The organism is Enterobacter sp. YSU, assembly GCF_016082135.1.
In the GTDB taxonomy this organism is placed as follows: Bacteria; Pseudomonadota; Gammaproteobacteria; order Enterobacterales; family Enterobacteriaceae; genus Enterobacter; species Enterobacter hormaechei_C.
Map to the genome: position 1 here is coordinate 2,880,293 of NZ_CP059487.1, position 57,671 is coordinate 2,937,963.

Below are 57,671 nucleotides of genomic sequence, written 5' to 3' on the forward strand. Positions count from 1 at the left end.
AGGTTCGTAATATGGATAAGCTTCGCGGCATGGAGACGTTCATCGCGGTGGTGGAAAGCGGCAGCTTTACCGGCGCGGCGGCCCGGCTGGAGATGTCGGCGGTAATGGTCGGGAAGTATATTGCGCAGCTGGAATCGCAGCTCGGTACGCGGCTGCTGGAGCGCAACACCCGTCGCCAGAGCCTGACGGATGCCGGACGCGTTTATTTCGAAGAGGCCAGGCGCGTGCTGGAGCAGGTCTCGATTGCTGAAAACGCGGTTGAGCGTCTGCGAGCCACGCCCGCCGGCACCCTGCGCGTGACGGCGCCTACCTCGTTTGGCGGCTGCGTTATCGCGCCTCTGACGGCCACGTTTTTGCAGCGTTACCCGGAAGTGCGCATCGAACTGGATCTCACCAACCGAATGGTGGATCTGGTAGAGGAAGGGGTCGATCTGGCCATTCGTATCGGTGAGATCCGTAATGAGGATCTGGTGGCGAAATATCTGTGTCCCTACAACATGGTGATCTGCGCCGCGCCGGATTATCTGGCGCGTCACGGTACGCCGCAAACGCCAGCCGATCTGGTGGATCACCTGTGCCTGTCGCACACGGTCTGGACGGCGCGTAACGAGTGGCGGCTGCCGGGAGTGGAAGGCGAAGTGCGCTGGAAGCGTGATGCCGTCTTACGATGCAATGACGGCTACGGCTTACGCATGGCGGCGCGAGCCGGGGCGGGACTCCTGCTGCAACCGGAAGTGCTGGTGGCGGAAGAGCTGGCGAGCGGCAGGCTGGTTCGGGTTCTGGAAGCGTTTACGCCCGCGCCGAGGCCGGTGCATTTACTGTGGCGTCAGGATTTGCGGCCGCTGCCTAAGCTAACGGAATTTATTGCCCATATTCTGCTAAGATTGGGCACAATATAAAAAAAGAAGGTAAGTAAAGAATGTCTGCAAACAAACTCGCCAGCAGCGCGCAGGGCCTGCAATCCTCTGCCATCCGTGAATTATTAAAACATAGCAAAATGGCAGGCGTGATTTCGCTGGGTGGCGGTATTCCAAATCCGGACCTGTTCGATCATGAAGGTTTAAAAATCGCCGCTGATGCCGTGCTGTCTCAGCATTTTGGCGAAGCGTTCCAGTATGGCCTGACGGAAGGCGTCCCGGGGCTGCGCGAAGAGATCCAACGCATCTGTGAAGGTCGCGGCATCGCCTGTAAAGCCGATGACGTGGTCATTACTTCCGGCTCGCAACAATCGCTTGACGTGCTGGCGCGGGCGTTAATTAACCCGGGCGATACGGTCGTCGTGGAGCGGCCTACCTACCTCGCCGCGTTGCAGGTCTTTGGCCTGGCGCAGGCGAATTTTGAATCCGTTGGCACCGACGGCGACGGCATGAAAGTGGATGAACTTGAAGCGCTGGTAGCCACCAAAACCATCAAAGCGGTTTATATCGTGCCAACCTTTGGTAACCCGGGCGGCGTGACGCTCTCCGAAGCGCGTCGTAAACAGCTGGTGGAATTATCGAAGCGCTATGACTTCGTGATTATCGAAGACGACCCGTACAGCGAGATCAACTACACCGACGAAGCGTTCCGCCCGCTGATTGCTCATGCCAAAGATATCGGCAATGAGGATAACGTGGTGTACACCTCCACCTTTTCTAAAATCCTCGCGCCGGGCACCCGCGTGGGCTGGGTGCTGGTGCCGGAGTGGCTGAAGCGCGCGGTGGTGAACCTCAAGCAAACCACCGATCTGCACACCAGCACGCTGTCGCAGCTGATGACGCACGAGTATCTGAAAACCGGTCGTCTGGCGAATCAGATTAAAATGATCCGCGAAGCCTATCGCCAGAAATACCAGACCTTTGCAACGGAACTGGAAGCGGAGCTGGGCGATGTGATGTCGTTCCACAAGCCAAAGGGCGGCATGTTCCTGTGGGCGAAAATGAACAACGGCATCAATACGACGAAATGGCTGGAAAAAACGTTGAGCAACGGCGTCGTGTTTGTGCCGGGTGAGTTCTTCTACTGCAACGAGCCGGACCATACCACGCTGCGCATGTCTTTCGTTACCCCAACGGATGAGCAGCTTAAAGAAGCGGTTCGACGCCTCAAAATTTCCCTGTAACAGGATGCGCATAATGGCAGATGCCGTTATGCGCTGTTCCCGTGCAGGGTAACGTCTGGCTTGCCGGATTTTCGCTTCGCCATGACTTCCGCAACGGTTTTTATCCGGCTTAACTCCTCCTGCGTGCGGGAGTTAGATTGCGCTTCCCAGATATCAACGTTTAGCTGTAAGTTCAGCCAAAATTCAATAGTGGTATTAAAGGCTTTTGCCAGTTTGATCGCCATATCGGCAGTAAGTTTGCGATTGTTATTGACCAACGCGCTTACGGTATTGCGGTGTACATTTAGCATCTCTGCCAGATCGTTGATTTTCAGATTGAGCGGTTCAAGATACTCATACTGCAACACCTCGCCCGGCGTGGTGGGCTTGCGGAGTGCCTGTTGAAGTGTCATAGGTGATGCCTCACTTGTGTTGCGTGTACTTGTGTGGAGAGAGATAGAGATCGTCTGCTTTTCCCTCTGACCAGCGAAATACAAGCCTGTATTGTCTGTTTACCCGGATAGAGGAATATCCCTTCAACGGAGGACTCAATGCTTCATACATATTGCCCGGTGGCGATCGTAAATCCAGGTGCGACATGGCCGCATTGATGATGTCGAGCTTTCTTGCAAGCGCTGTTTCCAGATTCAAAGGGATAACATTGCTCGATCTCCCGTAGAGAAAAAAATCCTCAAGCCATTGATCCCGAAAATGATTAATCATAATGCTGGTAAGCTCCAGTCCTTGAAGCTGAGTGGATAGTAATGCACTCCTGCACTGTGCGCAAGTGCGTTTTGTCTGCGAGTAATATTACCCTGGTCATGGCTGAAGGGAAGTGTGATGCATGACTAAAGGTTAATTCTTCGAGGCGGATTCCACGTCTTGCGTGCGGATTAATGCCCGGCGGCGCTGCGCTTGCGCGGGCCTGCGAGAATGTAGGCCGGGTAAGGCGCAGCCGCCACCCGGCGTTTGACTACCGCTCCCTCAGCGCCTCCTTTGCCCGGTTAAACGGTTTGATCATATAATCCAGCACCGTTTTCTCACCGGTCTTGATATCCACCGTCGCTATCATCCCTGGCACGATCGAGAAGTGTCTGCCCGCCTTATTCACCAGATAATCCTGGCTGGTACGGATAAACACCCGGTAATAGAACACCTCCGGCTTCGCTTCGTCCTGAATAGTGTCCGGCGAAATGGTCTCCACCACCCCGTGTAGCCCACCGTAAATCGCGTAATCGTAGGCGGTGATTTTCACCAGCGCCTCCTGATTAGGGTGGATAAAGGCGATATCCCGCGGCGAGAGGCGGGTTTCAATCAGCAGGTGGTCGTCCACCGGCACAATTTCCATCAGCTCGCCGTTGGGCGGGATCACACCGCCAATCGTCGTCACTTTGATGTTTTTCACGATCCCGCGCACCGGAGACTTCACCGTCAGACGGGTAACGGAATCCTCGCGGCCTTTCAGGATCGCTGACACCATATCCACCTCGGCGTTGGCCTTCGACAGCGCTTCACGGGCCTGCACGTAATACTGGGAACGCACGTCGGTGAGCTTCAGCTCCAGGTCGCTTTTCTGCCGTTGCAGGCGCAGCACTTCCACGTGGCTGGCGGCCCCGGTTTTCACCAGCCGCTGGGTGATCGCCAGCTCTTTGTTCGCGAGATCTAACGCGGCGCGCAACTCCCGCTGGGTATCCTCAAGCTGGGCGCGGCGCGAGTTGTAGAGCCGCGTTTCAGCGGCGGTCAGGTCGGTCCATTTCGCCAGGGACGGCGGGAATTTGAGCGGCAGATCGTTCACCTCGGCATACAGACGCGCGCTGGAGGCCAGCGATGCCCGGTAACGCGCCGCGCTTTCGCCGACGTTGGATTCCGAGCGGGTAGGATCCAGCCGCGCCAGCACCTGTCCGGCCTGCACCTGATCCCCTTCGTGCACGTTCAGCTCGGTGAGGATGCCCCCATCCAGCGACTGCAATACCTGCTCGCGTGAACTGGGGATCACTTTCCCGGTGCCGGTTGAGACTTCGTCCAGCACCCCGAACCACGCCCAGACGCCAAGCACCACAAACATCAGCAGGGAGAAGAAAACAATGCGCCGGGCACCGGTATAACCGCTTTCGGAGTCGAGCGCGTTATCCAGATCTTCTACTGCGGCAACGTCACGCTGACTGATTTTCATTTTTCCACTCCCGTCCGGTTGCCTGCTGCTGTTGCTGCATACGGCTGTTGTTCAGCGCCTGGGCTTTTGGCGCGTCCATCACCAGCATGCCATCTTTGAGTACCACCACGCGCTCCACCAGCTCCAGCACCGGCACGCGGTGGGTCGCGACAATCAACGTACGGTTGCCAAGCCACGCCCCGAGGCGCTGAATAAATTCCCGCTCGGTATGCTCATCAAGGGAAGCGGTCGGTTCATCCATCAGCACGATATTCGGATCGCGCAGTAGCATCCGTGCCAGCAGGATGGACTGCCGCTGCCCGCCGGACAGCCCGACGCCGTTCTCCATAATCGGGTAATCCAGCCCCTTCGGCAGCTTCTGCACAAAGCTGGCCGCGCCGCACATCTCCAGCACCTCGAAGATCTCTTTATCGGTGGCGCGCGGCATGCCGAGCGTGATGTTCTCGCGCAGGGTGCCGTAAAACAGCCGGGCGTTCTGGGTCATAAAGCCGACGTTTCGCCGCACGTCAGCCACGTCCAGATGCGGCAGGCTGAGGTTGTCGAGCCGCAGTTCACCGCCCGCCAGATCCATCCCGCCTGCCATCGCCTGCAACAGGGTTGATTTGCCCGCGCCGTTGCGCCCGAGGATCGCCACTTTCTCGCCCGCTTTGATCTCCAGACGGTTAATGCGCAGCGCCATACGCGGATCTTCCGGGTGATAGCGAAACTGCGCCTGCTCGAACAGGTAATGTCCGCGCAGCACGTCCTGACGGATCGGCGTCTCTTCGCGCTGATTCTCGGTCGGCAGCTGCATAATGCTGTCCAGCCCCTCTTTGGCCGCCTTCACCTGCTGCCAGCGGGCCAGCACGCCGCACAGCGTCGCCATCGGGGCGATCATCCGTGAGGCGAGCATTGAGGCGGCCACCACTGAACCGGTGGTTAAGGTGCCGTCGATCACCATCGGCGCGCCCACCACGATCACCCCGGCATACACCAGGCTCTGAATGGTCATCCCCCAGCTGATCAGGTTCTGGGTCAGCTCGCGGGTGCGCAGGCCGGATTCGGCGGTGATCTGGATATAGCTGTTCCACTGCTGCAAAAAGCGGTTCTCCGCCTGCATCAGCTTGATGTCCTCCAGCCCCTGCACGCTCTCCACCAGCACCGCGTTGCGCAGGGTCGATTCATGCGCCGACTGCTTCGCCAGCTCCGCCAGCTTCTTTTGCAGCAGCAGGCCGGGCAGGACCATGATCACCGCCGCCACCGGGGCGATCCACGCCAGCTGCGGGGCGATGATCGCCAGCACAATCACAAACAGGATAAAAAACGGCAGATCGACGATGGTGGAGATGGTGGAGGAGGTGACCATCTCGCGGATCTGCTCCAGCTCGCGCAGCTGGGAGATAAAGCTGCCGGTGGATCGCGGAATGGCGCTGTGGCGCAGCCGCAGCGCGTGGCCGAACACCCGATCCGAGACGCGCAGATCCGAGCGTTTACCCAGCAGATCCATAATGTGTCCGCGCGCTACACGCAGCACAAAGCCAAACAGCGTGGCGATCAGCACCCCGATGGTCAGCACATAGAGCGTCGGATAGGACTGGGCGGGGATCACCCGGTCATACACCTGCATGGAAAAGACGATGCCCGAGAGGGAGAGCACGTTAATGAACAGTGCCGCCAGCATCACCCAGCTGTAAGGGCGAAGGTCGCGCATCACCAGCCGGTAGAGCCAGTCCGGGCGGTATTTTGAGATATAGGCATCCACGCGGCTGTCCTTCAGCGCCGCCAGCGGACGCAGGGCGATGACGTGGCGGATGGCAGGCAGCATCGCGCTCATCGACAGGCGGTTGGTGTGCGTGCTGTCGTCGAAAAAGCTGACCTCAAGCGTATCCTCGCCGTCGAAATTGTCGATCACGCCGATTTTACCGTCGTTCAGCTCCACCACCACCGGCAGACGCCAGCTGTTGATGGCGTGCTGATCGGCCGTCAGCAGCTGGAATGTCAGCCCGGCTTCACGGGCGAGCTGCGTCAGCGCGGGCACCATCGGTTTGCCTTTCAGCCACGGCGCGCCGGCGATCAGCGAGCCTGGCGAGCAGGCAACGCGATAGCGCGTCGCCACATAGCCAAACGCCTGCGCCCACTGCTCCAGCGCCTCATCCGTCATATTTTCACCCTGCGGAATATCGCGTTGCTTCATGGCTGGATCTCCACGGTCTGGATGGTGCGGTTTTCAAGATCGAACGCGTGACGCAGGCGCCCGGTGTTGTACAGACAGTTGAGCTGAAGCTGATGCAGCTGTCCGGCGGTTTGCTGTTGGGTAAAGCGCGCCTGATACACCTCCTGCTCGGCGTTGAGCACGTCGAGCAGCGGGCGGGAACCGAGATCGAGATACTGCTGCTGATACAGCTCGCGGGTGCGGGCGCTGAGCGCTTCCTGACGGCCCTGGATCTGAAGCGTGCTCATCAGGCTCATCACCTGGCTGCGCGCTTCCAGCAGTTTTTGCCGCACCTCAAGACGGGTGCGCTGGATGGTGGACTGGGCGGATTCCACCGCGTGTCCGGCGGCGTTACGCCGGGCGGTGAGGCCGCCGCCCTGATAGAGCGGCATCTGCACTTTTACCCACGCGGAGTACTGGGTGCGGTCCCGCGTTTCGTTGCCGGCGTAGCGGTCGTTCAAGTAGTGACGAACTTCCGGCTCCAGCGAAACGGTAGGGGTCATTTGCGCGTTGGCATAGTCGAGATTAGCCTGCGCGACGTTGGCCTGCGCCCAGGCCGCTAATACCGAGGGCACCAGACGATCGTCCGGCTCGGCGATGTCGCAGCTGCGGGCCAGGCTCTGCGGAAAGTCATTGCTGACCGCGTTCAGGCTGTCCCAGCCCAGCAGGCTCATCAGCGTGGCGCGCGAGCTGTCGAGGCTGGCCTGATACTGCATCAGCTGCGCACGCGCCCCTTCGATGCGGGCGTCGGTCTGCACCACGTCAGAGAGTGACGTTGCGCCTTCATCATTACGTTGTTTCGTCAGGGTGCCGATGGAGGACAGGGCATCCAGCTGTTCTTTGGCGGTCTCGACCATCTGCTGCCAGGTCTGCACCTGCACCATGGCGATGGCGGTATCGTGGGCGATGGTGTCGATGCTCACCAGCACGTTGGCCTGCTGCTGGGCGACGCCCGCGTTTTCCGCGCGTACCTGGCTTGCGACTTTGCCGAAGTCGTAAAGCATTTGCGAAAGAGAAAGCACCAGCGAAGGGGTAAAGCCATTATCGTCACCGTCGTGGCTATAGCCGTTATCCATGCCGGCGTTAATTTGCGGATAATATTTCGATTTGGCGACGTCCACATTTTCGCTCTGCTGATAAAGTTTGCCGACGGCTTCACTGATGGCCGGATGCCAGGTCACGGCGCGGTTAACCGCTTCATTCAGCTGTAGCGTGCCGGGGGCGGCTTTGCTGGCTACGGGCGCCACGCGACCATTTAAAGAGGGGAGTTCCTGCGTTTCGCTTAATTGTCCGGTATTAATCATCGCCGCAGGGTTTGCCGCGATAGCGGGCACAGATATCAGGCAGCACGAGAGCCACCAGTAAGGCATCTTCTTTCCCATGTCTTGTCCCTAATAAAAAAGTACTGCTTTTTTGTTTATGCCCGGGCGCTGTGCGCGCCCGGGTCATTTCTTGCAGGTGCTATCAGGTAATGATGTGTTGCTGGTTTACAAGCTCGTCGTAGGTGGTCTGAACGTTGTCCAGCGTAACGAGCGCAGATTTAGTGTAGGCGGCTCCCGTGCCGTCACGGTCGATGGAGATCACAGTATTGTTACCGCTTTGTGAAACAGACACATAGTTCCCCAGCGTCGACGCACTACCGTTCCAGCCCACCAGCAGATCGCCAATGTCGATCTTGTCTCCCTGCGTGAGGGAGAAGTTCGTCCAGTGGTCGCCCGTGCTGTTACCTGCGGTAGCGTTACCCGCCGTATTGTTCAACACCTGATAAATCAGCGTGTCGCCGTAGGCCGTGCCGCTAATCACATCGTTATGCTCCGAACTGACAAATTTCGGCGCCATGTCAATGGTCAGCGACGCGGTATCCGTGGTGCCGCTGGCGTCGGTCAGGGTGTAGTTAAAGACCTCCTTGCTGGTAATGGTAGAGAGCGAGATCCCCGGGTTAAGGGTATAGGTGTAACTGCCGTCAGCGGCAATCGCCAGCGTCCCGTAGTGGCCCGTGATGTTTGACATCGTGCTGCCGGTGTACGGATCCAGCGTGGTGGTAACGCCGTCGTAGCCGGTAATGCTCACGCGGGTATCAACCGAGTGCAGCTGGTCCATCGCCCCTGCGGAGCCGGTGCCGTCGAAGATATTGCCGTCAACGGTGTGGGTGCCCGTCGCGTCGAATTGCGACAGGGAGTAGGTCGTGCCGTTTACGCTTGGGGTAATGGTGATGTTCCCCACGCTCAGCCCCGGTACGCTGCCGGTAAAGTTCAGCGTATAGGTCCCGGCGTTGAGATCCAGCCCGGTCAGCGGAACGTCGATGCTGCCGCCCAGCAGTGAGCCTCCGCTGAAGGAGCCGCTGCGAATCACATTCGTCCCGTCAGTGATTGACCAGTTCACCGTCAGCCCGCCCAGTGCCAGCAGCGAGGCCACGTCAAAGTGCAGCGAGGCGTTATGCAGCGCGGTGTTTGCATCCACCACGAAGGTCCCGCTTCCGCTGCCCTGCGTTGACCCCAACAGGGCGGTAGTCCAGCTGGCGGTGCCGACGGAGGTATCCGTATAGGTTGACGTATGGTGAACCGACGTGACGTCCATCGCGGTGCTGACATCGTTTACCGCATCCATTGGGCGCGCGGTTGGGGTGATGTTCAGCGATGCCGTGTCTTTCGAGCCGTCAGGCGCGGTGATGGTGTAGACGAAGGTATCCGGCGTGCTGATATGGTCCGCCCCGACCCCGCTGTTCAGGGTGTAGGTGTACTCTCCGGCCGCGTTGATCCGCAGCGTACCGTACTCGCCGGTGATCTCCGTCAGACCGCTGCTGTTCACCGCCACGCCGTTAACGTCGGAGACTACGGTACCCGCTGGCGCAATATCATCCGCCAGTACATCCCCGGTCGTGCTCTCGCTCACGCTTGCCACGCTGTAGACATGATCCTGCAAGACGTTCAGCGTGTAGGCCGTCAGCGCGGTGATCCCCGCCGCCGTATTGAGCAGGAACAGGTACTCGCCGGCGGGCAGATTCAGCGTCAGCTGCGAGGAGGTGCCGCCCAGCAGCGGCGCGCGCAGCCAGCCGGGTTCAACGCGCATCTGCTCGAAGGTCTGCGTCGCATTGTTGAACTTATAGATGTAGAGGTCGAACACCGAGGCCAGCGCCACGCCGCCCACGGACGCCTGAACGGTCATGGTGCGGGTGGTGCCTTCTTCCACGTTATAGATGATCGGGTTGGCCAGATCGTCCAGCAGGTTCAGCCCCAGCGTATTGCCAAGGTTGATCCCCACCAGGGTAAAGCCGCCCTGCGACGAGGTGCCGTTGTTGATCGCCTCCACGGTGGTATCGAAGGTCAGCGAGGCGGTATCGTCCACGGCCACGATACCGCTGCTGCTGGTGCCTTCGCCCAGCGACAGAACCAGATTTGCCGAGGCGCTGGTGCCGTTGTGGGTGATGGTGTAGGTAAAGTTCTCCGTGCGCCCAATGACGGCGGCGCTGGTGTTGGTCAGGTTATAGGTATAGCTGCCGTCCAGGTTGATGGTCAGCGTGCCGTACTGCCCCTGAATCACCGTGCCGTCAGCCGTGACGCTGGTGGTGGTGCCCTGGGCGTTGGTGACCGCGGTGACGGTGGTGCCCGCCGGGGCGTTGTCGCTGCCTGCGGTTGGGTCCACGTCGGTGATGACGTTCCCGACAACGCTGGTCTCGCCGGACACGGTGCCTGCGCTGGTCTCTTTCACCGCCACATCGAGGCTGGTGTAAGAGCCGGTTGCCAGCAGGTTAGTGTTGTAGCTCAGGACGCGATACTGACCATCCGCCAGGCCGGTCAGGTTCAGCGACACCCCCGTCGCACCGAGGGTCAGCAGGTCAGCGAACTGCGGCTGTCCGGTGTCGACCACGGTGGTCCAGGTGTTGTTGGCGGCGTCAAAGCGCTGTACCACCAGCTCAAGGGTATTGAGCAGGGAGAGTACGGCCCCCGTGGCGTTGGCGTTCACGGCAATATCCGCACTGCCGCCGCTGCCGACGGTGAAACCTACCTGCGCGGTGTCGTTGCCGAGCAGCGTCAGCACGTTACCTACGGCGCCCACCAGCAGGAAACCATAGTCGCTGTACTGCGAGTTGGTCACCGTTGCGGTGGTTGTCAGCGCCAGCTCTTCAACGTTGGTGCTGGCTGAGAGCGGCACCACCGGCGCAAGGGCTGAGCCGGGCAGCGAGACGTTGCCTGCCGCGTCGGTGGCGGTGATTTGCAGCGTCTGGCCTTCCGTCTGTTTATTGAGGAAGGTGTAGCTCCAGGAGCCGTTGCTGTCTGCCGTGGCGGTGACCGTTGAGTTATCCGCCAGACGGATGGTGACGGTACTGCCCGCTTCGGCGCTACCGGTCAGTACGCTGCCGTCTGCGTTGAAGGTCCCGGTCGGGGCCGTTGGCGCAGTGAGATCGACAATGACGGTGGTCGAGGTGGAAATCGGGCTGGTGCCCGAGCCGTTGCTCGCCGTGGCGGTGAAGGCATGCGGCCCTTCGCTCAGCACCGGCGTGGTGAAGCTCCAGTTGCCGCTGGCATTTGCGGTGACCGTGCCCATCAGCACCCCGTTGTTATAGAGGGTGATAGTCGCGTTTGGCTGCGCCGTGCCGCTCAGGGTTGGCGTGGTGTCATCGGTGGTTTTCCCGTTGGTCAGGTTGCCCGTCACCGTGCCGACGTTATCGTCGATGTTAGCGATAACCGGCGCGTTCGGGATCGTGGTGATCGGAGCAATCACGGAGGTGGTGATACCTGCGTTACCGGCCTTATCGGTAGCAAAGACAATCAGTGACTCCCCGCCGGTCTGTGGAGGGGTGAGGGTGGCGCTGAAGTTTCCGCTGCCGTCCGCGACGGCGGTACCAAGCACGGTTCCGGTGCTGCTGGTAATGGTGACGGTACTTCCTGCTTCCGCCGTACCGGTAACCTGCGTCCCGTTGGTGATCACCGCCAGCCCGGTTGGGGCTGCTGGCGGCGTCAGGTCAACGTTGATCGTGATAATCGGCGATGGCGCGCTGGTATTGCCCGCGGCATCGGTGGCGGTGGCGGTGAAGTTATGCGCGCCTTCGGTCAGCGTGGTGCTGGTTTGCGGCAGCGTCCAGTTGCCGTTGGCATCGGCAGTGACGGTTCCCACCAGCGTTGTGCCGTCGTAAATACGTACGGTGGCATTGGCTTCCGCCGTACCGTTTAAGGTCGGACGGGTGTCGTTGGTTGGGTTGGTGCCGGTGACAGGGCCGGTGACGGTTCCCACATCATCCACAATCGAGGTGATTGCCGGTGCGACAGGGGCGGTGGCATCCACATTGATGGTGTAACCCCCGGTCTGCGCGCTGGCGTTGCCCACGGCGTCGGTGGCGGAGAAGGTCAGATTATGCGGCCCGTCAGCCAGCGGGGTGGACGGCGTAAAGCTCCACGCGCCGCCGGTGGCGACCGCGGTGCCAATCTGTACCCCATTGTCATAGATGGTTACCGTCGCGCCGGCTTCTGCCGTACCGGTGAGCGTTGGACGTGCATCGTTGGTTAACCCGCCGTTGGCGACAGGCGTCGCAGCATTACCGACGTCGTCGGTGATGCTGGTCAGCACCGGTAGCGCTGGCGGCGTAGTGTCAATGGTCAGGCTGAAGTCGGCGGACGGCGCGCCGGTGTTCCCCGCCTGATCCGTTGCTTCTGCGGTAAAGGTGTGTGACCCGGTGCCCAGCGGCACGGTGATATCCACGGTCCAGTTGCCGTTAGCATCGGCAGTACCGGTGCCCACCAGCGTAGTGCCTTCGTAGATATTCACGGTGGCCAGCGGCTCGCTGGTCCCCACCAGGCGCGGGAGAGGATCGTTCGTGGTCTGGCCGGAGCCAATCGCCCCGGTGATGGTGCCAACATCGTCAATCGCCTGGGTGATAACCGGCGCGGCAGGCGCAGTCGTATCCACAACCAGCGTAAAGCCTGGTGAGGCAGGGCTGACGTTGCCCGCGGCATCGGTTGCCGTGGCGGTCCAGGTGTGGCTGCCGTTTGCCAGCGTGCCGGTGGTGAAGCTCCATACGCCGTTGGCATCCGCCACGGCGGTGCCCACCTGCTGACCATTCTCATAGATGGTGATGGTCGCGTTGGCTGCCGCGGTGCCGTTCAGCGTTGGCGTGGTGTCGTCTGTGCTTTGTCCCGAGGCGACCGGGCCCAGCACGGGACCGGCATTGTCGGTGGCAGGGGTAAAGACCGGTGCGTCGGGCACCGACGTATCCACCGTCAGGTTGAACGGTGGCGAGGTGACCCCGGTATTGCCTGCGGCATCGGTGGCGTTGAAGGTAATGGTATGCGGCCCTTCACCCAGCGCGGTGGTCGGCGTGAAGGTCCAGTTACCCTGGGCGTTGACGACCGCCGTGCCGATTTCCACATCATCGACAATAACGTGCACCGTTGCGCCCACTTCCCCCGTACCGTTGAAGGTTGGACGGGTGTCGTTGGTGGAACCGTTGCTGGCGATGATTCCCGTTCCCGGGCTGACATCGTCTATCACCGTGGTAACCACCGGGGCCGCAGGGCCAGTGGTATCCACCGTAAAGGCGAATACTGGCGAGTTGGCGGAGACGTTTCCGACATCATCGCTGGCGTTGACGCGCAGGTTATACGTCCCGTCCGTCAGAACCGGATCCGGCGTAAAGGTCCAGTTACCGTTGCCGTCGACCGTAGTGGTACCAATCTCCACGCCGTTATTCAGAACGTGAATGGTGGTACCCGCCTGGCCGGTGCCGCTCAGGGTTGGTGTGGTGTCATTGGTGACCTGCCCGGCGGTAAGCGGGCCGGTTACGCCACCCGGAGCGTTGTCGCTGACCGTATCGATCGTCGGCACCTGTGGCGCCGTCAGATCGATATTGATGCTCCAGACGCCGGACGGCTGGCTGACGTTGCCCTGCGGATCCGTCGCTCTGACCGTAAAGTCATGCGTTCCTTCCCCGAGGGCGGTTTCAGGGGTAAATGCCCAGGCGCCGGTACCGTCTGCCGACACCGTACCAATCTGCGTGGCGCCATCAAAAATGGCGACGACGCTGTTCGGCTCGGCGGTACCGGTCAGGGTTGGCGTGGTGTCGTTGGTTGGATCGCCGCTTGGGACAGGCGTTGCCGCATTGCCTGCGTTATCCGTCACGCTGGTAATCACCGGCGTGGTGGAGACGGTGTCGACCACAATGGTGATCCCGGCCGACGGGGTGCTCTCATTGCCTGCCGGGTCGGTGGCGGTCACGGTCAGGGTGTGGCTGCCGTCGTCCAGCGCAGGCGGCGTGTAGCTCCAGGTGCCGGTCGGACCGACAACAACGGTGCCCAGCGGGTCGCCGTCATCGTACACCGTAATAGTGTCCCCGGCCGTGCCTGTCCCGGTCAGGGTAGGACGGTTGTCATTGGTACTCTGCCCGTCGGCGATTGGGCCGGTGATCGGACCTACGTCATCAGTCACCGCACCGATGGCTGGCGCTGTCGGTGCGGTAAGGTCGACGGTCACGGTCGCGATCGGCGACTGTCCGCTGGTCTCGCCGGTGGTGGTATTCGTGGCGGTCACGGCAAAGGTGTGTGGCCCTTCCGTCAGCGGCAACAGCGGCGTGTAGCTCCAGTTGCCGTTGGTATCCGCAACGACAGTGGTCACCGGAAGCAGCGATCCATCCTGATAAATGGCGATCACGCTGCCCGGATCGGCGGTGCCGGTAAGGGTAGGCGTGACGTCATTGGTGGTTTTATCTTTCACATCACCCGTGACGGGATCGACGTCATCGTTGATCGCCGTAATCACCGGTACCGCAGGCAGCTCGAGCGGAGAGTCCGGCACGTCAAAGGTGGTTGACGGGCTGGCATTGCCTGCGGGGTCCGTGGCGGTGAGCGTCAGCGTCGCGGCATCCAACTGGGCCGGGGAGAGGGCAATGGAGAAGGTGCCTTCCGTCGCGACCCCGGTCCCAATGACATTGCCGTTGGCGTCACGAACCGTCACCGTGGTTCCGTCATCTGCCGTCCCGGTCAGCGGGGTGCCCTCCGCGGCAATGGTGATATTCGTTGGCGTTGCAGGCGGCAGGGTATCCACCGTCACGCTGAGATCGCCGGAGCTGGCGGAGGTATTCCCCGCCGCGTCACTCGCGGCCACTGAGAAGGTATGCGGCCCCTCGGTAAGCGCAGGGTCGGCGGTCCAGGACCATGTCCCGTTCGGCTGAACCTCCACGACCACCGGCGAGGCGACACCATCAACAGAAACGGTGACGCTCGAACCCGGCTCGCCAATCCCGGTGAGGGTTGGCGTACCGTCGCGGGTGTAAAGCACGCTGTTGGTCAGCTGGCTGTCAGAGACGGCGTCAATTTGCGGCACGGTTGGCGCCTGCGTATCAACCTCCACCGTAAAGACCGGGCTTACCGGGCTAACGTTACCGGCATCGTCCACCGCGGCGACGGTGATATTCAGCGGGCCGTCGGTCTGCGTCGGCAGGGTATAGGACCATCCGCCATTGACGACTTCAACGCGATCCACTTCCACGCCGTTGTTGTAGATGATCACCGTCTCGCCGGTGGTGCCGGTTCCGCTCAGGGTCGGTGTGGTGTCGTTAGTGGACCCGCCGTTCTGCGCGCCGGCGATGTCGCTGATAACAGGGGTGTCCGGGGCGAGGGTATCGACCGTTATCGTGATACCGGCTGATGGCACAGATTCGTTCCCGGCTTCATCGGTGGCGGTCGCCGTGTATTCGTGCGTCCCTTCGCCAATGTTGTCCTCAGGACGCCAGCTCCAGTTACCGTTACCGTCCACCGTAACGCTGCCCACGGCCTGCGGCTCGCCTGTACCCACCTGGTCATAGATGGTAATGACGTCATTCGGCGTACCGGTGCCGCTCAGGACCGGACGCGGATCGTTGGTGGATTCGCCATCCAGCACGGGGCCGGTGATCTGGCTTACGCTGTCTGTCACCGTTGGGGTTCCCGGCTGGGCAGGCGCGTCGGTATCAATGGTAATGGTCACCGGCGTGGACGGGGCGCTTTCGTTCCCGGCGCTGTCCTGGTTGGTCACCGTCAGGGAGAGATCGTAGGTGCCGTCAGGCAGCGGAGTGGTGGGTGTCCAGCTCCAGTTACCGTCGCCATCGATCTCGGCTTCACCAATTTTGGTGGCGCCATCGTAAATGTTGACGGTATCGCCCGGCGTGCCCGAGCCGCTCAGGGTTGGCGTGGTATCCCGGGTGGTCTCCCCAGGATTCAGGGCCGTCCCCGGCGTGCCGCCGTCCGGGTTGACGGTGATCTCAGGAATATCCGGCGTTGCAGGCGCGGTGGTGTCGATCGCCAGTTCAAACGGCGGCGAAATGGTGGTGTTACCCGCCTCATCCGTTGCGTGGACCGTCAGCGAGTGCGAGCCGTCCGTCAGCGGCGTGGTTGGCGTAAAGCTCCAGCCACCGCTGCCGTCGAGCACCGCCGTGCCGAGCAGGGTGGTTCCGTCATAGATCGTGATGGTGGTGCCGTCCGGTGCGGTTCCCTGCAACTGCGGCAGCGTGTCGTCGGTGGTGTCCCCGCTGTTAAGCGGAAGCTGCACGGGCCCCACGTTATCGGAAACGGTGTCAATGGTGGCCGCCGGTGGCGGAGTCGTATCGACGGTAAAGGTAAAGCCGGCTGATGGTGCGCTGGCGTTACCGGCCGCATCGCTCGCGACGACGGTGAACGTATGCTGCCCGTTCACTAATGGGGTAGTAGGCGTGAAGGTCCATGCGCCACCGCTGTTGACAACGGCAGTACCAATATCCTGTCCGTCCAGACGGATCGTCACGGTGGAGCCCGGCTCGCCGGTACCGTTCAGCGTCGGGAGCGTGTCGTTGGTGGTTTCATTGGTGTCGAGCGCACCCGTGCGGCCCGGTACGTCATCAATGACCTGCGTAATGGCCGGCGCGCCCGGGGCGGCGGTATCCACCGTGATGCTCCAGGTGTTCGATGTCCCGCTGAGGTTATTGTTGGCGTCAACCGCCGTCGCCGTCAGTACGTGCCCGCCGTCCGGTAGCGCGGTTTCCAGCGTGATGGACCACTGACCGTTCGCCGACACGACTGCGGTGCCAATTTCGGTAGTACCGCTGTAGAGGGTGATGGTGGTGCCAGGCTCGCCCGTTCCGTTGATGGTTGGCGTGCTGTCGTTGGTGAGACCGTTCTGGCTGACAGGACCGGTGACGCCGGGGGCATCATCCACCACGCCCGTGATGACCGGGGTTTGTGCCGCGGTGATGTCCGGCGCGTCAAACGGCGCGGTCGGACCGGTGTTTCCGGCGGTATCAGTGGCATCGGCGGTCAGGGCTTCGCCGTTGGCTTTCGGCGGGATCAGATCTACGCTGAAATTCCCCTGATCGACGGCGACCGCTTCCCCGACCTTCACGCCATTTTCACGAATGGTGACGGTACTGCCCGGCTCGGCTGTACCGGTTACGGTGGTGCCGTCGGCAGAGATCACCACGTTTTCCGGCGCCAGCGGTGGCGTAAGATCGACGGTAAAGTTGATCGGCTGAGACAGACCGCTCTGGTTGCCTGCCGCATCAGTTTCCCGCAGGGTAATCGAGTGTGCGCCTTCTGCCAGTGGATTCGTCGGCGTGATGCTCCAGGTACCGTTCGGCAGAACGGTGGTGGTGCCGATAACAACGCCGTTATCGTAAACCGTGATCGTGCTGCCCGGTTCGCCTCTGCCCGTCAGGCGCGGCTCTGAGGCATCGGTAAACTGCCCGGCACCGATCGCCCCTTTCAGTACGCCCGTGTCGTCGTTAATGATAAATCCGGAAGGCGTTTGCGGCGCGGTGACATCTACCGTGACGGTAAAGACCGGCGAGGCCAGGCCGGTGTTACCGGCGACGTCGGTGGCGCGCACGGTAAGCTGGTGGCTGCCTTCGCTCAGGTTCACCGACGGCGTAAAGCTCCAGCTTCCGTTACTGCCCACAACCGCTGTGCCAATGGCAATGCCGTTATCATAGATGGTGACCGTCGAGCCCGCTTCCGCCGTGCCGGTGAGCTGTGGCCGCGGGTCGTTGGTGCTGCTTCCACTCCCGAGCGTGCCGGTGCCAGGCGCAACATCATCGGTGATGCTGACGATCGCTGGCGCGCCAGGCGCGACGGTATCGACCACGAAGGTTACCGCCGTGGATGCCGGGCTGGTATTGCCTGCGGCATCGGTCGCGGTGGTGGTAATGGCGTGGTTGCCTTCAGACAGGTTGGTCGACGGGGTAAAGCTCCATTTCCCGGTGGCATCGGCTGTGGCGGTGCCAATCGGTTTCCCGTTGTCATAGAAGGTAATGACGGTGCCGGCTTCACTGATGCCGCTGAACGTCGGACGCGCATCGTCCGTGCGTTGTCCGTTGCTCAGCGGGCCTGTTTCGGCGCCCACGTTATCATTGACGGTGACAATCTCGGGTGCATCCGGCGCGGTTAAATCCGGTGCCGTAACCTGACCGCCCTGGCTGGTATTGCCGGACGGATCGGTGGCGGTGGCGGTGATCTGTTCCCCGTTGGTGAGTGGCGTACCGAGATCAATCGTAAATTTCCCGTCGCTGCCCGCTTTGCCCGTTCCGATGGTGTTGCCATCGGCATCTTTCAGGGTAATCGTGCTGCCCGGCTCAGCGGTACCGGTAACGGTTTTGCCGTCAGGTGAGACCTGTAGATTGGTGGGGGCATCCGGAGGCGTGGTATCTGGCTCGGAAGGATTTCCCGGATTGCCGGGATTCGGACTGTTGTTATCGTCATCCCCGCCACCTCCACCGCCGGTTCCCGCCGCAATGGCAATCCCACCTGCGACGGCCAGGCCACCCAGCACCCAGGGCCACGCTGCGGCGCCGCCGGTATCACTCCCTGACGCCGCCAGTAGGGCGTCCGTGGAGGCGATGGATTCATAGGTGGCGGCACCGGTTGGATCTTCAATCCACCACAGCGCACCGTCGCTCTCCTCAAGCACCAGCTGGCTCACGCCCTGCGCGTCGGTGCCGTAGAAATTCTTGAGGGTAATCACTTCGCCCGAGTGGAGGGTAATCACCAGATCGTTTCCGCTGCGGGAGTAACCTGAGATATCGGCGCGATCCACGTTAAGTTTAACAATAGACGAATGGCCGAGTGTTACCTGTGTTCCCTCCGTGGTCGTTTCCACGCCAGTTAGTTTCGATATAACAGATATTTGGCTCATACAGTTATTACTCCAGCAGAGTTATTGTTTACGGCGTGTCAGACGTGGCCATATTTTCTGGAGGGATGAGGGCGCTCCCGGCGAAAATACTGTGAATAAAACAGTATTTACCGTTGCTTTCTTTAGAGCGACCGAGACCCGCCAGCAATCAACGTGGCAACATCAGGGCGAAGCTAATTATTTACATGAGTAACTGTTATTTATTTATATTTTCGTAATTTATAAACCTTATTATTTGTGCAGGTATTATTTGTTTTGCTGTAAAAATGATATAGCTATAAATATCTGAATGTGCAAATTAAGTGTCTGTAAACCCTGCACTGTGATTGCAGAGAAAATTAATTGATAGCGCGAATATATTTTGTTGGCTATGCGGGCCGCGCCACAGAGGCGTTGGCGTACAGGCGGTCGGGATTAGGTAGTGGAAGAAATGAGAGGGGGATAATACTGAATACATAGGCTTTATTTATAATTACAGCGAATATTAATGACTGCTTAATAATGATTTAAGTTAGGGTGAATCATCTGCTGTATGATATATTTCAAAGAATTGCATTAATGAAATATATTTTCGGTTTGGGTTTGGATTCTGCTACGCATAAAAATAAACTGTCGACTTCACATATTTCATAAATAAAAAGGCCGCAAATGTGGCCTTTCTGAGGGGGGAGGTTTAGCCGAAAGAGATAATCCCCATTTCAATCAGTGCGGCGAGCGTCAGAAGAATAAAGAGGATAACGACTATGGGTCTGTACATTTGATTTTCCATCCATGTTTATCATGCAATCCGTTTTATGTGCATCATTATTGATGATGGTGCAGGCGATCCCTGCCCCCCTATTTTGCGCCACTTTGCCGTAAAAATCAGTTAGCTGCTGGCACTTTTTCTACTTTTTCTCCGGCCCGACGGGCCGTGGCTGGCAGGATGTCGGCATCCGCCACGTAGCCATCAGGATCGAGACAGCGATTGTGTTCTCTCGCCTGGTGCAGGATCGCTTCGTCCCAGTACAGGCGCTTACGCTGATCGCCCCGGGTCGTCAGAATAAACTCCACATTGCCATCAACCGCGCGGTAGCGGCGCCAGCTGTTTGCCGGAATGGAGATCACCGAACGTTCCGGGGCGATAATGCTGACTTCCTTACCCGCCTCGTTCCAGGTCACCTCCAGCTGGCCTTTAAAGACCATGATCACCTGAATATCCGGGCAGAGATGGCGACCGACAATGTGGTCGTCAGCAAGCCGCAGCCATTCGACGGAAAAACCGTGCGGGCTCAGGATAGCGGGAGCGGAATCCCGATCCTGTGAAATGCCGAAACCGATAACCGGCGCAATTTCGCCGCCGTGTCCCGGCAGCACCGAGTCCAGCAGTCCCTGCGCTGACCAGCAGCGATCATCGCCGGTTACCGCACGCTGGCGCATCTCCTCAACGCTGTAGTCACGCAGACCGGCAATATATTGCTCTGACAGCGGCGTCAGCAGCGTGGCGGGATCGGGCGTTGGTTCACCTGCCTCCTGCGCAATCAGCATATTATCCTTGCTGAGATACATACCGTACTCGCTGGCGGCCGCCAGCACTGACGGGTGCCAGATGATGCCGCCCGTGTTGTCCCCGCCGAGCACGGTAAATACCATGCCGCAGGTATCTTCTTTACTGACGTTGGTGAAACCGCGGAAGATCCAGGTCGGTATTGAGAGGATGGTGGGCGCGTTAAATTCCGCTTCATGCTCGCCGTTGGCGCCCCAGCGAAAACGCCATGTCCCTTCATGGATCAGGAACACTTCTGCGGTGAAATGCAGATGCAGGTTATTGGTTACCCCTTTCGGCATAGCCGCCGCGCCAATGTTAAAGCCGTGCGGCTCGGGGATATTAACAATCTGCTCGCTGGACTGAGTTACACCCGGGCCGATGAAGGAATAGTTTTGTTTGAGATGCGAACCGGGCAGCTTGCAATCAATAAAAGCAAGATTGCAGGAAACCATATCGTCGGGGGCGATTAACCGTGTTCGTGCCTGGCTCTGGCTAAGATGGATAGTTTTCATCATTTCTCCTTTTAATACCCGGATGCACCGGTGGTAGGGATGGCGTTGCCGCGGGCGAGGGCAATTGCTTCACGTGAGGCGCGACCCAGCTGCATAACGTCGTTTGCAGGGGTAACAAACTGGAAACCCTGCGCAATACGCGCTGCGGCGGCCGCGCCGGAAGTGCAGAAAATACCGGCAATCTTCTGCTGCTGGCGGCAGCAGTGAATCACCCGCTCAATAGCAGCAAGCATTTCGGGATGTTGGGATTCGGCGCTGGCGCTGCCGGTCAGCGTCAGCGAGAGATCGTTGGGGCCAATAAACACACCGTCTAGTCCTTCGGTATCAAGGATGGCGTCAAGATCCGCCAGCCCTTCGCGGGTTTCGATCATTGCCAGCGTCAGGATCTCGTCGTTAGCGTGCTGTGGATAATCACTGCCGCCGTAGAGTAGACCTCTGGCCGGACCAAAGGAGCGAACACCCAGCGGTGGATAGCGACAGGCAGCGACAAAACGGCGAGCCTGTTCCGCGCTGGAGATCATCGGACAGATTACGCCATACGCGCCGGCGTCTAATACGCGCATGATTTGCGCCGGATCGTTATCTGCCACCCTCACCAGCGGCACGGCAGGCGTGCTCGATAGCGCCTGTAGCATCGACAACGCGCTGGCAAAATCAATCATGCCGTGCTGCAAATCGACGGTGACGGCGTCGTAACCCTGATGGCCCATAATTTCCGCGCTATACCCGGACGGGATCGCCAGCCAGCCGTTAACGATCGGGGTATTTTCCAGAAATGCGGTCTTTAAACTGTTTTTGCGCACTGTATGCACTCCGTTATCCACTGACGCAGCAGCGGCGCGATCTCATCCGGGGTTTCCAGCGGAATAAAATGCCCGCCAGCCTCCACCGTATGCCTGGTCACGTTCGCGTTGCCTGCTGCCAGTAGCTGATGATGATGGGGCGTGCAGATAACGTCCTGCGCGCCGTTTAGAAGTAATGTGGGGCAGGAGAGGGCGTTAAACGCAGCCCGGTTGTCCTGCCGGTGAATGGCCATTTCCGTTTGCTCCGCAAAGGTCTCAATGCCGCACTCTTGCGCCATTCGGCAAATAGTCTCTTGCAGGATCCGATCGGACAGACGTGACGGGGCGACATAGCTCTGCCACAGCGACGAGACCAGCCAGTCGGCCAGGCCCCGCGCCTGTGCGGTGTGTACCGCTTCCCGGCGTGAAGCAAGGGTGTCTGGCGCAACGGGCAACGGATTAACGGAAATCAGCGTCAGCCCGTTCACTCTTTCTGGCGCGTCGGCGGCCATTTGCAGCGCGACAATCGCGCCGAGCGAAAAGCCCGCCAGCAGAAAGCGCGGTGGCAGAACCTTTAACAACCGCCGTGACGCCTGCGGCGCGGACTCTGCGCCCGTCAGCGTGATGCACAGCACCGCTGAGACGTTCAGCCGTTCAATGACGGGCTGCCAGAGCCGGGCGTTACAGAGCGTGCCGCCAAGCAGCACCAGCGGCAGATCGGTATTGTCCAGAAGCGGATATTCCATTGCATCCCTCACGTAGCCGTCCAGCCGCCGTCAACCATCAGGGCGCTGCCGGTGATCAGCCCGGCGGCCTCAGAGGCGAGGAACACTACCGGCCCCATAATGTCCTCCAGCCTGCCTGGCCGGCGCAGTTTGATGTTGTCCAGCACATAGCGGCGAAATGCCGGGTCGGCGAGCGACGAACGCGTCAGGTCGGTTTCAATGAAGGTCGGGCACAGCGTATTGACACGGATCCCCGCATCGCCCAGCTCCAGCGCCATCGTTCGGGTTAACCCTTCAAGCGCGAATTTGGAGGCACAGTACACGCTACGCTCGGGGCCACCAACGTGTCCCATTTGCGATGAGATGTGAATAATCGATCCCCCCTTACCGTCCGCCCGCATTCTGCGCGCCACATGCTGGCTGATAAAAAAGGTGGCGCGCAGGTTAAGCGCCATCACCGCATCGAAATTTTCCTCGTTCACCTCAAGAAACGGCTGGTGGCGGGCCAGCCCGGCACTGTTCACCAGAATGTCGGGCGTGGGCAACGTCGCCAGCACACGCGCCACCTCCTGAGTGTCGGTAATATCCAGTTCCAGCGGGTGAAATGCGAGACTGTGTTCCGCTGCCAGACCTGTGGCATGCGCCAGCGCCTCGCGGCCCCGGGCGGCGATCCATACCTCTGCTCCCGCCTGTGCGAGGGCGACGGCGGCGGCGAAGCCAATCCCTCTTGACCCGCCGGTCACCAGCGCGCGTTTGCCGTGCAGGGTGAAAGAGGGCGTTTGCAAAAGCGTCATGGCTTACACCTTTTCCCTGACCGGGGCCGGTGTGGCGTAGGGAACTTCCGTCTGGCCATAACGGCGCACGCGAATATTGGCCTGCTCGGCATGTCCGGCGAACCCTTCCAGCAGCGACAGACGGGAACAATAGCTGCCGATTTCGGCAGTGGCTTCGTCGCTGAGGACTTTCTGGAAGGTGCAGGTTTTCATGAACTTCCCCACCCACAGGCCGCCGGTATAACGTGCGGCTTTCTGCGTGGGCAGGGTGTGGTTGGTGCCGATCACCTTATCGCCGTAGGCCACGTTAGTACGCGGTCCAAGGAACAGCGCGCCGTAATTGGTCAGGTTAGCCAGGAACCAGTCGTCCCGGTCGGTCATCACCTGAACATGTTCGGAAGCGATACGATCTGCCTCCAGCAGCATCTCTTCGTGGCTGTCGCAGACGATGATTTCCCCGTAGTCCTGCCACGACTGGCGGGCAATGTCGGCGGTAGGGAGCTTTTCCAGCAGCCGTTCCACTTCGCTGAGCGTCTCTTTGGCAAGTTGAAGCGAGTTCGTCAGCAGGATGGCAGGGGTGGTGACGCCGTGTTCGGCCTGGCCCAGCAGGTCCGTGGCGCACATTTCCGCGTCAACAGTGTCATCGGCAATCACCAGCGTTTCCGTCGGACCGGCAAACAGATCGATACCTACCCGGCCGAACAGCTGGCGTTTGGCCTCCGCGACGAAGGCGTTACCGGGCCCGACCAGCATGTCGACCGGTGCCAGCGAGTCCGTGCCCAGCGCCATGGCGCCTATCGCCTGAATGCCGCCAAGGGCATAGATTTCCGTTGCGCCAGCCATTTTTTGCGCCGCGACAATCGCCGGGGCGGGCTGACCGTTAAACGGCGGGGCACAGCTGATGATTCTTGAACACCCCGCCACGCTGGCAGTGATGATCGACATGTGCGCGGAGGCGAGCAGGGGATATTTTCCGCCAGGCACGTAACATCCTACGGCGTTAATCGGAATATTTTTATGTCCGAGGATCACCCCGGGACGCGTTTCAATTTCCAGGTCCCGCAGACATTCTTTCTGCGCGCGGGCAAAATTCGCCACCTGCTGTTGGGCAAATTCAATATCCTGAATATCCTGGCGGCTTAACTGTTTTATGCAGCGGTCAATCTCCGCGGACGTCAGACGATAATCCTGACGGTCATAACGATCGAATTTAATGGATAATTCGCGAATGGCTTTATTTCCGCGTTTTTCAATATCCGCAAGTATTTGTTCAACCGTTTCTCTTATTTGCTGGTTGGCTTGCTGGCGCTCTTCGGTAGATTTACCGGTTTTTAATTTCCAGGACACTCGCTTCTCCTTACCTTTTTCAGATGTCAGTTATCCTCCCGGCGAGCCGGGAAAGGGGGTTTACTTCAGAAAGAGTTATTGATCCGGCGCGGCAGCGTACGCACCGTTTTTTAATAATTGGGCTGAGGTTTGCGTTTTACGGGCATATACCCATCGAGCGGACAGCGGCGTGGCAATAGCGGCCACAACGGAAAGGGCGGCAATCAATATATAACCGGACGACAGGTTAATATGTTGCATCATTACTCCCATCATTACCGGCCCGACAAACATGCCGCAGGAATAAATGGTCTGGAATAGTCCCATTCGCGTGGATTGTTCATCAGACGAGGTATTCACTACGCTGAGCGACATGAATGCGGCAAAGGCCATACCGAACGAGAACCCCGCCAGCGCCTGCCACAGGTAAATCACATAGATATTGCTGGTAAAGGGAATGCCGAAAGTGGAAATCACCTGTAAAACGATGCCGAGCACGGCGGTTTTTACCAGCCCAAGGCGCTGATAAAACACCGAGCTGCACAGGGCGATGGCCAGCCCGTAAAAAAGAAGGTGAATGTTACCCAGCAGCGCGAGGATCCCCGCCCGGGCGCCAAGCTGCTCGGCATAGACCGGCGTCAGCGTGTCGCGGGTGGCGAAGGGCACCAGAATGACGACGGTCGCCAGGATGCCAATCAGCCAGACGGAACGGTCGGCCAGCTGCTGGCGCGCGCCGGTAATGCAGGCTTTAAGCGTGGGGGCCTGAACCGGGTCGTGCACGTCCTGAATGCGGGTCGTCAGGAATAACGCCACCAGGGCGGAGATGCAGGAGACAAAAAAGGCGATGTTATTGGCGAAATAGTGAATCAGCACCGCGCCAATACAGTTACCGAGAAACACGCCGATGGGCCCTGCCAGCGCCAGCAGCGCGACGGCGGCAGGCGCTTCGTTGCGACCGAAGTAACGCATGAACAGGATGTTGTACAGCACCCAGGTCGCCGCCGTGACACCGTCTGCCGCTTTCGCCAGATACAGCGTAATGGCGTTGGGTTCAAGCCAGGCAATCGGCCAGGCGATAATTGGCAGCAGCAGGCCAATCTGGATGAAGATCCTGCGGCTTTTAACCACGTCGGAAATAATGCCTAACGGGAAGCGTATCAGAAGGGTTGCCAGACCGGACGCGCCCATGATGATGCCCATGATCTGTGGCTCAATGCCCTGGTTGATCATCATGGGGGCCAGGAATGCATCAATGCTATGAATGCAGATAAAGAACAGGATGCTGATGATGAAAAAGAGCCGGGCTTCCCGACGGCGTAACAGTGCTTGAAACATGGTTTTGAACCTCTTAAGAATTAATGGGTTATAACCAGTCAGGGACGACGTTTACCGGTTCAATCCTTTGGGCGACTCCTGTTCTCTCCGGTACCATTGACGGTATGAAAACTCTTTGCATACGTATTCAAGATTTGAAGTTACGAAAAGGTTTCACATTTGTAAAGTGATCTCGATCTTGTTGTGAGAATTTTAATTTTTTGTGTTGCATACGCATGCAAAGGTGGTGTAAGTATAAAAAACACCCACTTGCTGAGGCGTTTGAAGCACGCGCAAATGGGCAGGACGTTGATAAGGAATCAGGGGTAATGAAACGTAAGACTTTTGCAGCAGTCACATCCCAACAGGTCGCTCAGCTGGCGGGGGTATCGCAATCTGCGGTGTCGCGAACGTTCACGCCGGGGGCCAGCATTTCACCGGCAACGCGTGAAAAAGTGCTGAAGGCAGCGCGCGAGCTGGGCTATCGCCCGAATGCGATCGCCCGTTCGCTCAACACGGCTCGTTCGCGCATTATCGGTGTCGTCATTTCTTACTTTGATAACCCCTTTTACTCGCAGGTGCTGGAGGCGCTGGCGCAAAAGCTGGATACGCTGAACTATCACCTGCTGCTGTTCGTTGGCGATCGGGAAGGTAACGTAGACCGTATTTTTGACCAGATTATGCAGTACCGGGTGGATGGCATTGTGCTGGCCTCGGTGACGCTGTCGCTGGAGTTATCCGAGGAGTGCCTTGCCGCCGGGATCCCGGTAGTGCTGTTTAACCGCAGCGAAGAGAGTGGCATGGCCTCCAGCGTCAACAGTAATAACGAAGCGGCCGCGCGGCAGATTGCCGAGTTTCTGCTGGCGGGGGAGCACAAGCGTTTTGCCTACGTGGGCGGCGTGGCCGATTCCCCGGTCAATATCGCCCGCCAGCGCGGGTTCATTTCCACGCTGGAAGAACATGGCATCACCGATGTCCGGGTGGTGCACGGGAATTACGACGCTCAGCAAACCACCCGGGCAGCCTATACCCTGTTTTCGACGTCGCCAGCGCCGGATGCGGTCTTTGTCGCCAACGATCATATGGCCGTCACGGTAATGGATGTGGCGCGCTATGAGTTTGGTTTGCGCATTCCGGAGGAGGTCTCCGTTGTCGGCTATGACGACATCGGCCCTTCCGGCTGGCCCTCTTATGCGTTGACCTCGGCGTCGCAGCCGGTCGGCGCGATGGTGGATGCCACGGTGGAACTGTTAATGAAGCAAATTGACAGCGGAACCATAGAGCCTGAACAGATTACGGTGCCCGGTACGCTGGTGATACGCCACTCGGCGCGTCGCCCACGCAGCGGCGTTATCGAAACCAATGGTTTAACGCTATTCCAGTCTAAGGAGCGCACATGACCAGATTACGGGGCTTCAGCCCTCAATTCGACTCTATCCAGCAGTTCATTTTGACGCTGACGCACGTGGTGTGGGAGCAGAAAGATATCGGCCAGCTGGCGGATTTTTACGCCACGCCGGTGGTTTTCACTACCCCCGAAAAACAGCTGCATGAGCTTTCCCAGTTTATGCGCCTGACGCTTGAGGCGATGCACAGCTTCCCGCAGCGAGCGGTGCTGACGGAGGATATTCTGTGCAGCCAGAACCCGGGGGACGAGTACTATGCGGCGCAGCGTACCGTAGCCCGCATTCAGCACCAGGGGGAGGGATTTTTTGGCCCGCCGACCGGGAAAAATGTCTGGGTCCGCACCTGGGCCGATCGCATCTGTGTTGATGGTGCCGTACGCCAGGAGTGGCTGCTTCAGGATCGTGCCGCGATTGTGGCGCAACTGGGGCTGGATGTCCGCGACTTTGCTTTTAACCTGGCGACCATGCGCCAGCAGCTTGGGCTGGAATCTGTATCTGCTGAGACGCTGGACGCCCGCTGGGCGGGTGGGCCTGAGGGCGACGACGTGGAAGGGGCGCTGGCCGGGGTCGTTGAGCGCTACTTAACGATGTGGGCGGGCGGTAACAGCGGCGTGGTGCCCGGTCTCTATCACCCGGCGGCGACGCTGTACGCGCCGGGGCACTGCCTCTGCACCGGCGAACAGGAAATTGGCGCACAGCTTTCCGGTTATCGCGCTTCATTTGCCGACAGCGAAACGCAGCTTCATCACCTGATTGTGCGTAAAGATCCTAATGAGCCGATTCGACTTTCATTGCGCTGGTCGTTGTTAACCTGGCATGACGGTTACGGCAAATTTGGTGCGCCGACCCGTAAACCCATATCAATTACCGGTATCAGCCAGCTTGAATTACGTGATGGTTTAATTTTCCGTGAATATCTGGGGATCGATGAATTAGCGATTTGGTCGCAAATATTTAATTAATGGGGCGGCAGCCCCCTTATTCCGGCTGCAAAAAATAACCGTGTTTAATTCACCCTCACTTACGGGTGCGGGTTCTTATTGTCTGAAAACAGAGCAGGAGTTTATATGTCTTCCACCGAAGCAACAAATAAAGCACCAGCCGTACCCGAAAAAAGCAGCGTGAAATCGCTGAAAGAGGAACCTGTATTACAGGTGGAGCGTCGTGATTTTGTCGATCTGGTACCGGAAAAAAGACCGCGCGTGCAATCATTACGCGGCTTTGATGACTGCTATACCGATATTGTCGATTATATCGTTCGCTGCACCCATAAAATATGGGACGAGCGCGATGTCGGCTTAATTTATTCTCACTATACCCATAACTGCGTGCTGTATAACGCGCTGGGGACACTCTATAACCGCGAACAGGTGGTGCAGGATACGCTGCAACGCTTAATTGCCTTCCCGGAACGGCGCGGAATGGCAACTCAGGTTATCTGGAACGGAAATGATGTTGACGGTTTTTATACCTCTCACCTGGTGACGGGAAGCGGGCGGCATACCCAGTACAGCCATTTAGGCAAACCGACGAACCGTACGTTTGTGACGCGTACCGTGGCGGATTGCATGATCCACGAGAATAAAATTTATCGGGAGTGGGTGGTCAGCGACAATATGTCACTGATGAAACAGCTTGGCCTGAATACCGATCAAATCGCATTTAATATGGCAAAGGAGCAGTTCGATAAAGGCTTCCGCGTGATGGACATCGGCGAAAACGGCCGCATGCTGGGGCAATATCCGCCGGAGATGGAGTGCGATGTTTCCATTGCGCACACCGATACGGAGGAGCAGTGCCTGCGCTGGCTGCATGAGATCTACAACCGCCGGATGTTTGGCAAGATCAAAGAAGTGTATGCGCCTAACGTACAGTGGCACGGTCCGCTGATGAAAGAGCTGTACGGCACCGCGGCGGTAACCCATCAGACGCTGGCGCTGGTGGGGATGATCCCTGACGGCGCGTGGCTGCCGCAGCATATTTGTTCCAACCCGTGCGATGAAGGCGGCGTCAAAGTGGCCGTACGCTGGATTATCGAAGGACATCACCTGGGTTACGGCGAACTCGGCAAGCCGTCCGGAGAACGACTGTTCGTGATGGGCATGTCGCACTACCACATCGTCAACGGAAAAATTGTTGATGAGTGGGTGGTTTATGACCATCTGGCGCTGCTGGCGCAGATCAAACTCGGCCAGATGGAGGACGCGTAAATGTTAAATCAGGTGAGCTGGATTAAGCGTCCGCAGGGGCAGGATGCGCAGGCCGATCGTTCCCTGACGGAGAAGGTCAGCGCCATTATCGAGCGCGTGAAAGCCGAGGGCGATACGGCGCTAAGAGCCTTTTCGCAGCAGTTTGATCATGTCGTACCAGCGCAGTTTGAGGTGAGCGAGCAGGAGATTGCCGAAGCACTGGAGGGGATGGATGCCCAGACGCGCCGCGACAGTGAGTTTGCCATTAATCAGGTGCGTCGTTTTGCGCAGGCGCAGCTGGCGACCATGCTGCCGCTGGAGGTAGAGACGCTGCCTGGCGTGCATCTCGGTCACCGGATCATCCCGGTGCAGACGGTGGGCTGCTACGTGCCGGGCGGACGGTATCCGATTCTCTCCGCACCCGTGATGTCGATTGTTCCTGCGACGGTGGCGGGCTGTGAACAGATTATCGCCTGTCTGCCCCCGGGCGCCCATCCGGCGATGATTGCCGTTTGCCATCTGGCGGGCGCGCACCGCATTTTCAAAGTTGGCGGCGCGCAGGCCATTGCGGCTATGGCCTGGGGAACGGAGAGCATCCCGTCGGTGGACAAAATCGTTGGGCCAGGCAACGCCTTCGTTAACGAAGCGAAACGCCAGGTGTTTGGTCGAGTCGGCATTGATGCCCTCGCCGGGCCGAGCGAGATTTTCACTATCGCCGACGACAGCGCCGATCCGCGCATTCTGGCCGCCGATATGCTGGCGCAGGCAGAGCACGATATTCATACCCGCGTCGGGCTGGCGACAACCAGCCGGGATATCGCTGAGCGTACCCTGGCTGAGGTTGAGCGTCAGCTTGCGACTCTGCCAACGGCCGCCACGGCGGGCGAGGCGTGGCGTCGGCAGGGTGAGATTGTGCTCTGCGAAGATGAAGCGCAGCTGATTGCGTTTGCTGACCATATGGCGACGGAGCATTTGCAGGTGCATACCCGCGATCCGCACGCGACGGCAGCGAAGATCCGCAACTATGGCTCGCTGTTTATTGGTCAGAACGCCAGCGTGGTGTTCTCCGATAAATGCTGCGGCACCAACCATACGTTACCGACGATGGCGGCGGCACGCTATACCGGCGGTCTGTGGGTAGGGGCATACGTCAAAATCTGTACCCATCAGTGGATTGACGAGCAGGGTATCCCGGCAATCGCAGAACCGGCGATCCGCCAGAGCCGTACCGAGGGGATGCAGGGGCACCGACGGGCGGCGGAAATTCGTCTGCGTCCGCAGGACATTGATGCCATTACTACCGGCATGCGGGACTAAAACGTATCCCGGGCAGCCTTCTGCCCGGTTTTCAGCACGGGGAGCCTGAGACTATGAAGCGCCTGATACCGCCAGACGACTGTCCGGAGGAAATTGCCCGCCGTCTCGACGTCATACAGCAGCACCGGGCGCTCAACGCGATCCTCGGGGTTAACCCTGACGCCATGTCTCAGGCGGAACAGCATCAGCAGCAGCGTCGGCGTGGAGAGCCGATCGGCCCCCTGCACGGCGTGCCGCTGATCGTCAAAGATAATATTGCCTGCGCGCCGATGCCGATCACCCTTGGCTGCCGTGCGCTGGCCTCACTTAACGCGACAGCGGATGCTCGGGTCGTGCAGCGATTGCGCAGAGCGGGGGCGATTATTCTTGCCAGGGCCAATATGTCCGAGTTCGCGTTCGATGTGCGCTCGCGTAGCTCGCTGGGGGGTGATGTGGCGAATCCACTTTGCCCGACACTCACCGCCGGAGGTTCCAGCGGAGGATGCGCCGCGGCGGTGGCGGCTGGAATGGCGGATGGCGCATTGGGTACCGATACCGGCGGCTCTATCCGCATTCCCTGTAGCTATACCGGGCTGGTGGGGCTACGGCCTGCCTTTCGCCGTTCACAGCTGGACGGCGTGGCGCCGCTCTCGCCCAGCAAAGATACCGTTGGGCCAATGGTACATAGCGTTGAGGATGCCGCCTTGCTGCATGCGGTGATCCATGGCCTGCCGCCGGTTGCGCTTCCTGTGCGTTCGCTGAAAGGCGTTCGCTTTGGCGTGGTGACCGCGTTACAGGGAGAGGATGAGGTACAGCTGGAGGTCTGGCAGTCGGCGCTGCACACGTTGCGCCGTGCCGGAGCGACGCTGGTGGAGGTTTCACTCCCCTTCCTTGAAGAGGTGAGGCAGGCCACCTGCCTCAGTCTGTATGAATTTCGCGTGGCGATTGACGACTGGCTTAGCAAACAGCCTGGCGCTCCCTCCGGACTGACAAGCATTGTGGACTCCGGCGCTTTCCTGCCAGAGTTTGCGCCGTTTCTACGTCAGATGCTGGCGAGTAACACGCTGAAAACCCCGCTCTGGCTGGCGGGGCGTCGCTTTCAGCGCCTGTTGCGGCAGAACCTTTGCCAGGTGGCGGAGGTGCAGCGCATCGACGGATTTGTGTATCCCACCGTACAACGATTACCAGAAAGTATGGCGAAGATGCCGCCAGGCTGCGCGCCGGAACTGGCCGCCATCAGCGGCCTGCCTGCCATTACGTTGCCCTGTGGCGTAAGCCGTATCGGGCTGCCGGTAGGGATGGAGATGTTATCGGCGCAGGAGGATGAGACGATGCTGATGACGCTGGCGCTGGCATGTGAGGGGGCGCTGGGCGGGATAAATGAGGTGCTGAGGTTTAAGGCAGGATATCGCCAGAGCGGTACCGTTTGTCAGAACCTCTCTTAAGGCGCCGATGGCCCCTTGCAGCGATACCTTATTGTGATTTCATTTTTCAGTATTGTCAGCGGCGGCGTCATTTCGCCGCGCGCTACCGACTGATACTCAAAGCGAAAGGGGCCCGCGGCCGGGAAACCCGCTGGCAACGGGATTTCGCCCGCCAGTTCCCTGAGCATCAGACAGCGCAGGCTGCTACAGACGCGAATGCGAAAGCCCGGCGGCGTGGGGCCGTCCGGTGTAATCTTCCACAGCAGATGCGTCGGCGTAACCCCTTTCGGAAGGGGGGCGGCGGGCTGAACTGGACGACTTTTCAGTACCTGCTTGCCGCGCGACAGCGTGCCGCCAAAACTATGGCTGCTCCATGAACCGTCCGCAGCAAACGCCGGTGGCGCAAGCAGCAGAACAAGCAAGGCGGCTCTTATCACGATTTACCTCCAATGAGATACGTCATTCTCACGTTGCGCTGAGTGTTTATCTCCTGGCTGGAGAGCACTGCAAGCTGAGGGAAGATGCGACGAAGATAGCGGGACAGCATCAAACGCAGCGCCGGGTTCACCAGCAGAACCGGCGGCGCACCCAGCGCTTCCTGATGCTGCAACGCCTGCTCGGTCTGTTTCATTAAATTCTCGGCAATTCCCGGCTCGATAGCGCTTCCGCTCTGGGTTGCCTGTACCAGCAACTGCTCAAGTGACATATCAAGGCCGATTATTTGGATATCGTCGTCGCCAGGGAACCACTGCTGCGTAATCGCCCGGGAGAGGCGAGCGCGCACGCGGGCCGTCAACTCGTCAGCGTCAGACTGAGGAGTGGCATACTCAGCCAGCGTGTCGATGATGGTCCGCATATCGCGGATCGGCACGCGCTCGGAGAGCAGATTTTGCAGTACTTTGTGCAGCGTGGTCAGGCTGATTACCCCGGGGATCAAATCCTCTATCAGCTTCGGCGACTGTTTGGTGAGCTGGTCAAGCAGCTGCTGCGCCTCCTGGCGACCGAAAAGTTCGTCCGTGTGGGTGCTGATAAGGTGGTTCAGGTGCGTAGCGACGACGGAACATGGATCGACTACGGTATAGCCCAGCGTCTGCGCCAGCTCGCGATGGACTTCATCGATCCATAGAGCGGGAAGTCCAAAGGTTGGTTCTTTACAGGGCGTACCGGGCACTTCTCCCTCAGCACAGCCTGGATCGATCGCCATCCAGCGATCGGGCTGGACCTCGCCTTTACCAATCGTCACCCCTTTTAGCAGAATACGATAGTGAGTCGGCGGCAGGTCGAGATTATCGCGAATATGAACTGCTGGCGGCAGAAAGCCCATCTGCTGCGCGAACTTCTTACGAATACCCCGTACGCGGGTTAACAGCTGGCCCTGCTGTTCATGATCGACCATAGGGATCAGTCGATAGCCAACCTCCAGCCCCAGTACATCTTCCATCTGTACGTCAGACCATGTCGCTTCATTAACCTGCGCCACGTCAGCTTCAGCTCGGGTAGGGGCGGAGGGGGCGGCGCCCGTTTTTTTCGCCTTACCTTCCTGGCCCCGCAGCCACCATGCAATGCCTAAAAGTGAGGAGGTAAAGAGTAAAAAGACCAGATTGGGCATGCCTGGGATTAGCCCCAGCAAACCAATTACGGCCGCAGAGAGGGCAAGCACGCGAGGCGAGGTAAACAGCTGGCCGACCATCTGCTCGCCTACGTCCTGCTCGTTGACCACACGCGTTACAACGACACCTGCCGCGGTGGAGATCACAAGACCAGGGATCTGCGCAACCAGGCCGTCACCGATGGTCAACAGCGTGTAGGCTTCTCCCGCTGCGCTGAGGCTCATATCATGCTGCATTACGCCGATAATCAGGCCACCGATAATGTTTATTGCCATGATCAGCAGGCCTGCGATGGCATCGCCACGCACAAATTTGCTCGCACCGTCCATGGAGCCGTAAAAATCTGCCTCCTGAGTCACCTCTTTTCGACGGCGTTTGGCCTCCTCCTCGCCGATCAGACCGGCGTTCAGGTCGGCATCGATTGCCATTTGTTTACCGGGCATACCGTCAAGGGTAAAGCGAGCGCCCACTTCTGCAATACGCCCGGCCCCCTTGGTGATGACCATAAAGTTTATAATTATCAATATGATAAAAACGACAATGCCGATGGCAAAGTTGCCGCCTACCAGGAAGTGGCCGAACGCTTCGATGACCTGGCCCGCGGCGTCAGCGCCGTTATGGCCGTGCATCAGGATAACGCGCGTTGAGGCGACGTTTAGCGCCAGGCGAAGCAGCGTTGAGAAGAGCAGTACCGTCGGGAAGGCGGAAAACTCCAGCGTATTCTGGGTAAACATGGCGACCAGAAGGATCATGATCGCCAGTACAATATTAAAGGTAAACAGCAAGTCCAACACGAAGGTTGGCAGCGGCAGGATCATCATCGCAAGGATCGTCATGATCAGGACTGGACCGGCCAGTACCTGCCACTGGGTCTCCTTGATGCCGGGCAAACGTAATTTGGTGGCGATATTAGCCATTACTCTTTACTCTCTTGTGCAAAATCGAGCGCCGGGGGAACCGGCAAATCTTTAGGTTCTGTTGGGCGCAAGCCAAAGCCTTTACGCCACCGGCGCAGGCTATATACCCAGGCCAGGACTTCGGCAACAGCGTTATATAATTCACCGGGCACCGGCTGACCCGGCTCGCAGTGCCGGTAAAGCGCACGCGCCAGCGGTGGCGCTTCCAGCATCGGAACCCGATTTTCTTCAGCCATCTCGCGGATGCGCAGGGCAATAAGTCCACTGCCGCTTGCGACGACGATCGGTGCGCCCATGGTGCCTTCCTGGTACTTCAGCGCCACGGAATAGTGGGTCGGGTTGTTGACGACCACATCGGCGGTGGGCACCTCGGCCATCATGCGGCTTTGTGCCATCTGGCGCTGAATCTGCCTGACGCGACCCTTAATGTGCGGGTCACCTTCCTGGTTTTTAAATTCATCCTTTATCTCCTGGCGGCTCATTCTCAGCTTCTTAAAGTTGCTCCAGAGCTGATAAATCACGTCGAAGGCCACCATGGGGATCAGTGACAAAATCACGTACAGCATGCAGCCAATCAGCAGGTTGCTGATGTCGTTTAGCGCGCCGCCCAACGGTTCATACATTAGATTGATGAACCTGCTTTTATTGAGCAGTAAAAACAGTCCTCCCCCCGTGGCGGCCAACAGCACCTTGAGGATGCTTTTGATCATCTCTGATACCATTTGGGCAGAGAAAAGACGCTTGATACCGGTGACGGGATTAAGTTTTTTAAGATTAACCTTTAGCGCCTTACTGCTTGCGTTCAGGCCGCCGATAATCGACGGTGCCGTTATTGCGGTCACGTACAGCCCGCCGGCGAAGGGCAGAATGGCGAGAAAAGCCATGCTCAACAGCGAGGCTGCACGATGTAACATATTCTGCGGGTCGTGGATCAGCAGTCGATCAAAGGTCAGCCCGTTGTGCAGAATAGATTCAAGCTGCGTCGCCAGATGGCTACCTGCGCCGACGATAAGCCCCCAGCCCACCAGAAGCATGGCAAGGGTGGTCAGCTCGCGTGAACGCGGAACCTGACCTTCCTCCCGCGCTTTCTGTTTTCGGTGGGGTGTGGGGTCTTCTGTTTTGTCGCTCTCGCTCTCTTCAGACATAGTGTTGGCCTGGGGTCATCAAAAGCCCAGCGACTCCAGCAGGTCATCCACCTGTTCCTGAGAGGCGACAATCCCGGCGACGCTGGTATCAATCTGCGGGCCGTTCTTGAGATGGGCGTCACCGCTCTGTTCGATACCCGCGTCACGTTCGCGCATGTTTTCAACCAGCACGCTGATCAGCTCGGTTTCGACGGTCTGAATCACCTGCATCAGGCTTTGCAGCACCTGGCCGGTGAGATCCTGGAAGTCTTGCGCCATCATTATTTCGGTGAGCTGCTGGTTGGTTTGCTGAGCGGTGGCCGGCACGTCCAGCAGAAAGGTACGTGTCTCTTTCACCAGTTCTCGCGCCTCGTCAAGCGGCTGTGGCTCTTCAAACCAGGCGTCCCACCGTTCAGTAAGCTTACCGGCATTTTCACCTAATCTTTCCTGGAGCGGTCGTGCCACCTCGACGGCCGTCAGCGCGCGATCGGCGGCCTGAGACGTTTTGCCAACAACGTAGTTGAGACGGTCACGCGTGTTGGGGAACGCGTCCGCGACTTCTTTAATGGCCTGCTCCAGGCCAAGATTTGCCATACTGTCGCGCAGCAGCCGGGTTAATTGACCGATACGCAAAAAGAGATCCTTTGGCGGTTCCGCGATCTCGCCAGGCTGAGTGGTCATAGTATTCACCCGAGTTTTTCAAAAATTTTGCCAAGCTTTTCTTCCAGCGTGGCGGCAGTAAACGGTTTAACGATGTAACCGTTGGCACCCGCCTGCGCGGCGGCGATAATGTTTTCGCGCTTTGCTTCCGCAGTAACCATCAGTACCGGCAGCTTTGACATCGCCGGGTCGAGGCGAATGGTTTTCAGCAGCTCAAGGCCATCAAGGTTGGGCATATTCCAGTCGCTCACAACGAAATCAAACTCACCGGCGCGCAGCTTGTTCAGCGCGTCCTGGCCATCTTCCGCCTCTTCAATATTTGAATAGCCCAGATCCTGAAGCAGGTTACGTACGATACGTCTCATGGTGGCAAAATCGTCCACCACCAAAAAACGCAGGTTTTTATCCGACATGTGTGTTCTCTCCTGAACGTCGTGGTTTATGGCTGAAACTTTCCAGCAGACGCTGGCTAATTTTATTGAGATCGACGATTTCTCGGGCAGCGCCAAGGGCAATCGCTTCGCGAGGCATACCGAACACCACGCAGCTCGCTTCGCTCTGAGCGAGGGTAAACGCGCCCGACTCCCGCAACGCCAGCAACCCACGTGCGCCGTCGGCTCCCATTCCGGTAAGGATGGCGGCGCTGGCATGTGCGCCCACCAGCTGTGCAACGGAGTTAAAGAGAACGTCTACAGACGGGCGATGACGGTTGACGGGGGGCGCGTCGGTCAGCCTGACGGCGTACCCTTTTCCGTGACGGACGATCTCCATATGCTTGTCGCCGGGGGCGATCAATGCCGTACCCGGAAGTACCGGATCGCCGTCATCCGCTTCATGCACCTTTATCTGGCAAAGTGAATCAAGACGCTGGGCGAAGGAGCGGGTAAATCCAGCAGGCATATGCTGGGCGATGACGATGCCGGGGACGCTGGCTGGCAGCGGCGTTAATACCTGGCGCAGCGCCTCCGTCCCGCCGGTCGAGGAGCCAATCGCCACAATGCTTTGCGGATCCACGGTAATGCCCCGCAGTATCGGCGAGGCCACTTCAGCCTGACGTCCCAGTTTTGCCTTCGCGGCAATGCGGATCTTCTCTGCGACCTGCACACCCCACAGTTCCAGATTTCCGGCGATACGCTGATCGGGTTTGGCCAAAAAATCGACGGCGCCGTGTTCCAGCGCGGCCATTGTCGCCTTCGAGCCTCGGGTGGTCATCGAGGAGATCATCACCACCGGCATTGGACGAAGGCGCATCAAACGGGAGAGAAACTCCAGCCCATCCATTTTCGGCATGTCGATATCCAGCGTCAGCACGTCGGGGTTCAACTGCTTAATCATCTCGCGTGCGATCAGCGGGTCTGGCGCGGTGCCGACCATCTCCATATCTGGCTGTTGATTGATCACTGCGCTCAGGATGTTGCGCATGAGCGCAGAATCATCAACTGTCAGCACCCGTATCCGTTTCACCGTAAGGCCTCCGTAAGTTCATACACCGACTGGCCGCGAAGCCTGAGTGGAATGTGCGGATGATTAAAATGTTCAGAGTGACCAACAAACAGCAGGCCGTCTGGCTTCAGCATGCGGGCAAAGCGCTCAAGCAGACGCTTCTGCGTCGGCGCATCGAAATAGATCATCACGTTGCGGCAAAAGATGGCGTCAAACGGTCCGGGCAGCGGCCAGCTGTTGTCCAGCAAGTTGAGCCGCTGATAGTGAATAGCGGCCAGCAGTTCTGGCTTTACCTTCACCCGATCGCTGTTCTCACCCGAGCCGCGCAAAAAATAGTGGCGTTTTTGCACCAGGGTCAGCGAGTGTAGGTCGGACATGCGGTATACCCCTGCCTCCGCTTTGGCCAGCACCTCGGTATCGATGTCAGAGGCCCAGACGCGTGGCCCTCCCGTCGCGCTCCCCAGAGTCTCGTCCAGCGTCATGGCGATGGAGCAAGGTTCTTCCCCGGTGGAAGCGGCGGTACACCAGACGCGGTAGCCGTTGGGCCGCTGACGGGCGTGTTCTGCGAGCACCGGGAAGTGGTAGGTTTCGCGAAAGAAAGAGGTCAGATTGGTTGTCAGCGCGTTGACAAAGTTCTGCCATTCCGGATGCTCGCTGTGGGATTCCAGAATGCTGATGTACTCAAGAAATGTGTCAATCCCCAGCGCCCGTAGCCGCCGTGATAAACGATTAAAAATCATCTCTCGTTTTTGTGCGTTGACTACAATCCCGGCGCGGCGATAGATCAGTTGCCCAATACGCTGTAATTCAGAATCGGATAACGTAAGCTTATTTGGCGATAAGCGCACGGGAATGTCTTTAAATTCACTCATAGACAGGGCGAGGCCTTATACCGGGGTATTCATGATTTCCTGGTAGGCACTGAGCATTTTATTGCGCGCTTGCACACCGAAGCTAAAAGAAATTGAGGACTTCTGCATTGCCAGCATTACGTCATTTAATCCAATATCGCTACTGCCAGACATCCACTGCTGCGTCATTTCTTTCGCGTTAACCTGAGTTTCATTAATTTCATTGATACTATTGAATAAAATGTCAGAGAACGACGGCGTGTTTTTCAGCGCGGCAGGCTGGTTTCGGCTCATGCCGGCTATTTGCTGTGACTGAGTGTTAATTTGATCGAGTACGCCACGCATTAAAGTTGCTGACATTGTTGACTTCCTGAATTAATAAGGGAAAAGCACACATTTATTACATATCTTTTAAACGTTGATAGTTTAACACGTAGGCAAAATGGCCATAAAATCCAATAAGCGAACATTACTTTAAGCTTATTTATCCTTAAAAAATCGGCCTTTCAGACGATAATGCCCGCCTGAAAATTTCTCTTAATTTGAAATCGTCGTTATCAGCCCTGCGATATCACAGGCGCTGACGCGCATTATTGTGCGTGCTATTTCTTACAGGATCACGGCATGAGTGCCACATTAAATGATTTAACGAATAATCCGGCTGACCGAATTAAATCGGCTCTGTCATGGCTTCGCGCCAGCCCGAAGCTATCGCTGGTCATTTGCGCCGCGGCTGCCGTATCGGTATTAATTGCGCTTATGTTCTGGGCAAAAGAGCCAGGCTATCGCGTGTTGTTTAGCAATATCAGTGATGAAGACGGTGGGGCCATTGTTGCCCAGCTGTCGCAGATGAATGTCCCTTACCGCATCGACGCGCCGGGTGGCGCTATTCTGGTTCCTGAAGGACAGGTCCATGAAGTGCGTATGAAGCTGGCCCAACAGGGGTTGCCAAAAGGCGGCTCCGTAGGGTTTGAACTGCTGGATAAGGAAAAGTTTGGTATTAGCCAGTTTAGCGAACAGGTTAATTATCAGCGGGCGCTTGAGGGAGAGCTGGCGCGTACTATTGAAAACCTGGGGCCGATCAGATCGGCGCGCGTTCATCTTGCCACACCCAAGCAGACGATGTTTGTGCGTGAGCAAAAACAGCCAACGGCTTCCGTTACCGTCAACCTGATTCAGGGGCGTACCCTGGATGAAGGACAGGTCATTGCCATTACCCATCTGATTTCCAGCGCCGTGACGGGGCTGACGGCAGAAAATGTCACTATCGTCGATCAGCGGGGTGAGCTGCTCACCCAAAGTGGTTTGCGCGGCCTGCAAACGTCACAGCTGAAGTACACCAGTGAGATCGAAAGTGATTACCAGCAGCGCATCCAGCGAATCCTGGCGCCGCTGGTGGGCAGCAAAAATATTCGCGCCCAGGTCACGGCGCAGATTGATTTTACCCAGCAGGAGCAGACGCAGGAGCAGTATCAGCCCAACGCCGATCCGCAAAAAATGGTGATTCGAAGCCGCCAGACGAGCCAGTCCGAGCAGGGTAATGGACGCGGCAATGGCGGCGTACCGGGCGCGCTGACGAATCAGCCGCCAGCGCCTGCCACTGCGCCACTTACGCAGCCGCTTAACAAGCCTGCCGCTCAAACCAGTACCGCTGGTACCGGAAATGACCGTTCACAGCCCTACAACAATCACAACGATGAGACCACCAATTTTGAGGTCGATCGCACGCTAACCCACATTAAAAATGCCATGGGGCGCATCGATCGTCTTTCAGTCGCGGTGGTGATAAACCATCTGCCGCAAGGCGCTGAGGGCAAGCCGGGTCCGCTGAGTGAGGCTGAACTGAACCGTATTAATGCTCTGGTTAAGGAGGCTGTCGGCTATACGGCCTCACGCGGCGATAGCGTCAATATTTTGAACTCGCCGTTTAACGGGGTTGAGGAAGAGGAACTCCCGCCATTCTGGAAACAGGATAAGTTTTATCAGTTGATGATGGCGATTGCGCGTTATCTGGTTATTGCGATTATCGCCTGGGTTATGTGGCGTAAGCTTGTTCATCCGGCCTGGATCCGCCATCAGGAAACCAGCCTGCGCCGCATGGAAATGGAAAAAGAGGCGCGTCAGGAAGAGCTGGCCGCCCGCAAGAAAGCGTCCGAAAAGGATGCGCGTGACCGCGCTCAGCAGCGTGTGGATACGGAACTTAACAGTCAGCAGCTGCGCGAACTGGCGGAACAAGAGCCGCGGGTTATTGCGCTGGTTATTCGTCAGTGGATGAATCAGGAGCTCAAATCATGAATGCCGCAGAGAAAAGCGCCATCGTTATGTTGACGCTGGGCGACGTCCTGGCCGCCGAAGTCTTTAAGCACCTAAACGCGCATGAGGTGAAGACCATCAGCAGTTCTATGGTCAACATGGCGGGGTTTACCCACGATCAAATGGCCTCCGTGCTGCGCGACTTTAAAAATGACTCAAGCGAGTATGCCGCGCTGAGCCTTAACACGAACGAGTATCTGCGCAGCGTGCTGGTCAAGGCGCTGGGTGAAGAGCGTGCGTCAACGCTGCTTGAGGATTTGCTGGATACCCACCAGGGTGGAAACGGGATCGAAACGCTCAACTTTATGGATCCGCTGGCGGTATTCGATCTGATTCGTGAAGAACACCCGCAAATTATCGCCACGATCCTGGTCCACTTAAAGCGTAACCAGGCGGCGGACGTCCTGAGCAAATTCGACGATCGTGAACGTAACGACATTATGCTGCGTATCGCCACCTTCGGCGGGGTTCAGCCCGCCGCGTTGCAGGAACTGACGGAGGTACTCAACGGCCTGCTCCACGGTCAGAATCTTAAGCGCAGCAAAATGGGTGGGGTGCGCCCGGCTGCGGAGATTTTAAACCTGATGAAATCCCAGCAGGAAGAGGCCGCCATTGAGGCGGTTCGCGATTTCGACAGTGAGCTGGCACAGAAAATTATCGACGAAATGTTCTTGTTCGAAAACCTGGTGGATGTCGAGGATCGCAGCATCCAGCGTCTGTTGCAGGAGGTGGAAAGTGAAACCCTTATCATCGCCCTCAAAGGAGCAGACGAAGCGCTGCGGGCCAAGTTCTTCCGTAACATGTCGCGCCGTCAGTCGGATCTGATGACCGAAGATCTGGCATCGCGCGGCCCGGTACGTTTGTCACAGGTGGAAGCCGAGCAGAAGACTATTCTGAACATCGTTCGTCGCCTTGCGGAGACAGGGGAAATCATCATTGGAGGCAGCGACGATGCTTACGTTTGATGCCAATAGCGCCGCTCAGTGGCGCAGCTGGCAGCCTGAGGATCTATTAAACGAAACGGTTGAAGTACCGTTGCAGACGCAGGATACCGGCCATTCTGACGCGCAGTTTAAGGCCGAGCTGGCACGCCTGCGTAAGCAGGCTGAGCAGCAGGGTATTGCTCAGGGATTGGCGCAAGGCAAAGAGGAAGGCCGTCGCGAAGGCTATGAGGCCGGGCTGAAGGAGGGGCGTGAAGCGGGTCTGGCGCAGGGGCTGGAACAGGCCCGTGACGAACGGCAGGCTTTACTGCTCCAGGCTGGAGAATGGGTGACGCAGTGCAAGCTTGCGCTTTCGAATCTCGATAGCCTTATTCCCGGACGTCTGGTTCAGCTGGCGCTGACGGCGGTACAGCAGCTGTACGGCACCCTGAGCGTGGCGGATAACCATGCTCTGCTTGCGCAGATCCGCCAGTTAATGAAGCAGGATACCCTGCTCAACGGCCCGACAGAACTGCATGTGAACCCGCAGGATCTGCCCATGGTCTCCCAGGCGATCGGTGAGACGCTCTCCTCAATGGGGTGGTCCTTACAAAGCGATCCCCAATTGGCCGCAGGGGGATGTCGTGTGGTCACGCCGGACGTGGAGTATGACGCCACCATGGAAACGCGCTGGCAGTCTCTCTGTCAGCTCGCCCGAGAGGAATTGTCCCAATGAGCCAGCAGTTAAAAAACTGGCTCTCGGTCATGGATCGGGTGGAAGAGAAGCTCGGAGAGCTCCCGCGCTTTCGTCAGTACGGCAAGCTGACGCGTGCTACCGGGCTGGTGATGGAGGCCGTTGGCCTGAAGCTGCCGATAGGCGCGTTGTGCATTGTTGAACGTCAGACCGGGCAGGCTATTTTACCGGTCGAGTGTGAGGTGGTCGGGTTTAACGGTCAGACGCTCTATCTTATGCCGCTTGAACATGTTGACGGTATTCTTCCCGGCGCGCGCGTGTACGCGCCAAAGGCCGATAAGGGAGCGGGTAAACAGCTGCCGGTGGGGTTACACCTGCTGGGGCGCGTGCTTGACGCTCAGGGTCGCCCCCTGGATGGTCGTCCACCGGCGGGAAAACCCGTAGCCGGCCTGTTTACCCCCTCGTTTAACCCGCTTCACCGCGATCCCATCAAGTCCGTGCTCGATGTGGGCGTGAGGGCAATAAATGGCCTGCTGACGGTTGGCAGGGGACAGCGTATGGGCCTTTTTGCCGGCTCGGGCGTCGGTAAGTCGGTGCTGCTCGGCATGATGGCCCGTTTCACCACCGCCGACGTCATCGTCGTCGGGCTGATTGGCGAGCGCGGACGTGAAGTAAAAGATTTTATCGAGAACATTCTTGGCGAAGAGGGGCTCTCACGCGCGGTCGTGATCGCCGCACCTGCTGACGTCTCACCGATCCTGCGTATGCAGGGTGCGGTTTACGCCACCCGAATTGCTGAGGATTACCGCGATCGTGGGATGAATGTCCTGCTGATAATGGACTCTCTTACGCGCTATGCCATGGCGCAGCGTGAAGTGGCGCTGGCTATCGGTGAACCGCCGGCAACGAAAGGTTATCCACCGTCCGTCTTCGCGCGTCTGCCCGCACTGGTAGAGCGTGCGGGTAACGGTATGCGCGGCGGCGGATCGATAACCGCCTTTTATACGGTTCTGACCGAAGGGGACGATCAGCAGGATCCGATCGCCGATTCGGCGCGCGCGATCCTCGATGGCCATATCGTGCTTTCTCGTCGCCTGGCTGAGGCGGGCCATTATCCTGCTATTGATATTGAAGCCTCTATTAGCCGCGCGATGACGGAGCTAATTCCGCATGTCCAGTACCGCAAGGTTCAGCGTTTTAAGCAGCTGTTGTCGACCTATCAGCGTAACCGGGATCTGGTCAGCGTAGGCGCTTACGTGAAGGGCAGCGATCCGCTGCTCGACAGAGCGATAGACCAGTATCCTGCGCTGGAAGCCTTCCTGCATCAGGCAATACACGAGCGGAGCGGTTACGACGAGGCTATTGCCGCACTGAGCCAACTTTTCCCAGACATCGTTGAACAGGCGGGATAAAACGTGAAAGTGAATAATCCAATGGTCATGCTGCGTGACATGGCTCAGGAAAAGCTTACGGAGACCACTCGCGCCCTCGGCAGCGTCCAGCAGGCGCTTATGGCAGCCGTGGCCCAGCATGAACAGCTTCAGCACTATGAGCGCGAGTATCAGCAATCTTTGCGTCAGGGCCTGCTGGGCAGCGGTATGTCGATGGCGGATCTGGTTAATCAACAGTCTTTCATTTTGTCACTTAACCAGGTGGTGAAGCAGCACGAATCACATGTTTCCACCTGCGAACAAGCCGTGGATCGGGTCAAAGAGAAGTGGCTACAGAAAAAGCAGCGCCTTAATGCGTTTGAGACGCTCATCGATCGCCGCGAAGCGGCACTGGCTATGGCACAGAGCCGCCAGGAGCAAAAAATGATGGACGAATTCGCCCAGCGTGCCGGACAGAAAAGAGAAAGGCTATGAATATTGATATTACGGCTCTGCTGTCCGGCGGAGCGCCGACGAGAGCAGGCAAAGGAAAACTCATCGGCGAGGATTTTGCTCTCACGCTCGACGACAGGTTGGCGCAGATGGGACTGTTGTTACCTGGGCTGGACGTTCCGGCGCAGCTGTTGAGTCATGAAGGATACCCTCTTCCGCAGCCGGTTTTGCCGCCGGTAGCTGAGCCGGGGGAGAGTGACGACACGCTGGCGGAGGTCAGAATCAGCGCCTCTCCCGGTGATGAAAGCCCGCAATGGCAGCTTCAGCAGATAGTCACCCGCCAGGCGAGGGGCGCTACAGAGGCTTCGACCCTTGCTGATGCGACTCTGCCACGTGAAGAGGTAGCTGGCGAAAAGGCGCCTTTAACGATCCCTGTTGACGATATTAAGCTGAAGCCCGCCCGACGCGAAGATACCCCTCTCCAGATGCAGGCACAGGCGTTAGGGGGGAAAGCCCCGGACGCCAGCGCCGTGATGCCAGGCTTAACGGCTCATCAGGGAGACGCATCGCAGCACGCTACGTGCGATCCCACGGTTCAGAGCGTCGTGATGGAGCCATCAACGGCGCGACTGGTCAGTCAGCCTGTCTCACAGCAGGTGGTCAACGTCCGTTATCCGCTGGAGTCGCCCGAATGGAAACAGTCGGTGAGCCAACATATTGCCCTGTTCAGCCGCGACAATTTGCACAATGCGGAGATCCGCCTGCATCCTCAGGAGCTGGGCTCATTGCATATCTCTTTGCGCGTGCAGCAGGACCAGGCGCAGATCCATATCGTCAGCGAACATGCCCAGGTGCGGCAGATGATGGAGACTGCTCTACCGCACCTGCGGGCGGCTTTAGCGGAAACCGGGCTTCAGTTGGGCCAGGCGAGCGTGAGCCCCGATCGACCACATACTGGCGGTGGCGAGCAGGGACGTCATCCTTCCGGAGAGCAGCATACCGCTCAAGGCGCAGATAACGTGTTCGTGGACGAAGACGCTGTGGCGGAATTATTAACATCGACGCAAGGAAATATATACGGCATTAACACTTTTGCCTGAATTGCTGAATTGCTGAATTGCTGAATTGCCGACAGGAATGAAATTTTATCTCCTGATTATTCTGCTGATTAAATGGACTACAATGTCCGCCGTATTTATCGAGGGGCAGGTTGCTGCCTCTCTTATTTTATTGGGTTTACGTAATGGGTAACAAAAATAAAAATGCTGCGGCTCGCGGAGGGTCGCGCTCGCTTCTGTTAATACTAATGTTTCTGATTGCCCTCGCAGCCTGCGGTTTTTCAGGCTATCTGTTCTGGTCGATGAAATATGCACACGTGCAGACGGACAACAATTCGAGAAGTGAGCACGAAGCCCCGGCGGTACAGCAAGTTGAACCGTTATACGTGTCGATGAATACCTTTACCGTTAGCCTGACCCCGACGCAGCACGAGTCGGATCGCGTGCTCTACATTGGTCTGTCCGTACGACTTGGCGATACGTCGTCCGTACAGGTGCTTGAGAAATTCCTGCCGGAATATCGCAGCCGATTGTTTATGCTGCTTTCTCAGCAAACGTATGAAACGCTCTCAACGGATGAAGGTAAACGCCAGCTGATTAGCAACATCAATAATGAGCTTAAAAAACCGCTGGCGTTCAACAAAAAGATTAACGTCACTGACGTTTTGATTAATGAATTTATTCTGCGGTAAACACAATGGCTGATAGTTTTTTATCACAGGATGAGATCGATCGCCTGCTCAATGCTGATACGGAGAGTCCCGATGACCTCCATGGAAGCATGGGAGATGCGGGGATAAAACCTTACGATCCAAATACTCAGCGACGCGTGATTCGCGAGCGGCTTCATTCTCTGGAAATTATTAACGAACGCTTTGCCCGTCAGTTCAGGATGGGGCTATTTAACCTGCTGCGCCGCAGTTCAGATATTACGGCGGGAAATATCAAGATCCAGCCGTATCATGAGTTTGCCCGCAATTTACCGGTGCCAACTAACCTGAACCTGCTGCACCTTAATCCCCTGCGTGGGACCGCGCTGATGGCATTCTCCTCCGGTCTGGTATTTATGGCCGTGGATAACCTGTTCGGCGGAGACGGGCGTTTCCCGACGAAGGCAGACGGGCGGGAATTTACCCCAACCGAGCAGCGGGTGATCCACCGTATGCTGACAATGGCACGCGAGGCGTATGAGTTTGCCTGGGGCTCTATTTATAAAATTAAGACGGAATACATCCGTTCAGAGATACAGGTGAAATTTACCAATATTACCTCTTCACCAAACGATGTTGTTGTCACCACGCCTTTCTCCGTGGAAATCGGCTCGCATCGCGGGGAGTTCAATATTTGTATTCCCTTCAGCACGATAGAGCCTCTGCGTGAACTGTTAAGCAATCCGCCAATGGATAATTCGCGCCATGAGGATTCTGAGTGGCGCAGCATGCTGGCAAGCCAGATGCGTGAAACCGAGCTGGAGCTGGTGGCGCAATTTGCCGACATCAACACGCGGTTGTCAAACGTCATGAAGATGAAAAAAGGCGACATTATCCCACTGGATAAGCAGGAGTTTATAGAAGCGAACGTCGGCAGCGTGCCGGTATTTACCGCGAAATATGGCTCTGTAAATAATCAATATGCTCTGAAGGTCGATCGGATGAATCAGCCAGCATTAAAATCTTTCAATAAGGAGTGATTTCCCCATGAGCGACATGAATAACTCGTCGGGATCTGAAGATAAGTCTATGGACAATCTTTGGGGTGAGGCGCTGAACGAGCAGAACGCTGCGGGAAGTACAGAGCAAACGGCGGTTCCTCAGTTTTCTGAAGAGATGAACCTGATTCTGGATATCCCTGTCAAAATGACCGTTGAGCTGGGCCGCACAAAAATGACTATCAAGGAGCTGCTGCGCTTAAGCCAGGGCTCGGTGGTTTCGCTTGACGGTCTGGCGGGTGAGCCGCTTGATATTCTGATCAATGGTTACCTTATTGCCCAGGGCGAAGTGGTGGTTGTGTCCGATAAATTCGGGATTCGTATTACCGATATCATTACCCCATCCGAGCGAATGCATCGCCTGAGCCGCTAATGAACGCAGTACAACCTCCTTTTGCCGCAGGGAGCACGAACGTGCTCTCTGGCGGGGCAATCGCGCTATCGGTTATCGGTACGCTCATGCTCATTATTATGCTGATGGTACTGCTGGCGTGGATCGCTCGCCGCAGCGGGTTGGCGCGTTGCACCCGTGAAAGCCCGGCTGCGGTATCGCTGGTGGCAAGTAAACCTCTCGGCTCGCGCGAACGGCTGGTGGTGGTTGACGTGGGCGAACAGCGTCTGGTGCTGGGTGTTACCCCAACCCACATTAGCTGTCTTACCGTACAGGTTAGGCCAGAGGTGCCTGAGCAGGCGACTCCTTCAGCGGCTTTCCCCGCCATGCTGGATAACTTTCTTCATAAATACCGTTCGGGTGGTGAGCAAAAATGAACCGTCTGTTGATTGCCCGTGCTGCGACGGGCGTTGGTCTGCTGCTGCCCGTCGCCTCTGCGCTCGCCGCTAACGGCGACATTACGCTGGCCAGTTCGCCGGGGAGCGCTGGCTGGACGCTACCCATCCAGACGCTATTGTTGCTCAGTGGATTCACGTTCATCCCTGCGGTACTGCTGATGATGACTGGCTTTACGCGTATCGTTATCGTGCTGGGATTGATGCGCAACGCGCTTGGTACGCCGACCGCACCGCCAAATCAGGTATTAGTGGGACTGGCCCTGTTTTTGACCTTTTTTGTGATGTCGCCAGTGCTCAACCAGATCTATGAACAGGCATGGCAGCCGTTGCAGGCCAATAAAATCACCATGGAAACGGCCCTGAAGGAAGGCGTAAAACCGCTGCGGGCCTTTATGCTTGAGCAGACGCGTGAAGCCGATCTGGCGATGTTTGCCCGCATTGCTAAAACGCCGACCCTTACCGGCCCGGAGGACGTGCCGTTGAGTATTCTGGTGCCTTCCTTCGTCACCAGCGAGCTGAAAACCGCCTTCCAGATTGGTTTTACCATCTTTATTCCGTTTTTGATTATTGATTTGGTGGTGGCCAGCATTCTGATGGCGCTGGGGATGATGATGGTTCCGCCAGCGACAATTGCGCTGCCTTTTAAGCTGATGCTGTTCGTACTCGTGGATGGCTGGCAGCTGCTGGTCGGTTCGCTTGCACAAAGCTTTTACTCATAGGAGCCTGATATGACCCCCGAAAGCGTCATGGTATTGGGCATGGAAGCTATCAAGGTTGGGCTAATGATTGCGGGGCCGCTGTTGCTGGTCGCGCTGGCAACCGGTCTGATTATCAGTATTCTTCAGGCCGCGACGCAGGTGAACGAAATGACCATGACCTTTATCCCTAAAATCCTGATGATCGTGGGTGTCGGCGTACTGCTCGGTCCGTGGATGATGAAAATCTTTATTGAATACACGCGCATGTTGTTCGCCAGCATTCCTTACGCCATCGGCTAATGATTTTTAATCTTCCCCTTGAGCAGCTTTACGCCCTGATAAGCCATTACTTTTTGGTCATGGTGCGTATCTCGGCGCTTCTGCATGTTGCGCCAGTATTTAGCGAAAAAGCGATAAGCGCCCGCCTGCGTGCGGCATTGGCCTTAACCCTCGCGCTGCTGCTGGGCGGGCTGGTTTCTGACGCGGATATAGGACTTTACTCCTGGGCGGGCGTCTGGACGATGGCTAAGCAGGTGCTCATCGGCGCCGCGATGGGGCTGACGATGCAACTGCTGTTTGCCGCCGTTCGCCTGGCGGGCGAGATCATTGGGATGCAGATGGGACTCTCGTTTGCCACCTTCTTCGACCCGGGCAGCGGTAACAGCCCGGTGATCGCTCGCCTGCTAAACATGCTGGCGATGCTGCTCTTTCTGGTGTGTAACGGCCATCTGTGGTTGCTTTCGCTGCTTGCAGAGACATTCGAGGCTCTCCCCATTAACTCAGAACCGCTGCATGCTGGCGGGATGTTTTACCTCGTTAATCATGCCGGACTCATCTTCAGTCAGGGACTGATCCTGGGCCTCCCGGTGATAGCCCTGCTGCTGAGCATAAACATGGTGCTTGCGCTGCTAAACCGACTTACCCCGCAGCTCTCGATCTTTGTAGTAGGGTTCCCGCTCACGCTGACCTTTGGCATGCTGGCACTGTTGCTCATCGACGAAACGCTGGCTCCATTTTTTGAACGTCTTATGAGCCACGGCTTCGAGATCCTGAGCGGGTTACTACAAGCGCTGGTTTGAGGGCTTAATTCGTGCAGGCTATCCGTACTACCGTCTCCGTTCCCGATGCCAGGATGCTGTTTTCCAGCAAATAGAGGGAACTGGTGGAGGTTTCGCCGCTCTTAAGCTGCGGAAAAATATAATCCGTCACCTCTTTTTCGTTGCTTTGATCGCCGAGCCGACGGGCGTGGCTAAGCATCGTCAGATGAAGCAGGTTGCCGGAGAAGGACATGGTATAATTCACGCTGCGCTGTACGGGTGAAGCTTGCCCTACGCGTTTTCCGTCCTGAAAATGGCGGATGTTACCGATATAGGTCGTGTGTCCCTCATGAAGTCCATCGCGGTATGAGCGATAAATTCCTCGCGCCAGCGTCACGTTGTTTTCGTCCTTGATAGTGTAAAACGAGGCTGGGGCAAAGCACGTCTGTTTCAGCGGCGACGTGGCGATCGTGTACCCGATTGTTAACGCTAAACCTGTCATCAGGCCGCCAGCAAAGAGGATCTGCGGGCGTTTAATAAAGATGAAAATAGAACGATTCACAGTCATTCTTTTGCTCCTGAATGGGTTTTTGACAGGCAATAACTGCCTGATATTTATCTATCTTTCCCGTACCGGTAGTGATGTATAAAATTTTACCCGGTCTGTAATGGACGCGTCTTTCCAGCACATATTCGCTATAGGTGTGCAGCGTTGCCTGGATAAGTTCTGTTTGGCTTATTCGGTTTTTTTGCACCATCACGATATGGCCGGGGGGGATCCCTTCTCCCTGCCAGAGGATAAACTCGATACTCTGCGGGCTGGGGACAAACGCATTTTTGACGGACAAGGCAATAAGAATACCGATCAGCATGCCGCAGACCGCGAACGCAGCGCTTCGCAAAAGCCTTTTTCGACGCGGTGCTGGCGTAGCGGAGGGGGGAGAAGGCGTAGCCTCCACCGGCATTTCAGGCGGCTGTGGTGGGGGGAGGATCTCAACGCTTTCAGCCGAGGGTTCCGGCGGGCTCTCTTCACGAATAATCAGGCGATAGCCGCTTCGCGTTACGGCAACCAGCGCAATAGCATCCTGCATCTCTAGCGAGGCCAGCGCTCGTCGAAGCTTGTTCACCATAACGCGCACGCTATTATCCGTGACCTCAACGCCAGCGCTACGCCAGCCGATATCCATTAACTGTTCCTGAGACAAAATTTGTCCCTGCGCTTCCACCAGGGCGGCAAGGCAGAGGCAAGCGCTGGCAGGCAGCGTCACGCACTCGCCGTCGCGCGTTCGTGTTAGTAACCTCGTGTGTAAATCCAGCGTCACTAACGATCCAATCGCAATGTAATTGACCATAATATCTTGATACTTCGTAATGAAAGATAAGGTGAATTGAATGGGTATTTATGTTAATTGGGTAAAGTCTTTTCGTTAACAATGCGCAACAATTTCGGGCTACCTAAGGCTTATATCGCAACTATTCGCGGATCGCTAAAGGTAAATTTCAACGATATTAATGTTATTAATGCCGATGTTAAAAATGGCCAGGCCTCGGTTGGCGTATTTGTGTGATAAATAAAGTAAATGCCCTCCCATTTTGATGCGCATGCGGTGATTCCTCTCGCTGAACCTGGCGGCACGATAGCAGTGGGGTGACGCTTATATTCCTATTTTTCTGAGGCTTAGTACGTGAAGGGCAATGACTGACGGGCATTTGCTGACTGCTCAAGTTAGATAAGCTAAACGCTTAAAAATGTATAAGTAACAGGAGGGAATTTCTCCTTTTGCACGCTGTGCAGCGAAAACGATTTTAACATTAAATATCGGCAGTCGCTATAAATGAGTTGGTTAATTTTATCTCACTGGTCATATCATTTAAACAATGTTGAGATGAGCTGTTTAGCGGAAGGTTGCGTTCATAATAAATAAACGAGATGCGTTCGTTCTTTCATTTCGTATTCAATGGCACTTTACGCATGCTATTTATGGTCGATTACCGATTGTCTCCAAATAGGGTAAACGCGTTTTTATATTGTTTTGCGAGACCTTTTTAACCATATTATTTGTAATGTTTTTGGTTGGTTGTGACTTACCTGACAGACGGTCAGGGCAGGGGAGAAGGATTGAGGACGATTAGCGAGGTTCAAAACGAAAAAAGCCCTCCGACAGGGAGGGCTAACGCGCAATAAATACGCGTAAAATGTTGAGGCTTTTCGGGATTAGCGCAGCAGGCTCAGAACGTTCTGAGGTACCTGGTTAGCCTGGCTCAGAACGGATACGCCGGCCTGTTGCAGGATGTTAGAACGGCTCATTGCGGACACTTCCACGGAGAAGTCAGCATCCTGGATACGAGAGCGGGCTTCGGTGGTGTTGATAACAGTGGTGTTCAGGTTCGCGATGATAGAGCTGAAACGGTTCTGAATCGCACCCAGGTCAGCCTGGAAGTTAGTCACTTCGGTCAGGGCTGCATCCAGGTTACCCAGCAGGTCGTCGGCTGCGGCAGCGTTAGCGGCGGTGTTGATGAACGCGGAGTTCGCTGCGCCTGCATCCGCAACGGTAGGGGCAGTTGCGTTATCTGCGAAGGTCAGCTCTTTCACCACGGTGTTACCGCTTGCGTCGGTGCTCTGCGCGAAGTATTTGGTGTTTGCACCGTCTTTCACGGAGAACAGCTGCATGTTGCTGTCAGCAGCGTCAGCGCCAAAGGCCGCGTTGGAGATCTCGTCCAGTTTAGCCTGATCCAGCGTCACTTCAGAACCATCCTGAGCTTTGAAGGTCGCGCCTGCTTTCAGCTTGGTGGCATCGCTCAGCGTAGATGGACCGTTCAACAGGATATCGGCATCCAGCGCGTTGACTTCCGTTACGGCGCCAGCAGGTACAGCACCGTCAATGATCGCATTGCCAGCACCATCATCCTTGAAGGTGATGGCAGAGGTGTCCAGTTTAAACATTTTGTCGGCAGTTTTATCGTAAGCGAAAGCTTCACCATCAGCTACGTACAGCTCGACGTCGCCTGCTGCTGCGCCCACTGCCGTTTCAATTGCGGTGATGTCAGCTGCGGCAACTTTCCAGTTACCGGCAGCAGTGCTGATACCCGTATCGTCGCCCGCTGCTTTCGCAGTGGCTGCCTTGGTGTACTGGCTGGTGGCGCCCGCAGAGCCGGCAATTTTATCGAATGCAGCAGTGAAGCCGTCCAGACCCAGAGAGTCGATGTCCAGTTTCTTCAGATCGATGTCGATGGTCTGGCCATCTTTGTCGCCAATCTGGATGGTCAGTTTATCTTTGGAGCCATCGAGAACGTTAACGCCGTTGAAGTTGGTGGTTTCAGAAATACGTTTGATTTCGTCCAGACGTGCAGAGATCTCTTTTTTAATGGAGTCACGGTCGTCAGAGGAGTTAGTACCGTTTTTTGCCTGAACGGTCAGTTCACGGATACGCTGTAAGTTCTCGGTTACTTCTTCCAGCGCGCCCTCGGTGGTCTGCGCCAGGGAGATACCATCGTTGGCGTTACGTGCTGCCTGGGTCAGGCCGCGGATAGAAGAGGTGAAGCGGTTAGAGATCGCCATACCTGCTGCATCGTCTTTCGCACTGTTGATACGCAGACCGGAAGAGAGACGCTGAATTGCAGTACCCAGAGAAGTCTGAGATTTGTTCAGGTTGTTCTGAGCCATCAAGCTCAATGCGTTAGTATTAATGACCTGGGCCATATCAATATCCTTTTAAATAAAGTAACGACGGCATTCGCCAGTTAAATATGCGATGTCTGTTGCGCATACTGAATTAATCGGATGAAAAGGAAATGACTAAATTATTTTTTCATAATTTTTTATATTCCAGAAAAAGCATTCACAAGTGACGGCAATTCTCCCGATTACCTCAGTCAATAGCCTGATAAGCGTGTAAGAGTGTATTAATGTGGTGGTTTCGTTGTCGCCTGAACTGTAAAAAATTAAACTTTATGGCCGAAACCCCGATGATATCGCTATATCTATCTTCACTGTAACAGGAATACAAATCATGGCTTCGTTCTCTATGTCAGGCCTCGGCGGCTCCGGGTTAGATATTGAAAGTATGATTTCGCAGCTCCAGGTAGCTGAGAATAAAAAATTAAACCCCTATTTGCAGAAGCAGAGCAATTATGAAGGACAAACTTCCTCCTGGGGTAAAATCTCCAGCAGTCTGGATGCGGTGAAAACGGCGCTGAAAAAACTGGAGGATGAAGGGTTCAATGGGGTCAGCATTGGCACCAACAAGGCATTTAACGCAACGGCAGGTAAGGGAGCGATCCCGAATAGTTACTCGGTCCAGGTTGAGCAGCTAGCAAAAGCCAATAAAGTGGGGACGGCACCGCAAAATGCGAACGACACCCAGCTGGGTGACGGCGCCGGTCCGCGTACGGTGACCATCACCGCAGGCAAAGGCAAGCCGATGGAGGTGGAGCTGAAAGATGATGAAACCTCTCTGGTACAGATTGCTAAAAAAATTAATGCTAAAAATGGCGATGTTACCGCGACGGTAATGCCTGCCGAAGATGGCAAATATCAGCTGGTCGTGACGTCGAAAAAGACCGGCGAAGATGGCGAAATTAGCATCAGCGTAAGCGGCGACAGTAAGCTGGCAAAAGTGCTGGATTACGACCCGGCAGTCACGCCGGGGGCAGATAATGCCCGGGAGATTACGCCGGCGCAGAATGCCATTGTCTACGTTGATGGTACGAAGATTGAACGCAGCTCCAATACCATTTCTGACGCCATTGACGGGATCACCCTCGATCTGCGCGAGGTCTCAGAAAAAGATCCTGACGACGCATCAAAACTGAAATCAGAAACACTGTCGATCACCGCCGATACCTCTAAGGTTAAAAGCCTGATTGAAGAGTTTGTGAATGTCTATAACGCCTATCTTAGCGCGGCATCCAGCGCCAGTGCATACAACGAACCGGAAAAGACGACCGGCGATGAACTGCCGCAGGCCAATGCGTCAAACGGCGCGCTTTTCGGTGACGGTACCCTGCGCCGTTTGACCAGCCAGATGAAGTCCGCTGTCGCCGGGAGCTATGGCGATGCCGACGATCTGTACAAATCTCTGGGTGCGCTCGGTATTGAGGTGAAGTTCAACGAAACCAAACCCGGCGAGGAGCGTACCGGGACCCTGGGCATACTCACCATCGACAATAAAAAGCTCGACGAAGCGCTGAAGAAAAATCCAAAGGAAGTGGAAGCTCTGTTTTTAGGCACCGGCTCAACGGGCGGGATCAAGGATCGCATGGAGGAGGTGTTCACCACCTATCTGGGCGATAACGATTCGATCCCGAAGGTTGAAGGGGCGATCTCCACCGCTCTCAAGGGGGTAAAGGAACAAAATACCCGAGTTGAAAAACAGATAGCCCGCATGCAGGAACGCATTCAGGACAGCCTTGACCGCAGCCGTAAGGAATTCCAGCGTCTCGACCAGGCCCTGACGCAAATGAACAGTACGAGCCAGCAGCTTCAGTCCGCGCTGCTTGGGATCATGGGTTAAACTTAACGCATCCGGGCAGGCCAACTGCCCGGCAGGAACCGAAGATGTACACCAAAACGGGCAACAGCGCCTATTCCTCCGTCTCTCTGGACAGCCAGATTGCTGGCGCCACCCCGCACCAGCTCATCGTTTTGCTCTACGACGGAGCAATCAATGCCATGCGTCGCGCCGAGATCTACTTCCAGTCTGGAAACATCGCTCGCCGGGGTGAGATGATCTCCCGTGCAATCAACATTATTGATAATGGCCTGCGCGCCGGGCTTAACCATGAGGTTGGGGGACAGATTGCCGCCGATCTGGAGCGACTGTACGAGTATATTTCGCGCTCTCTGCTGGAAGCGAACCTTAATAAGTCCGGGGAAATGCTCCCGCATCTTATCTCACTGATGGTGGATATGGCCGAGACGTGGAAAGCCATCGACCCACAGGCGCGTCAGGTGAAGCATGGCTGATAAACTCACGCGGCAAATCGCCCTGATGTTGCAGAGTAACGAACGTCTACAGCAGTTAGCAGACGAGGAGGCGTGGGAGTGCTTTACCGAAGAGGTTGCAGCCTACGCCCGGGGTATGCAGGCGCTCTGTGAGTTCGATCTCTCGCCGCTTGCTGAAGACGCCCGCGCACAGCTTGCGCAGCTTCTTGCCCAGGACGAACGTCTGCGCCAGCGGATGTCAGTCCGGCTAGGTCATCTCAGCAATAACATTTCTGCTCTACTTAAATCAAACGCGTCTGCCCAGGCATACCACACTGTCTGACGCTCCCGCCCCTGATGGCGGGAGCGTGTCCCGCCTCAATCCCTCTGCAAGATGACGTTAGCGCGTAAAAAAAGCCCGCCATGGGCGAGCTCGGTTACGGGTAAGCAAGAGGCGAATCAGATGCTGATATTGTATTTACGACCCGCAGGAGCCTGGCTGGATTCCCCGGCGGGGCCGTAGAGCGCGTTGGCGTGACCCACGCGGTCTACCACCTTCTGCATATATTGATTCTTCTTCATATGGTTTTGCAGAAGCGTTTCGACCTGCGCGTTCAGCGTTTTGGTGCTTTGCACCCGCTCTCTGATCAGCTTCCAGCTGGTGAACAGCCTGCTGTTATGGTGATAGGGCGCCTGAAGGGCGGAAAGCTGTTCCTGCTGGAGACGCATTTCATCATAGTACTGAATCGACGAAAGCAATTGGCTTTTATTATCCGATAATACCTGTAGCGAAACGGGATTTATTTGTACGCGGCTGAGCTGATTGACCTCTTCAATCATGATGGCTTCCAGCTCGTCCAGGGACGTTTTCATTTGCGTCAGTATCGGGTACAGCTTATCCATAATGTTAAAAAATCCTGCCGTTATTAATACTCAAAAATATGTCGCACCAGCGCCTGAGCAATTTTCTCTGGCTCGATAGTGAGTTCCCCGGAGGCCATTGCGGCACGGATTTTATCCACCCGTGCATAATCCACGTCACGGCTGTCATCGGTCTGAATTTTTTTTGTCAGCGCGCTCAGGGTCACTTCGGTTTTGTTTCCGCGCGCTTCGCCCGTCGCGACACTATTTTCCTGAGTAGTGCCGCGTGTACGCAGTTCCTGTCCGCCAGCCAGATTGCCAATCGGTGCGGTGGGTTGGGTGCTTTCGATGCTCATGTTTATCCTCGCCAGTAATCGTTACTGCTCTTGCCTATACACTAGTCTTCGGAAATACACGAAAAAACTAAAATTATTGTTCTAAAAAAATTGTCACGGCTCCGTCACGACCCACTTTTCCCGTAACGTTACGTCCACCCGTGGTTTTCACGCGCAGCGTATCGTCAACCGCAGCGTTGTTTAGCGCTTTGCCCTGGCTGCGGATAAAGAAACCCGGTCCCGACATGACCAGCTCTACCGTCTGCCCGGCGCGAAGACGCCACTGCTGGCGCAGCTGGTTTTGCAGCACCGGTTTGCCCGCGGAAAGGGGGCGCAAAAGGCGTTGGCCGACAATGTCCCTCGCCTCAAACATTAACCCAACGGGCAAATCGTCTATGCTGCCGGTCATGGGAGAAATATCGCCCTGCTGCACAATTTCCCCGCCCTTCAGACTATGACTGGCGACCCAGAAGGTTCCCTGGGCGCTAATGCTAAACGGCAGATAGAACTTACGCATGCCGCAGCGCGCCACTGCGGTGCGTTTGCCGGTGAGGCGGTTATCATGCCCGGCCAGGCTCAGGTCAGGATTTTCGCACACCGCTGATAGCTGTCCGGGCGAGGCCAGCAGCGTAACGGTACGAACGATATTGCCTGGATTTTCCGTGAGCTTAACCAGCGCCTCCAGTTTCTGCACTAATCGAAGTTTCGCCGTTGTCGCGGATGGCACGCTGGCATACAGCGGGCTCGCGAAAAGGAGCGTTACCAGCGTTACGCGTAATAATGGAAGCTTCATCTTGTTGCCTTATTGTAAAACCAGTAAAGTAAACGGGTATGCTTATTCTGACTAAATTATATACGTGATAGAAACGCTTTTATTGCGTTAAATAACGACACTTCTGCTGCCGTTTTCATGAATCAGTTCCGCATGTTTTAAATATCTATCTTAATTTCGCTAATAGCGCCTATTTCTGTCAGGTCTTTGCAGTGTGATATTTCATCAGCGCTGTCTACACTATCGCGGTTTATATAAAGCAAGGCAGAGGCCAGAGTGCATGATGAATA

At 57.0% G+C, this 57,671-nt stretch carries 50 protein-coding genes (1 of these 50 cut by a window edge); 24 read left to right on the top strand and 26 right to left on the bottom strand.

The window, feature by feature from the left end; genetic code table 11:
* Positions 1-11 precede the first annotated feature (11 nt).
* Positions 12-899: a LysR family transcriptional regulator gene (locus tag H2Z33_RS14020; protein ID WP_015571641.1), complete on the top strand. Its 888-nt coding sequence runs from the start codon at positions 12-14 to the stop codon at positions 897-899.
* A 20-nt stretch (positions 900-919) separates the two neighbouring features.
* The gene (locus tag H2Z33_RS14025; protein WP_063134898.1) at positions 920-2,101 is read left to right on the top strand and encodes a PLP-dependent aminotransferase family protein; all 1,182 of its coding nucleotides are present in this window, start codon (positions 920-922) and stop codon (positions 2,099-2,101) included.
* A 26-nt stretch (positions 2,102-2,127) separates the two neighbouring features.
* On the opposite strand, the gene H2Z33_RS14030 is transcribed toward H2Z33_RS14025, so the two are convergent.
* The 12 genes from H2Z33_RS14030 to H2Z33_RS14085 all read right to left on the bottom strand — a co-directional run bounded on the left by H2Z33_RS14030 (position 2,128) and on the right by H2Z33_RS14085 (position 25,551).
* Positions 2,128-2,493 (bottom strand): HigA family addiction module antitoxin, encoded by a 366-nt coding sequence (locus H2Z33_RS14030; protein ID WP_015571639.1) that lies wholly within the window; start codon positions 2,491-2,493, stop codon positions 2,128-2,130.
* A gap of 10 nt (positions 2,494-2,503) precedes the next feature.
* A complete protein-coding gene (locus H2Z33_RS14035; RefSeq protein WP_015571638.1) occupies positions 2,504-2,803 on the bottom strand; it encodes a type II toxin-antitoxin system RelE/ParE family toxin in 300 nt (99 codons plus the stop codon).
* A gap of 250 nt (positions 2,804-3,053) precedes the next feature.
* Positions 3,054-4,253, bottom strand: a complete 1,200-nt coding sequence (locus H2Z33_RS14040; protein WP_017382757.1) for an HlyD family efflux transporter periplasmic adaptor subunit — start codon at positions 4,251-4,253, stop codon at positions 3,054-3,056.
* Positions 4,234-6,426 (bottom strand): type I secretion system permease/ATPase, encoded by a 2,193-nt coding sequence (locus H2Z33_RS14045; protein WP_017692801.1) that lies wholly within the window; start codon positions 6,424-6,426, stop codon positions 4,234-4,236. Before H2Z33_RS14045 ends, H2Z33_RS14040 begins: the two co-directional genes overlap by 20 nt.
* Positions 6,423-7,826 (bottom strand): TolC family outer membrane protein, encoded by a 1,404-nt coding sequence (locus tag H2Z33_RS14050; protein WP_023295304.1) that lies wholly within the window; start codon positions 7,824-7,826, stop codon positions 6,423-6,425. Before H2Z33_RS14050 ends, H2Z33_RS14045 begins: the two co-directional genes overlap by 4 nt.
* A gap of 82 nt (positions 7,827-7,908) precedes the next feature.
* The gene (locus H2Z33_RS14055; protein ID WP_114503585.1) at positions 7,909-18,570 is read right to left on the bottom strand and encodes a BapA/Bap/LapF family large adhesin; all 10,662 of its coding nucleotides are present in this window, start codon (positions 18,568-18,570) and stop codon (positions 7,909-7,911) included.
* 864 nt (positions 18,571-19,434) lie between these two features.
* Positions 19,435-20,610, bottom strand: coding sequence for a hypothetical protein (locus tag H2Z33_RS14060; protein WP_063134900.1), 1,176 nt, complete (start codon positions 20,608-20,610; stop codon positions 19,435-19,437).
* 11 nt (positions 20,611-20,621) lie between these two features.
* Positions 20,622-21,413, bottom strand: coding sequence for an HpcH/HpaI aldolase family protein (locus tag H2Z33_RS14065; protein WP_023295301.1), 792 nt, complete (start codon positions 21,411-21,413; stop codon positions 20,622-20,624).
* Positions 21,395-22,138, bottom strand: a complete 744-nt coding sequence (locus H2Z33_RS14070) for an alpha/beta fold hydrolase (protein ID WP_015571633.1) — start codon at positions 22,136-22,138, stop codon at positions 21,395-21,397. The genes H2Z33_RS14065 and H2Z33_RS14070 overlap by 19 nt, the downstream gene beginning before the upstream one ends.
* Positions 22,139-22,146: 8 nt before the next feature.
* Complete coding sequence (locus H2Z33_RS14075) at positions 22,147-22,911, bottom strand: SDR family NAD(P)-dependent oxidoreductase (RefSeq protein ID WP_023304287.1); 765 nt, start codon at positions 22,909-22,911, stop codon at positions 22,147-22,149.
* A gap of 3 nt (positions 22,912-22,914) precedes the next feature.
* On the bottom strand, positions 22,915-24,237 hold the full coding sequence (hisD, locus tag H2Z33_RS14080; protein WP_017692807.1) for a histidinol dehydrogenase: 1,323 nt from the start codon (positions 24,235-24,237) through the stop codon (positions 22,915-22,917).
* Positions 24,238-24,312: 75 nt separating this feature from the next.
* Positions 24,313-25,551, bottom strand: coding sequence for an MFS transporter (locus H2Z33_RS14085; protein ID WP_023295299.1), 1,239 nt, complete (start codon positions 25,549-25,551; stop codon positions 24,313-24,315).
* Positions 25,552-25,859: 308 nt separating this feature from the next.
* Between H2Z33_RS14085 and H2Z33_RS14090 the strand changes: the two genes are divergently transcribed.
* The 5 genes from H2Z33_RS14090 to H2Z33_RS14110 all read left to right on the top strand — a co-directional run bounded on the left by H2Z33_RS14090 (position 25,860) and on the right by H2Z33_RS14110 (position 31,866).
* On the top strand, positions 25,860-26,930 hold the full coding sequence (locus tag H2Z33_RS14090) for a LacI family DNA-binding transcriptional regulator (protein WP_003862277.1): 1,071 nt from the start codon (positions 25,860-25,862) through the stop codon (positions 26,928-26,930).
* A complete protein-coding gene (locus tag H2Z33_RS14095) occupies positions 26,927-27,898 on the top strand; it encodes a nuclear transport factor 2 family protein (RefSeq protein ID WP_015571630.1) in 972 nt (323 codons plus the stop codon). The genes H2Z33_RS14090 and H2Z33_RS14095 overlap by 4 nt, the downstream gene beginning before the upstream one ends.
* Positions 27,899-28,003: 105 nt before the next feature.
* Complete coding sequence (locus tag H2Z33_RS14100) at positions 28,004-29,146, top strand: ester cyclase (protein ID WP_063134903.1); 1,143 nt, start codon at positions 28,004-28,006, stop codon at positions 29,144-29,146.
* Positions 29,147-30,442: a histidinol dehydrogenase gene (gene hisD, locus H2Z33_RS14105; RefSeq protein ID WP_063134904.1), complete on the top strand. Its 1,296-nt coding sequence runs from the start codon at positions 29,147-29,149 to the stop codon at positions 30,440-30,442.
* A gap of 53 nt (positions 30,443-30,495) precedes the next feature.
* Positions 30,496-31,866, top strand: coding sequence for an amidase (locus tag H2Z33_RS14110; RefSeq protein ID WP_015571627.1), 1,371 nt, complete (start codon positions 30,496-30,498; stop codon positions 31,864-31,866).
* On the opposite strand, the gene H2Z33_RS14115 is transcribed toward H2Z33_RS14110, so the two are convergent.
* The 8 genes from H2Z33_RS14115 to fliE are packed head-to-tail and all read right to left on the bottom strand — an operon-like array spanning position 31,863 to position 38,810.
* The gene (locus H2Z33_RS14115) at positions 31,863-32,282 is read right to left on the bottom strand and encodes a flagellar protein FlhE (RefSeq protein WP_372673299.1); all 420 of its coding nucleotides are present in this window, start codon (positions 32,280-32,282) and stop codon (positions 31,863-31,865) included. The two genes, H2Z33_RS14110 and H2Z33_RS14115, sit on opposite strands and share 4 nt — an antisense overlap.
* On the bottom strand, positions 32,279-34,372 hold the full coding sequence (gene flhA, locus H2Z33_RS14120) for a flagellar biosynthesis protein FlhA (protein WP_032654696.1): 2,094 nt from the start codon (positions 34,370-34,372) through the stop codon (positions 32,279-32,281). The genes H2Z33_RS14115 and flhA overlap by 4 nt, the downstream gene beginning before the upstream one ends.
* Entirely contained in the window at positions 34,372-35,517 is a 1,146-nt protein-coding gene (gene flhB / locus H2Z33_RS14125; RefSeq protein WP_063134906.1) for a flagellar biosynthesis protein FlhB, read from the bottom strand. Before flhB ends, flhA begins: the two co-directional genes overlap by 1 nt.
* 18 nt (positions 35,518-35,535) lie before the next feature.
* Complete coding sequence (cheZ, locus tag H2Z33_RS14130) at positions 35,536-36,177, bottom strand: protein phosphatase CheZ (RefSeq protein ID WP_015571624.1); 642 nt, start codon at positions 36,175-36,177, stop codon at positions 35,536-35,538.
* Between the two features lie 5 nt (positions 36,178-36,182).
* Positions 36,183-36,569 carry a chemotaxis response regulator CheY gene (gene cheY / locus H2Z33_RS14135; protein ID WP_015571623.1) on the bottom strand — a complete coding sequence of 129 codons (387 nt, stop codon included), beginning with the start codon at positions 36,567-36,569 and terminating at the stop codon, positions 36,183-36,185.
* The gene (locus H2Z33_RS14140) at positions 36,559-37,620 is read right to left on the bottom strand and encodes a protein-glutamate methylesterase/protein-glutamine glutaminase (protein ID WP_017692814.1); all 1,062 of its coding nucleotides are present in this window, start codon (positions 37,618-37,620) and stop codon (positions 36,559-36,561) included. Before H2Z33_RS14140 ends, cheY begins: the two co-directional genes overlap by 11 nt.
* A complete protein-coding gene (locus H2Z33_RS14145; protein ID WP_015571622.1) occupies positions 37,617-38,471 on the bottom strand; it encodes a CheR family methyltransferase in 855 nt (284 codons plus the stop codon). The genes H2Z33_RS14140 and H2Z33_RS14145 overlap by 4 nt, the downstream gene beginning before the upstream one ends.
* A gap of 15 nt (positions 38,472-38,486) precedes the next feature.
* On the bottom strand, positions 38,487-38,810 hold the full coding sequence (gene fliE, locus H2Z33_RS14150; RefSeq protein WP_020480519.1) for a flagellar hook-basal body complex protein FliE: 324 nt from the start codon (positions 38,808-38,810) through the stop codon (positions 38,487-38,489).
* A gap of 264 nt (positions 38,811-39,074) precedes the next feature.
* On the opposite strand from fliE, the gene fliF reads away from it, so the two are divergent.
* From fliF to fliR, 13 genes are all read left to right on the top strand, one after another.
* Positions 39,075-40,745, top strand: coding sequence for a flagellar basal-body MS-ring/collar protein FliF (fliF, locus tag H2Z33_RS14155; protein WP_032669355.1), 1,671 nt, complete (start codon positions 39,075-39,077; stop codon positions 40,743-40,745).
* Positions 40,742-41,728, top strand: coding sequence for a flagellar motor switch protein FliG (fliG, locus tag H2Z33_RS14160; RefSeq protein ID WP_015571619.1), 987 nt, complete (start codon positions 40,742-40,744; stop codon positions 41,726-41,728). Before fliF ends, fliG begins: the two co-directional genes overlap by 4 nt.
* Entirely contained in the window at positions 41,715-42,419 is a 705-nt protein-coding gene (locus tag H2Z33_RS14165; protein WP_063134907.1) for a flagellar assembly protein FliH, read from the top strand. Before fliG ends, H2Z33_RS14165 begins: the two co-directional genes overlap by 14 nt.
* Positions 42,416-43,789 carry a flagellar protein export ATPase FliI gene (gene fliI, locus H2Z33_RS14170; protein ID WP_063134908.1) on the top strand — a complete coding sequence of 458 codons (1,374 nt, stop codon included), beginning with the start codon at positions 42,416-42,418 and terminating at the stop codon, positions 43,787-43,789. The genes H2Z33_RS14165 and fliI overlap by 4 nt, the downstream gene beginning before the upstream one ends.
* A 21-nt stretch (positions 43,790-43,810) precedes the next feature.
* The gene (fliJ, locus tag H2Z33_RS14175; RefSeq protein ID WP_063134909.1) at positions 43,811-44,242 is read left to right on the top strand and encodes a flagellar export protein FliJ; all 432 of its coding nucleotides are present in this window, start codon (positions 43,811-43,813) and stop codon (positions 44,240-44,242) included.
* Positions 44,239-45,300: a flagellar hook-length control protein FliK gene (locus H2Z33_RS14180; RefSeq protein WP_015571616.1), complete on the top strand. Its 1,062-nt coding sequence runs from the start codon at positions 44,239-44,241 to the stop codon at positions 45,298-45,300. Before fliJ ends, H2Z33_RS14180 begins: the two co-directional genes overlap by 4 nt.
* Positions 45,301-45,443: 143 nt before the next feature.
* On the top strand, positions 45,444-45,950 hold the full coding sequence (gene fliL, locus H2Z33_RS14185) for a flagellar basal body-associated protein FliL (RefSeq protein ID WP_032669358.1): 507 nt from the start codon (positions 45,444-45,446) through the stop codon (positions 45,948-45,950).
* 5 nt (positions 45,951-45,955) lie between these two features.
* Positions 45,956-46,948 (top strand): flagellar motor switch protein FliM, encoded by a 993-nt coding sequence (fliM, locus tag H2Z33_RS14190; protein WP_015571613.1) that lies wholly within the window; start codon positions 45,956-45,958, stop codon positions 46,946-46,948.
* Positions 46,949-46,955: 7 nt separating this feature from the next.
* Positions 46,956-47,339 (top strand): flagellar motor switch protein FliN, encoded by a 384-nt coding sequence (gene fliN, locus H2Z33_RS14195; protein WP_015571612.1) that lies wholly within the window; start codon positions 46,956-46,958, stop codon positions 47,337-47,339.
* Positions 47,339-47,734, top strand: coding sequence for a flagellar biosynthetic protein FliO (fliO, locus tag H2Z33_RS14200; RefSeq protein ID WP_047729534.1), 396 nt, complete (start codon positions 47,339-47,341; stop codon positions 47,732-47,734). The genes fliN and fliO overlap by 1 nt, the downstream gene beginning before the upstream one ends.
* Complete coding sequence (fliP, locus tag H2Z33_RS14205) at positions 47,731-48,474, top strand: flagellar type III secretion system pore protein FliP (RefSeq protein ID WP_015571610.1); 744 nt, start codon at positions 47,731-47,733, stop codon at positions 48,472-48,474. The genes fliO and fliP overlap by 4 nt, the downstream gene beginning before the upstream one ends.
* Positions 48,475-48,483: 9 nt before the next feature.
* Positions 48,484-48,753, top strand: a complete 270-nt coding sequence (gene fliQ / locus H2Z33_RS14210) for a flagellar biosynthesis protein FliQ (RefSeq protein ID WP_017692822.1) — start codon at positions 48,484-48,486, stop codon at positions 48,751-48,753.
* Positions 48,753-49,532 (top strand): flagellar biosynthetic protein FliR, encoded by a 780-nt coding sequence (fliR, locus tag H2Z33_RS14215; protein WP_072204107.1) that lies wholly within the window; start codon positions 48,753-48,755, stop codon positions 49,530-49,532. The genes fliQ and fliR overlap by 1 nt, the downstream gene beginning before the upstream one ends.
* 4 nt (positions 49,533-49,536) lie before the next feature.
* Here fliR and H2Z33_RS14220 read toward each other — a convergent pair whose 3' ends face one another.
* The 3 genes from H2Z33_RS14220 to H2Z33_RS14230 all read right to left on the bottom strand — a co-directional run bounded on the left by H2Z33_RS14220 (position 49,537) and on the right by H2Z33_RS14230 (position 53,190).
* Positions 49,537-50,058, bottom strand: a complete 522-nt coding sequence (locus H2Z33_RS14220) for a hypothetical protein (RefSeq protein ID WP_048974273.1) — start codon at positions 50,056-50,058, stop codon at positions 49,537-49,539.
* Complete coding sequence (locus H2Z33_RS14225; protein WP_026094272.1) at positions 50,024-50,842, bottom strand: winged helix-turn-helix domain-containing protein; 819 nt, start codon at positions 50,840-50,842, stop codon at positions 50,024-50,026. Before H2Z33_RS14225 ends, H2Z33_RS14220 begins: the two co-directional genes overlap by 35 nt.
* A gap of 863 nt (positions 50,843-51,705) precedes the next feature.
* Positions 51,706-53,190, bottom strand: a complete 1,485-nt coding sequence (locus H2Z33_RS14230) for a flagellin (RefSeq protein ID WP_063134910.1) — start codon at positions 53,188-53,190, stop codon at positions 51,706-51,708.
* 310 nt (positions 53,191-53,500) lie between these two features.
* Here H2Z33_RS14230 and fliD point away from each other — a divergent pair, with 310 nt between their 5' ends.
* The 3 genes from fliD to fliT are packed head-to-tail and all read left to right on the top strand — an operon-like array spanning position 53,501 to position 55,756.
* The gene (gene fliD, locus H2Z33_RS14235; protein ID WP_017692826.1) at positions 53,501-55,003 is read left to right on the top strand and encodes a flagellar filament capping protein FliD; all 1,503 of its coding nucleotides are present in this window, start codon (positions 53,501-53,503) and stop codon (positions 55,001-55,003) included.
* 44 nt (positions 55,004-55,047) lie between these two features.
* The gene (fliS, locus tag H2Z33_RS14240) at positions 55,048-55,455 is read left to right on the top strand and encodes a flagellar export chaperone FliS (protein WP_017692827.1); all 408 of its coding nucleotides are present in this window, start codon (positions 55,048-55,050) and stop codon (positions 55,453-55,455) included.
* Positions 55,448-55,756 carry a flagellar protein FliT gene (gene fliT / locus H2Z33_RS14245; RefSeq protein WP_032654672.1) on the top strand — a complete coding sequence of 103 codons (309 nt, stop codon included), beginning with the start codon at positions 55,448-55,450 and terminating at the stop codon, positions 55,754-55,756. Before fliS ends, fliT begins: the two co-directional genes overlap by 8 nt.
* A 116-nt stretch (positions 55,757-55,872) precedes the next feature.
* On the opposite strand, the gene H2Z33_RS14250 is transcribed toward fliT, so the two are convergent.
* The 3 genes from H2Z33_RS14250 to flgA form a co-directional block, all read right to left on the bottom strand.
* Positions 55,873-56,316 carry a flagella synthesis protein FlgN gene (locus tag H2Z33_RS14250; protein ID WP_063134911.1) on the bottom strand — a complete coding sequence of 148 codons (444 nt, stop codon included), beginning with the start codon at positions 56,314-56,316 and terminating at the stop codon, positions 55,873-55,875.
* Positions 56,317-56,339: 23 nt separating this feature from the next.
* Positions 56,340-56,630 (bottom strand): flagellar biosynthesis anti-sigma factor FlgM, encoded by a 291-nt coding sequence (flgM, locus tag H2Z33_RS14255; RefSeq protein ID WP_017692828.1) that lies wholly within the window; start codon positions 56,628-56,630, stop codon positions 56,340-56,342.
* A 73-nt stretch (positions 56,631-56,703) separates the two neighbouring features.
* Entirely contained in the window at positions 56,704-57,402 is a 699-nt protein-coding gene (flgA, locus tag H2Z33_RS14260) for a flagellar basal body P-ring formation chaperone FlgA (RefSeq protein WP_063134912.1), read from the bottom strand.
* A 259-nt stretch (positions 57,403-57,661) separates the two neighbouring features.
* On the opposite strand from flgA, the gene flgB reads away from it, so the two are divergent.
* Positions 57,662-57,671: the 5' portion of a flagellar basal body rod protein FlgB gene (gene flgB, locus H2Z33_RS14265; RefSeq protein ID WP_015571600.1), read on the top strand. The gene runs 401 nt beyond the window's last position; only the first 10 of its 411 coding nucleotides appear in the window; its start codon is at positions 57,662-57,664; its stop codon lies off the right edge, out of view.

Excerpts from the sequence above, each read along its gene's own strand:
- H2Z33_RS14020 (WP_015571641.1), top strand. The coding sequence starts at position 12 with ATGGATAAGCTTCGCGGCATGGAGACGTTCATCGCGGTGGTGGAAAGC.
- H2Z33_RS14025 (WP_063134898.1), top strand. The coding sequence starts at position 920 with ATGTCTGCAAACAAACTCGCCAGCAGCGCGCAGGGCCTGCAATCCTCT.
- H2Z33_RS14030 (WP_015571639.1), bottom strand. The coding sequence starts at position 2,493 with ATGACACTTCAACAGGCACTCCGCAAGCCCACCACGCCGGGCGAGGTG.
- H2Z33_RS14035 (WP_015571638.1), bottom strand. The coding sequence starts at position 2,803 with ATGATTAATCATTTTCGGGATCAATGGCTTGAGGATTTTTTTCTCTAC.
- H2Z33_RS14040 (WP_017382757.1), bottom strand. The coding sequence starts at position 4,253 with ATGAAAATCAGTCAGCGTGACGTTGCCGCAGTAGAAGATCTGGATAAC.
- H2Z33_RS14045 (WP_017692801.1), bottom strand. The coding sequence starts at position 6,426 with ATGAAGCAACGCGATATTCCGCAGGGTGAAAATATGACGGATGAGGCG.
- H2Z33_RS14050 (WP_023295304.1), bottom strand. The coding sequence starts at position 7,826 with ATGGGAAAGAAGATGCCTTACTGGTGGCTCTCGTGCTGCCTGATATCT.
- H2Z33_RS14055 (WP_114503585.1), bottom strand. The coding sequence starts at position 18,570 with ATGAGCCAAATATCTGTTATATCGAAACTAACTGGCGTGGAAACGACC.
- H2Z33_RS14060 (WP_063134900.1), bottom strand. The coding sequence starts at position 20,610 with ATGAAAACTATCCATCTTAGCCAGAGCCAGGCACGAACACGGTTAATC.
- H2Z33_RS14070 (WP_015571633.1), bottom strand. The coding sequence starts at position 22,138 with ATGGAATATCCGCTTCTGGACAATACCGATCTGCCGCTGGTGCTGCTT.
- H2Z33_RS14075 (WP_023304287.1), bottom strand. The coding sequence starts at position 22,911 with ATGACGCTTTTGCAAACGCCCTCTTTCACCCTGCACGGCAAACGCGCG.
- H2Z33_RS14085 (WP_023295299.1), bottom strand. The coding sequence starts at position 25,551 with ATGTTTCAAGCACTGTTACGCCGTCGGGAAGCCCGGCTCTTTTTCATC.
- H2Z33_RS14090 (WP_003862277.1), top strand. The coding sequence starts at position 25,860 with ATGAAACGTAAGACTTTTGCAGCAGTCACATCCCAACAGGTCGCTCAG.
- H2Z33_RS14095 (WP_015571630.1), top strand. The coding sequence starts at position 26,927 with ATGACCAGATTACGGGGCTTCAGCCCTCAATTCGACTCTATCCAGCAG.
- H2Z33_RS14100 (WP_063134903.1), top strand. The coding sequence starts at position 28,004 with ATGTCTTCCACCGAAGCAACAAATAAAGCACCAGCCGTACCCGAAAAA.
- hisD (WP_063134904.1), top strand. The coding sequence starts at position 29,147 with ATGTTAAATCAGGTGAGCTGGATTAAGCGTCCGCAGGGGCAGGATGCG.
- H2Z33_RS14110 (WP_015571627.1), top strand. The coding sequence starts at position 30,496 with ATGAAGCGCCTGATACCGCCAGACGACTGTCCGGAGGAAATTGCCCGC.
- flhA (WP_032654696.1), bottom strand. The coding sequence starts at position 34,372 with ATGGCTAATATCGCCACCAAATTACGTTTGCCCGGCATCAAGGAGACC.
- flhB (WP_063134906.1), bottom strand. The coding sequence starts at position 35,517 with ATGTCTGAAGAGAGCGAGAGCGACAAAACAGAAGACCCCACACCCCAC.
- cheZ (WP_015571624.1), bottom strand. The coding sequence starts at position 36,177 with ATGACCACTCAGCCTGGCGAGATCGCGGAACCGCCAAAGGATCTCTTT.
- cheY (WP_015571623.1), bottom strand. The coding sequence starts at position 36,569 with ATGTCGGATAAAAACCTGCGTTTTTTGGTGGTGGACGATTTTGCCACC.
- H2Z33_RS14145 (WP_015571622.1), bottom strand. The coding sequence starts at position 38,471 with ATGAGTGAATTTAAAGACATTCCCGTGCGCTTATCGCCAAATAAGCTT.
- fliE (WP_020480519.1), bottom strand. The coding sequence starts at position 38,810 with ATGTCAGCAACTTTAATGCGTGGCGTACTCGATCAAATTAACACTCAG.
- fliF (WP_032669355.1), top strand. The coding sequence starts at position 39,075 with ATGAGTGCCACATTAAATGATTTAACGAATAATCCGGCTGACCGAATT.
- fliG (WP_015571619.1), top strand. The coding sequence starts at position 40,742 with ATGAATGCCGCAGAGAAAAGCGCCATCGTTATGTTGACGCTGGGCGAC.
- H2Z33_RS14165 (WP_063134907.1), top strand. The coding sequence starts at position 41,715 with ATGCTTACGTTTGATGCCAATAGCGCCGCTCAGTGGCGCAGCTGGCAG.
- fliI (WP_063134908.1), top strand. The coding sequence starts at position 42,416 with ATGAGCCAGCAGTTAAAAAACTGGCTCTCGGTCATGGATCGGGTGGAA.
- fliJ (WP_063134909.1), top strand. The coding sequence starts at position 43,811 with ATGGTCATGCTGCGTGACATGGCTCAGGAAAAGCTTACGGAGACCACT.
- H2Z33_RS14180 (WP_015571616.1), top strand. The coding sequence starts at position 44,239 with ATGAATATTGATATTACGGCTCTGCTGTCCGGCGGAGCGCCGACGAGA.
- fliL (WP_032669358.1), top strand. The coding sequence starts at position 45,444 with ATGGGTAACAAAAATAAAAATGCTGCGGCTCGCGGAGGGTCGCGCTCG.
- fliM (WP_015571613.1), top strand. The coding sequence starts at position 45,956 with ATGGCTGATAGTTTTTTATCACAGGATGAGATCGATCGCCTGCTCAAT.
- fliN (WP_015571612.1), top strand. The coding sequence starts at position 46,956 with ATGAGCGACATGAATAACTCGTCGGGATCTGAAGATAAGTCTATGGAC.
- fliO (WP_047729534.1), top strand. The coding sequence starts at position 47,339 with ATGAACGCAGTACAACCTCCTTTTGCCGCAGGGAGCACGAACGTGCTC.
- fliP (WP_015571610.1), top strand. The coding sequence starts at position 47,731 with ATGAACCGTCTGTTGATTGCCCGTGCTGCGACGGGCGTTGGTCTGCTG.
- fliQ (WP_017692822.1), top strand. The coding sequence starts at position 48,484 with ATGACCCCCGAAAGCGTCATGGTATTGGGCATGGAAGCTATCAAGGTT.
- fliR (WP_072204107.1), top strand. The coding sequence starts at position 48,753 with ATGATTTTTAATCTTCCCCTTGAGCAGCTTTACGCCCTGATAAGCCAT.
- H2Z33_RS14220 (WP_048974273.1), bottom strand. The coding sequence starts at position 50,058 with ATGACTGTGAATCGTTCTATTTTCATCTTTATTAAACGCCCGCAGATC.
- H2Z33_RS14225 (WP_026094272.1), bottom strand. The coding sequence starts at position 50,842 with ATGGTCAATTACATTGCGATTGGATCGTTAGTGACGCTGGATTTACAC.
- H2Z33_RS14230 (WP_063134910.1), bottom strand. The coding sequence starts at position 53,190 with ATGGCCCAGGTCATTAATACTAACGCATTGAGCTTGATGGCTCAGAAC.
- fliD (WP_017692826.1), top strand. The coding sequence starts at position 53,501 with ATGGCTTCGTTCTCTATGTCAGGCCTCGGCGGCTCCGGGTTAGATATT.
- fliS (WP_017692827.1), top strand. The coding sequence starts at position 55,048 with ATGTACACCAAAACGGGCAACAGCGCCTATTCCTCCGTCTCTCTGGAC.
- fliT (WP_032654672.1), top strand. The coding sequence starts at position 55,448 with ATGGCTGATAAACTCACGCGGCAAATCGCCCTGATGTTGCAGAGTAAC.
- H2Z33_RS14250 (WP_063134911.1), bottom strand. The coding sequence starts at position 56,316 with ATGGATAAGCTGTACCCGATACTGACGCAAATGAAAACGTCCCTGGAC.
- flgM (WP_017692828.1), bottom strand. The coding sequence starts at position 56,630 with ATGAGCATCGAAAGCACCCAACCCACCGCACCGATTGGCAATCTGGCT.
- flgA (WP_063134912.1), bottom strand. The coding sequence starts at position 57,402 with ATGAAGCTTCCATTATTACGCGTAACGCTGGTAACGCTCCTTTTCGCG.